This window comes from Streptomyces sp. 7N604 (genome assembly GCF_052245475.1).
GTDB lineage: Bacteria > Actinomycetota > Actinomycetes > Streptomycetales > Streptomycetaceae > Streptomyces.
Map to the genome: position 1 here is coordinate 114425 of NZ_JBQQBX010000018.1, position 57671 is coordinate 172095.

General features: G+C 71.9%; 50 protein-coding genes and 1 pseudogene (2 of these 51 running past the window's edge). 37 read left to right on the forward strand and 14 right to left on the reverse strand.

What is annotated here, in order from left to right; genetic code table 11:
• Positions 1-794 (reverse strand): annotated as a pseudogene (gene ileS / locus ACTWP8_RS20840) (isoleucine--tRNA ligase) (it extends 2343 nt beyond the left edge of the window).
• Positions 795-1310: 516 nt separating this feature from the next.
• Here ileS and ACTWP8_RS20845 point away from each other — a divergent pair.
• The 5 genes from ACTWP8_RS20845 to ACTWP8_RS20865 all read left to right on the forward strand — a co-directional run bounded on the left by ACTWP8_RS20845 (position 1311) and on the right by ACTWP8_RS20865 (position 5380).
• Positions 1311-2375, forward strand: a complete 1065-nt coding sequence (locus ACTWP8_RS20845; RefSeq protein WP_443323660.1) for a TraR/DksA family transcriptional regulator — start codon at positions 1311-1313, stop codon at positions 2373-2375.
• A gap of 85 nt (positions 2376-2460) precedes the next feature.
• Positions 2461-3033 carry a signal peptidase II gene (locus ACTWP8_RS20850; protein WP_443313409.1) on the forward strand — a complete coding sequence of 191 codons (573 nt, stop codon included), beginning with the start codon at positions 2461-2463 and terminating at the stop codon, positions 3031-3033.
• Positions 3034-3084: 51 nt separating this feature from the next.
• Complete coding sequence (locus ACTWP8_RS20855; protein WP_443323661.1) at positions 3085-4026, forward strand: RluA family pseudouridine synthase; 942 nt, start codon at positions 3085-3087, stop codon at positions 4024-4026.
• Positions 4023-4505, forward strand: a complete 483-nt coding sequence (locus tag ACTWP8_RS20860) for a GNAT family N-acetyltransferase (RefSeq protein WP_443323662.1) — start codon at positions 4023-4025, stop codon at positions 4503-4505. The genes ACTWP8_RS20855 and ACTWP8_RS20860 overlap by 4 nt, the downstream gene beginning before the upstream one ends.
• 128 nt (positions 4506-4633) lie before the next feature.
• Positions 4634-5380, forward strand: a complete 747-nt coding sequence (locus ACTWP8_RS20865; RefSeq protein WP_443323663.1) for an SDR family NAD(P)-dependent oxidoreductase — start codon at positions 4634-4636, stop codon at positions 5378-5380.
• Between the two features lie 17 nt (positions 5381-5397).
• Here ACTWP8_RS20865 and ACTWP8_RS20870 read toward each other — a convergent pair whose 3' ends face one another.
• Positions 5398-6459 (reverse strand): mechanosensitive ion channel family protein, encoded by a 1062-nt coding sequence (locus tag ACTWP8_RS20870; RefSeq protein WP_443323715.1) that lies wholly within the window; start codon positions 6457-6459, stop codon positions 5398-5400.
• Positions 6460-6588: 129 nt separating this feature from the next.
• Between ACTWP8_RS20870 and ACTWP8_RS20875 the strand changes: the two genes are divergently transcribed.
• Positions 6589-7167, forward strand: a complete 579-nt coding sequence (locus tag ACTWP8_RS20875) for a dienelactone hydrolase family protein (protein WP_443323664.1) — start codon at positions 6589-6591, stop codon at positions 7165-7167.
• Between the two features lie 9 nt (positions 7168-7176).
• Here the strand turns inward: ACTWP8_RS20875 and ACTWP8_RS20880 are convergent, their stop codons facing one another.
• The 4 genes from ACTWP8_RS20880 to ACTWP8_RS20895 all read right to left on the reverse strand — a co-directional run bounded on the left by ACTWP8_RS20880 (position 7177) and on the right by ACTWP8_RS20895 (position 11992).
• The gene (locus ACTWP8_RS20880) at positions 7177-8835 is read right to left on the reverse strand and encodes an alkaline phosphatase D family protein (protein ID WP_443323665.1); all 1659 of its coding nucleotides are present in this window, start codon (positions 8833-8835) and stop codon (positions 7177-7179) included.
• A gap of 108 nt (positions 8836-8943) precedes the next feature.
• Positions 8944-9792 (reverse strand): thioredoxin domain-containing protein, encoded by an 849-nt coding sequence (locus ACTWP8_RS20885; RefSeq protein ID WP_443323666.1) that lies wholly within the window; start codon positions 9790-9792, stop codon positions 8944-8946.
• Positions 9793-9865: 73 nt separating this feature from the next.
• Positions 9866-10549 (reverse strand): hypothetical protein, encoded by a 684-nt coding sequence (locus ACTWP8_RS20890; protein ID WP_443323667.1) that lies wholly within the window; start codon positions 10547-10549, stop codon positions 9866-9868.
• A 108-nt stretch (positions 10550-10657) separates the two neighbouring features.
• A complete protein-coding gene (locus ACTWP8_RS20895; RefSeq protein ID WP_443323668.1) occupies positions 10658-11992 on the reverse strand; it encodes a DUF2252 domain-containing protein in 1335 nt (444 codons plus the stop codon).
• Positions 11993-12197: 205 nt separating this feature from the next.
• Between ACTWP8_RS20895 and dnaE the strand changes: the two genes are divergently transcribed.
• Positions 12198-15740 carry a DNA polymerase III subunit alpha gene (dnaE, locus tag ACTWP8_RS20900; RefSeq protein WP_443323669.1) on the forward strand — a complete coding sequence of 1181 codons (3543 nt, stop codon included), beginning with the start codon at positions 12198-12200 and terminating at the stop codon, positions 15738-15740.
• A gap of 189 nt (positions 15741-15929) precedes the next feature.
• Here dnaE and ACTWP8_RS20905 read toward each other — a convergent pair whose 3' ends face one another.
• Positions 15930-16121, reverse strand: a complete 192-nt coding sequence (locus ACTWP8_RS20905) for a hypothetical protein (RefSeq protein WP_443323670.1) — start codon at positions 16119-16121, stop codon at positions 15930-15932.
• A gap of 311 nt (positions 16122-16432) precedes the next feature.
• Here ACTWP8_RS20905 and ACTWP8_RS20910 point away from each other — a divergent pair, with 311 nt between their 5' ends.
• From ACTWP8_RS20910 to ACTWP8_RS20925, 4 genes are all read left to right on the forward strand, one after another.
• Positions 16433-17779, forward strand: a complete 1347-nt coding sequence (locus ACTWP8_RS20910) for an NYN domain-containing protein (RefSeq protein ID WP_443323671.1) — start codon at positions 16433-16435, stop codon at positions 17777-17779.
• A 121-nt stretch (positions 17780-17900) separates the two neighbouring features.
• The gene (locus tag ACTWP8_RS20915) at positions 17901-18938 is read left to right on the forward strand and encodes an ABC transporter ATP-binding protein (protein ID WP_443323672.1); all 1038 of its coding nucleotides are present in this window, start codon (positions 17901-17903) and stop codon (positions 18936-18938) included.
• Positions 18939-18986: 48 nt separating this feature from the next.
• Positions 18987-19841 (forward strand): ABC transporter permease, encoded by an 855-nt coding sequence (locus ACTWP8_RS20920; RefSeq protein ID WP_443323673.1) that lies wholly within the window; start codon positions 18987-18989, stop codon positions 19839-19841.
• Between the two features lie 71 nt (positions 19842-19912).
• A complete protein-coding gene (locus ACTWP8_RS20925) occupies positions 19913-20509 on the forward strand; it encodes a DUF2567 domain-containing protein (RefSeq protein WP_443323716.1) in 597 nt (198 codons plus the stop codon).
• Between the two features lie 429 nt (positions 20510-20938).
• Here the strand turns inward: ACTWP8_RS20925 and ybaK are convergent, their stop codons facing one another.
• From ybaK to ACTWP8_RS20945, 4 genes are all read right to left on the reverse strand, one after another.
• Positions 20939-21457, reverse strand: coding sequence for a Cys-tRNA(Pro) deacylase (gene ybaK / locus ACTWP8_RS20930; RefSeq protein WP_443323674.1), 519 nt, complete (start codon positions 21455-21457; stop codon positions 20939-20941).
• A 60-nt stretch (positions 21458-21517) separates the two neighbouring features.
• Positions 21518-22258 (reverse strand): LON peptidase substrate-binding domain-containing protein, encoded by a 741-nt coding sequence (locus tag ACTWP8_RS20935; protein WP_443323675.1) that lies wholly within the window; start codon positions 22256-22258, stop codon positions 21518-21520.
• An 11-nt stretch (positions 22259-22269) separates the two neighbouring features.
• Complete coding sequence (locus ACTWP8_RS20940) at positions 22270-23403, reverse strand: hypothetical protein (protein WP_443323717.1); 1134 nt, start codon at positions 23401-23403, stop codon at positions 22270-22272.
• 541 nt (positions 23404-23944) lie between these two features.
• Positions 23945-25546: an oxidoreductase gene (locus ACTWP8_RS20945; protein WP_443323676.1), complete on the reverse strand. Its 1602-nt coding sequence runs from the start codon at positions 25544-25546 to the stop codon at positions 23945-23947.
• Positions 25547-25724: 178 nt separating this feature from the next.
• Here ACTWP8_RS20945 and hisD point away from each other — a divergent pair, with 178 nt between their 5' ends.
• From hisD to hisF, 8 genes are read left to right on the forward strand one after another with little or no spacing between them, the layout of a single operon-like run.
• Complete coding sequence (gene hisD, locus ACTWP8_RS20950) at positions 25725-27080, forward strand: histidinol dehydrogenase (protein WP_443323677.1); 1356 nt, start codon at positions 25725-25727, stop codon at positions 27078-27080.
• Positions 27077-28216, forward strand: coding sequence for a histidinol-phosphate transaminase (locus ACTWP8_RS20955; RefSeq protein ID WP_443323678.1), 1140 nt, complete (start codon positions 27077-27079; stop codon positions 28214-28216). Before hisD ends, ACTWP8_RS20955 begins: the two co-directional genes overlap by 4 nt.
• A complete protein-coding gene (hisB, locus tag ACTWP8_RS20960) occupies positions 28213-28806 on the forward strand; it encodes an imidazoleglycerol-phosphate dehydratase HisB (protein WP_443313427.1) in 594 nt (197 codons plus the stop codon). The genes ACTWP8_RS20955 and hisB overlap by 4 nt, the downstream gene beginning before the upstream one ends.
• Positions 28803-28970 carry a hypothetical protein gene (locus ACTWP8_RS20965; RefSeq protein WP_443313428.1) on the forward strand — a complete coding sequence of 56 codons (168 nt, stop codon included), beginning with the start codon at positions 28803-28805 and terminating at the stop codon, positions 28968-28970. Before hisB ends, ACTWP8_RS20965 begins: the two co-directional genes overlap by 4 nt.
• Entirely contained in the window at positions 28967-29638 is a 672-nt protein-coding gene (hisH, locus tag ACTWP8_RS20970) for an imidazole glycerol phosphate synthase subunit HisH (protein WP_443323679.1), read from the forward strand. Before ACTWP8_RS20965 ends, hisH begins: the two co-directional genes overlap by 4 nt.
• Positions 29638-30366 carry a bifunctional 1-(5-phosphoribosyl)-5-((5-phosphoribosylamino)methylideneamino)imidazole-4-carboxamide isomerase/phosphoribosylanthranilate isomerase PriA gene (gene priA, locus ACTWP8_RS20975; protein ID WP_443323680.1) on the forward strand — a complete coding sequence of 243 codons (729 nt, stop codon included), beginning with the start codon at positions 29638-29640 and terminating at the stop codon, positions 30364-30366. Before hisH ends, priA begins: the two co-directional genes overlap by 1 nt.
• On the forward strand, positions 30363-30773 hold the full coding sequence (locus ACTWP8_RS20980) for a RidA family protein (protein WP_443323681.1): 411 nt from the start codon (positions 30363-30365) through the stop codon (positions 30771-30773). Before priA ends, ACTWP8_RS20980 begins: the two co-directional genes overlap by 4 nt.
• A complete protein-coding gene (hisF, locus tag ACTWP8_RS20985; RefSeq protein WP_443313432.1) occupies positions 30770-31540 on the forward strand; it encodes an imidazole glycerol phosphate synthase subunit HisF in 771 nt (256 codons plus the stop codon). Before ACTWP8_RS20980 ends, hisF begins: the two co-directional genes overlap by 4 nt.
• Positions 31541-31683: 143 nt before the next feature.
• Here hisF and ACTWP8_RS20990 read toward each other — a convergent pair whose 3' ends face one another.
• On the reverse strand, positions 31684-32322 hold the full coding sequence (locus ACTWP8_RS20990; RefSeq protein ID WP_443323682.1) for a TIGR03085 family metal-binding protein: 639 nt from the start codon (positions 32320-32322) through the stop codon (positions 31684-31686).
• Positions 32323-32593: 271 nt separating this feature from the next.
• The gene (locus ACTWP8_RS20995; protein ID WP_443323683.1) at positions 32594-33412 is read right to left on the reverse strand and encodes a hypothetical protein; all 819 of its coding nucleotides are present in this window, start codon (positions 33410-33412) and stop codon (positions 32594-32596) included.
• A gap of 241 nt (positions 33413-33653) precedes the next feature.
• On the opposite strand from ACTWP8_RS20995, the gene hisI reads away from it, so the two are divergent.
• The 17 genes from hisI (at position 33654) to ACTWP8_RS21080 (ending at position 54192) form a co-directional block, all read left to right on the forward strand.
• Positions 33654-34055 (forward strand): phosphoribosyl-AMP cyclohydrolase, encoded by a 402-nt coding sequence (hisI, locus tag ACTWP8_RS21000; protein WP_443323684.1) that lies wholly within the window; start codon positions 33654-33656, stop codon positions 34053-34055.
• Between the two features lie 41 nt (positions 34056-34096).
• On the forward strand, positions 34097-35608 hold the full coding sequence (locus ACTWP8_RS21005; RefSeq protein ID WP_443313641.1) for an anthranilate synthase component I: 1512 nt from the start codon (positions 34097-34099) through the stop codon (positions 35606-35608).
• Between the two features lie 450 nt (positions 35609-36058).
• A complete protein-coding gene (locus ACTWP8_RS21010) occupies positions 36059-36724 on the forward strand; it encodes a TIGR02234 family membrane protein (protein WP_443323685.1) in 666 nt (221 codons plus the stop codon).
• Positions 36725-36860: 136 nt separating this feature from the next.
• Positions 36861-37088: an HGxxPAAW family protein gene (locus tag ACTWP8_RS21015; protein WP_443323686.1), complete on the forward strand. Its 228-nt coding sequence runs from the start codon at positions 36861-36863 to the stop codon at positions 37086-37088.
• Positions 37089-37264: 176 nt separating this feature from the next.
• Positions 37265-37687: a DUF2752 domain-containing protein gene (locus tag ACTWP8_RS21020; protein ID WP_443323718.1), complete on the forward strand. Its 423-nt coding sequence runs from the start codon at positions 37265-37267 to the stop codon at positions 37685-37687.
• A gap of 196 nt (positions 37688-37883) precedes the next feature.
• Positions 37884-38693 carry an indole-3-glycerol phosphate synthase TrpC gene (trpC, locus tag ACTWP8_RS21025; RefSeq protein WP_443313438.1) on the forward strand — a complete coding sequence of 270 codons (810 nt, stop codon included), beginning with the start codon at positions 37884-37886 and terminating at the stop codon, positions 38691-38693.
• A gap of 7 nt (positions 38694-38700) precedes the next feature.
• Positions 38701-38865, forward strand: coding sequence for a tryptophan biosynthesis modulator TrpM (trpM, locus tag ACTWP8_RS21030; RefSeq protein ID WP_443313439.1), 165 nt, complete (start codon positions 38701-38703; stop codon positions 38863-38865).
• 736 nt (positions 38866-39601) lie between these two features.
• Positions 39602-40888, forward strand: coding sequence for a tryptophan synthase subunit beta (gene trpB, locus ACTWP8_RS21035; protein ID WP_443323687.1), 1287 nt, complete (start codon positions 39602-39604; stop codon positions 40886-40888).
• A complete protein-coding gene (trpA, locus tag ACTWP8_RS21040) occupies positions 40885-41700 on the forward strand; it encodes a tryptophan synthase subunit alpha (RefSeq protein WP_443323688.1) in 816 nt (271 codons plus the stop codon). The genes trpB and trpA overlap by 4 nt, the downstream gene beginning before the upstream one ends.
• An 86-nt stretch (positions 41701-41786) precedes the next feature.
• Positions 41787-42563, forward strand: a complete 777-nt coding sequence (locus ACTWP8_RS21045) for a DsbA family protein (RefSeq protein WP_443323689.1) — start codon at positions 41787-41789, stop codon at positions 42561-42563.
• A gap of 178 nt (positions 42564-42741) precedes the next feature.
• Positions 42742-43803, forward strand: coding sequence for a prolipoprotein diacylglyceryl transferase (gene lgt / locus ACTWP8_RS21050; protein ID WP_443323690.1), 1062 nt, complete (start codon positions 42742-42744; stop codon positions 43801-43803).
• A 490-nt stretch (positions 43804-44293) separates the two neighbouring features.
• Positions 44294-45025, forward strand: a complete 732-nt coding sequence (locus tag ACTWP8_RS21055; RefSeq protein ID WP_443313444.1) for a VIT1/CCC1 transporter family protein — start codon at positions 44294-44296, stop codon at positions 45023-45025.
• A gap of 328 nt (positions 45026-45353) precedes the next feature.
• A complete protein-coding gene (gltB, locus tag ACTWP8_RS21060; RefSeq protein ID WP_443323691.1) occupies positions 45354-49955 on the forward strand; it encodes a glutamate synthase large subunit in 4602 nt (1533 codons plus the stop codon).
• Positions 49948-51408: a glutamate synthase subunit beta gene (locus tag ACTWP8_RS21065; protein WP_443323692.1), complete on the forward strand. Its 1461-nt coding sequence runs from the start codon at positions 49948-49950 to the stop codon at positions 51406-51408. The genes gltB and ACTWP8_RS21065 overlap by 8 nt, the downstream gene beginning before the upstream one ends.
• Before the next feature lie 279 nt (positions 51409-51687).
• Positions 51688-52650, forward strand: coding sequence for a hypothetical protein (locus ACTWP8_RS21070; RefSeq protein ID WP_443323693.1), 963 nt, complete (start codon positions 51688-51690; stop codon positions 52648-52650).
• An 8-nt stretch (positions 52651-52658) separates the two neighbouring features.
• Entirely contained in the window at positions 52659-53342 is a 684-nt protein-coding gene (locus ACTWP8_RS21075) for a hypothetical protein (protein ID WP_443323694.1), read from the forward strand.
• Positions 53323-54192 carry an inositol monophosphatase family protein gene (locus ACTWP8_RS21080; RefSeq protein WP_443323695.1) on the forward strand — a complete coding sequence of 290 codons (870 nt, stop codon included), beginning with the start codon at positions 53323-53325 and terminating at the stop codon, positions 54190-54192. Before ACTWP8_RS21075 ends, ACTWP8_RS21080 begins: the two co-directional genes overlap by 20 nt.
• A 15-nt stretch (positions 54193-54207) precedes the next feature.
• Here ACTWP8_RS21080 and ACTWP8_RS21085 read toward each other — a convergent pair whose 3' ends face one another.
• On the reverse strand, positions 54208-55410 hold the full coding sequence (locus ACTWP8_RS21085; protein WP_443323696.1) for an SLC13 family permease: 1203 nt from the start codon (positions 55408-55410) through the stop codon (positions 54208-54210).
• A gap of 60 nt (positions 55411-55470) precedes the next feature.
• Between ACTWP8_RS21085 and ACTWP8_RS21090 the strand changes: the two genes are divergently transcribed.
• Positions 55471-57671 carry the 5' portion of a TIR domain-containing protein gene (locus ACTWP8_RS21090; RefSeq protein WP_443323697.1) on the forward strand. It continues 3697 nt past the right edge of the window, so the window shows 2201 of its 5898 coding nt (coding positions 1-2201); it begins with the start codon at positions 55471-55473; its stop codon lies off the right edge, out of view.

A 57671-nucleotide genomic window follows, 5' to 3' on the forward strand; every position in this document is an offset into this window, starting at 1 on the left:
AGCGGCTCGGCGACGACCAGCTTTTCCTTGCCGTCCGTCGCGACGACGTACGTCACCTCGGGGTGGGCGGCGACCGCGGTGTTGGAGACCAGCGTCCACGGGGTCGTCGTCCAGACCAGCAGGGCCGCCTCGCCCGCCAGTGGTCCCGAGGTCAGCGGGAAGCGGACGTAGACGGACGGGTCGATGACCGTCTCGTAGCCCTGCGCCAGCTCGTGGTCGGACAGGCCGGTGCCGCAGCGGGGACACCAGGGGGCGACCCGGTGGTCCTGGACCAGCAGGCCCTTGTTGAAGATCTCCTTCAGCGACCACCACACCGACTCGATGTACTCGGGGTTCATGGTCCAGTAGGCGTCGTCCAGGTCGACCCAGTAGCCCATGCGCGTGGTGAGCTCGGCGAAGGCGTCCGTGTGCCGGCTCACCGACTCGCGGCACTTGGCGTTGAAGGCGGCGATGCCGTACGCCTCGATGTCCTGCTTGCCGGAGAAGCCGAGCTCCTTCTCGACCGCGAGCTCCACGGGCAGGCCGTGGCAGTCCCAGCCGGCCTTGCGGCCCACGTGGTAGCCCTGCATGGTCCGGAAGCGCGGGAAGACGTCCTTGAAGACGCGGGCCTCGATGTGGTGGGCGCCCGGCATGCCGTTCGCGGTCGGCGGGCCCTCGTAGAAGACCCACTCGGGCCGACCCTCGGACTGCTCCAGGGTGCGGGCGAAGACCTTGCTCTCGCGCCAGAAGTCGAGCACGGCGTGCTCGAGGGCGGGCAGGTCGACCTGGGCGGGGACCTGGCGGTACTGCGTCATCGGATCTTCCTCCGGCGGACACTTTTCGATCTCCGTCGGAGGGACGAGAGCACTTCGCTCCCGCGGTACCACCCTCCTTGGCGGTGGAGCGTTCCCACCGCCCCCTCATTGGGGTCGCGCTGCCGGGTCTAGTCGCTCGCAAGCTGCTCAGCTGGAGCTTTCTTCCGGCGACTCCGGGGTGATCTTCACGTCGCGCTCGCCCCCGGGCTCGCACCGTCCCCGGGTCGCTCATGGCTGCGTACGGCGCTACTCGTCCCCTTCCACGCCTGTCGCTGCGCCCAGTGTACGGGCCTTCGCCGACCGCGGCGGACCGGTTTCCCGGTGACCCGAATGGCGACATACGGGCCGACGGAGTGCGGCCGGCGGATTACGGGGCGGGGAGCGGGGCACAACGGTTGCAGACCTGCCCCGACGGCGTGGCAGGGGCGGCGTGCCCCGTTGCCGCGCACTTGGAGTCGATTTATCGTCCCAGCACGATTCGCGTGCAAGATCACAATATGTGAAGGGGCCGCGACCATGGTGGCGAAAAAGTCCGCCGTGAAGAAGTCGGCGTCCGCCGGATCCGCAGGCGCGGCGCCCAGGAAATCATCGGCGAGGAAGAGCACCGTGAAGACGAGCACGCGAGTGGCGAAGGCGGCACCTGAGAAGAAGGCGACGGCTGGGGCTGCGAAGACGGCGCCGCCGAAGAAGTCGGCGGCGAGGAAGGCCCCCGCGAAGAAGGCCGCCGTCAAGGCCGCACCCAAGAAGAGCGCGCCCAAGAAGACCGCGTCCAAGGAGGCCGCGGCCGAGCAGGCCGCGGCCGAGAAGACGGTCGCCGAGGAGCCCACGGCGCAGAAGGCCGCGCCCGCGAAGAAGGCCCCTGCCAAGAAGGCCGCGCCCAAGAAGGCGGCGGCGAAGAAGGCCCCGCCGGCGAAGGTGGCCGCAGCCCAGGAGACGGCACCCGGGACGACCACCCGGGCCGTGAAGAAGACCACGGCCGGCAAGACGGCCAAGAAGGCCGCGCCGGCGAAGAAGGCGGCGCCCGCCGCCCGGAAGCCCGCGACGAAGACGGGAGCCAAGTCGGTGGTTGCGAAGAAGACCCCGGGCCGGGCGTCGGCCGCCAGGAAGGCCCCTGCCGCGCCCGCCGCCGCACCGGCCCCCGGCCCCGCCTCCGCCGTGCCGAAGGCCCGCGTCACCCAGGCCGCACCCGCCGAACTCGCCGTACGCCCGGGCGAGGAGCCCTGGACCCCGGCAGAGGTGGAGGAGGCCCGGGCCGAGCTGAACGCGGAAGCCGAGCGGCTGCGCGACGAGCTCCTCGCGTCCGAAGCGGCGATCACCGGTCTGATGCGCGACTCCGGCGACGGAGCGGGGGACGACCAGGCCGACACCGGCACCAAGAACATCACCCGCGAACACGAGCTGTCGCTCGCCGCCAACGCGCGCGAGATGCTCGTGCAGACCGAGCGGGCCCTGGAGCGGCTCGACGCGGGCACGTACGGGCTCTGCGAGTCCTGCGGCAAGCCGATCGGCAAGGCGCGGATGCAGGCGTTCCCGCGCGCCACCCTGTGCGTCGAGTGCAAGCAGAAGCAGGAGCGCCACTGAGCGCCCGCACGTGTGTGCCGTACCCTCGTCCTCAGTTCAGCCGGGCGCGGCCGCCCGGCCCGCGGACAGATGCTGAGGGACTCACGTGGCAGAGGCGGAGCGGACCATCGGTACTCCAGGGTTTGAGGAGGGGGCGCCGGAGCCGGAGCAGACCGAGGAGCCCGCACCGAAGGGCAAGCGGCGGGTCGCGGTGCTGATCGCTGTCGCCGCATTCGCGTACGCCCTGGACCTGGTGAGCAAGATGATCGTGGTGGCCAGGCTGGAGCACCACGCGCCGATCGAGATCGTGGGCGATCTGCTCAAGCTGGAGGCGGTGCGCAACCCGGGTGCCGCGTTCGGCATCGGCGAGGCCCTGACCATCGTCTTCACGATCATCGCGGCCACGGTGATCGTGGTGATCGCGCGGATCGCCCGCAAGCTCTACAGCGTGCCGTGGGCGATCGCCCTCGGGCTGCTGCTCGGCGGGGCCTTCGGGAACCTCACCGACCGGATCTTCCGCTCGCCCGGGGTCTTCCAGGGCGCGGTGGTGGACTTCATCGCCCCCGCCCACTTCGCCGTCTTCAACCTGGCCGACTCGGCGATCGTCTGCGGCGGCTTCCTGATCGTGATCCTGTCCTTCCGCGGGCTGGACCCGGACGGCACGGTCCACAAGGACTGAGCGTACGAGCAGGCGTACGAGGCGTCGCCGGCGTTCCGGCATACTCGACGGGTGAGCACGCTTCCCGAGATCCGCCAGCTGCCCGTACCCGACGGCCTCGAGGGTGAGCGCGTCGACGCCGCCATCGCCCGCATGTTCGGCTTCTCCAGGACCAAGGCCGCCGAGCTGGCCGCCTCAGGGAAGGTCCAGGTAGACGGCACGAAAGCGGGCAAGTCCGACCGCGTTACCGGTGGCGCCTGGCTCGAGGTGGAGATGCCGCAGGCCGCGCCGCCCGTGCAGGTCGTCGCCGAGCCCGTCGAGGGCATGGAGATCGTGCACGACGACGACGACATCGTCGTGATCATGAAACCGATCGGGGTCGCCGCCCACCCGAGCCCCGGCTGGACCGGGACGACGGTCATCGGCGGACTGGCCGCGGCCGGCTACCGGATCTCGACCTCGGGCGCCGCCGAGCGGCAGGGCATCGTGCACCGCCTCGACGTCGGGACGTCCGGCCTGATGGCCGTGGCGAAGTCGGAGCGGGCGTACACGTCGCTCAAGCACCAGTTCCGGGAGCGGACGGTCGACAAGCGCTACCACGCGCTCGTACAGGGCCACCCGGACCCGCTGAGCGGCACCATCGACGCCCCCATCGGCCGCCACCCGCACCACGACTACAAGTGGGCGGTGACCGCCGACGGCAAGCCGAGCGTCACGCACTACGACCTCATCGAGGCGTTCCGCGCCGCCAGTCTGCTCGACATCAAGCTGGAGACCGGCCGCACCCACCAGATCCGGGTCCACATGGCCGCCCACCGCCACCCCTGCGTCGGCGACCTCACCTACGGCGCCGACCCCACCCTCGCCAAGCGGCTGAAGGTCGGGCGGCAATGGCTGCACGCGGTCAGGCTCGGCTTCGAGCACCCCGCGGACAGGCGCTGGGTGGAGTTCGAGAGCGCGTACCCGGACGACCTGCAGCGCGCGCTGGACATCGTGCGCGCGGAGAGCGCGTGACCGCCCCGGCGCGAAACGCCCTGCCGTACGACGTCCGGGTCGCCCGTGACGAGGGGGACCGGGCGGCCTGCTTCGCGGTGCGGACCGAGGTCTTCGTCGCGGAGCAGGGGGTGCCCGCCGAGATCGAGTACGACGCCTACGACGGCGGCGCCGTGCACGTGCTGGCCGTGGGCCCGCAAGGGCCGCTGGGCACCGGGCGGATGCTCCACGGCCGGGCCGCGGCCGCGAAGAACGGCGGCGACGAGAGCGTCGGGGCGCTCGGCCGCCTCGCCGTCACGCGGGCGGCGCGCGGCCTCGGGGTCGGGGCCGCGCTGGTCCGGGCGATCGAGTCCGAGGGGCGCAGGCTCGGCCTCACCGCGATCGACCTGCACGCGCAGGTGTCCGCGCTCGGCTTCTACGAGCGGCTGGGCTACGCGGCGTACGGCGAGGAGTTCCTGGACGCGGGCATCGTGCACCGGTCGATGCGCAGGGCGCTCTAGCCGCGCGCGAGACAACCGGACTCCGCTGGAGCTCCCTCGCGGCGTCCGCACGTGTCGTCGCGAGCCCGGGCGGGTGCCCGGGGGCCCGTCGTAGGATCGCCTGGGAAACCCGAGCGAGGGGATCGCTAATGTCACGCACAGTCGTCGTCAGCGGTGGCGGTACCGGGATCGGGTTCGCGGCGGCCAGGACATTCGCGCGGGACGGCGACCAGCTGGTGCTCATCGGCCGGCGGGCCGATGTCCTCGAGCGGGCCGCGGCCGAGCTGCCGGGCGCCGTGGCCTGCCCGGCCGATCTGACGGACCCGCAGCAGGTCGCGCGGGCCGCGCACTTCGTGTGCGAGGAGTTCGGCGCCGTCGACGTGCTCGTCAACAACGCGGGCGGCAACGGCCGTCTCGAGCCGCCGGCGGCGACCGACGACCCGCTGGCGGCGACCGCCCACGACTGGACGGTCAACTTCCGGCTCAACGTGCTCACCGCCGTGCTGCTCACCGAGGCGCTCCGCGACCATGTGGCCTCGCCCGGCGGCCGGGTGCTGTTCCTCAGCTCCATCGCGGCCCTGCGCGGGTCCGGCCGCCACGCGTACGGCTCCGCGAAGGCAGGCCTGCACCCGTACGCGTTCGCGCTCGCCGCGGACCTCGGGCCGCGCGGCATCACCGTCAACCTCGTCGCCCCCGGCTACATCGAGGAGACCGGCTTCTTCGGCGACGGCATGCCGGAGGAGCGCCGTCAGGCGCGGATCGACGAGACCCTCAACCACCGGGCCGGGCATCCCGGGGACGTCGCCGAGACCCTGCACTGGCTTGCTTCCCCGGCCGCCGACCACATCACCGCCCAGCTGATCCAGGTCAACGGCGGCGCGGAGCGAGGGCGTTAGCCGGCGGAGCGCAGACGTCAGTCGACGTCGACCGGCTTGTCCTCGGTGTCCTCAGGAACCGCCGCCGTGATGACGCGTGGCAGCGCGTACGGGTGCTCGTCGTGCAGCCAGGCGACCATCCGCTCGCGGACCTCGCAGCGCAGCGTCCACACTTCGTCCGCGTCCCGGGCCGTGACCAGGGCACGCACCTCGATCGTGGTCGGGGTGGTGTCGGTCACGGCGAGGCCCCAGTCGCGCCCGTCCCAGGACGGGCAGTCCTGCACGATCTCGTGCAGCTTCTCCCGCATCGCGTTCACCGGCGCCGCGTGGTCCACCTGGAAGAAGACCGTGCCCGTCATCTGCGGGCCGCCGCGCGACCAGTTCTCGAAGGGCTTGCTGGTGAAGTACGAGACCGGCATGGTGATCCGGCGCTCGTCCCAGGTCCGTACGGTCAGGAAGGTGAGGGTGATCTCCTCGACCGTGCCCCACTCGCCGTCCACCACGACCACGTCGCCGATCCGCACCATGTCGCCGAAGGCGATCTGCAGCCCGGCGAAGAGATTGCCCAGCGTGGACTGGGCGGCGATGCCCGCGACGATGCCGAGGATTCCGGCGGAGGCGAGCATCGATGCGCCGAAGGTGCGCATCGCGGGGAAGGTCAGCAGCATCGCGGCCACCGCGACCACCCCGACGACGGCCGTCACCACCCGCTGGATCAGCGTCACCTGGGTGCGCACCCGCCGCACCCGCGCCGCGTCCCGCGTCGCCGTCGCGTAGCGCGAGTACGCCGACTCCACGACCGCCGCCGAGATCCGTACGATCAGCCAGGCCGCGGAGCCGATCAGGACCAGGGTCAGCACCTGCCCGATCGCCTTGGTGTGGTCACGGGCGATGTGGGCCTCGCCGTACGCGCCGCGCAGCAGCGCCGCGCACAGCACGAACTGCAGGGGCAGCCTGCACCGGCGCAGCAGGCCCCACAGGGGTGTCTCCGGGTGCGCCGCGTCGGTTCTGCGCAGCACCTGGTCGACGACCCAGCCGACGATGACGGTGACCGCGACCGAGCCGCCGAGTACGAGCAGCGGACGCAGCACGTCCTCCATGGGCACCTCAGCTCCTTCCGGGGAGTCTGACCTGCCAGGCATATCAAATGCCCGTGGCTGTGCGCGTACCCACGACCGTAACTGGCACGATGTGAGATGAGAGACAGTGCGAGAGAGAAGTGAAGAGCTGTGGCGTCCTCGACGATCGTCCTTTTCCACTCGGCCTTCGGGCTGCGTCCTGCCGTGCACGCGGCGGCCGACCGGCTGCGCGCGGCGGGGCACGAGGTGCACGTGCCCGACCTGTACGACGGGCGGACCACCGAGACCGTCGAGGAGGGCATGGCGATCAAGGACGAGATCGGCCAGGACGAGCTGTTGCGGCGCGCCGTCACCGCCTCCGCCCCGCTCTCCGACCGGGGCCTCGTCTACGCGGGCTTCTCGCTCGGCGGCTCGATCGCCCAGAACCTGGCCCTCGCCGACGATAAGGCGCGCGGGCTGCTCCTGCTGCACGGCACCTCCGATATCGCGGAGGGCGCCTCGGCCGACGACCTGCCGGTACAGCTGCACGTGGCCGACCCCGACCCCTTCGAGCCGCATGACTGGCTGAACGCCTGGTACCTGCGGATGCGGCGGGCGGGAGCGGAGGTCGAGATCTTCCGTTACCCGGGCGCCGGGCACATCTTCACCGACCCTGAGCTGCCGGACTACGACGCCGAGGCGGCCGAGGCCACCTGGTCGGTGGCGCTCGGCTTCCTCGACGAGCTGTAGAGCGGAGCCTCAGCGCACCGGCGCGTCCGCCCGCTCCACCTTCTGGCTGCCCGACCGGGTCCGGTAGGAGCGGGTCCACTCGGCCGAGGCGTTGGGGTCGGTCTTGTCGGAGATCACGTAGTAGTCCATCTGCGCCCGCTCGGCCGTGACGTCGAGCACCCCGTAGCCGTGCGAGTCCATGTCCAGCCACTTCACATGCCGGTTGGCGGCCTTGATCGCGGCGACCGCGGCCGGTGACACCGACTGCGGCGGGACGTGCAGGATGTCGTCGAGGTTGTCCGAGGTCACGGACGTCACCACGAACTCGGTGGCCGCCGACGGCGAGAAGGGGTACGTGGCGGCCTTCACCGGCACGTCGTTGGCCCACGCCATGTGGATGTCGCCGGTCAGGAAGACCGTGTTGGTAAGCCCGCCGTCCCGCAGGTGCGCGAGCAGCTCGCGCCGGTCGTCGGTGTAGCCGTCCCACTGGTCCACGTTGACCGCCAGGCCCTCCTTGGGCAGCCCCAGCAGCTCGGCGAGCGGCTCCAGCAGATGGGCGGGCACCGAGCCGAAGGCGACCGGCGAGATCATCACGGACGTACCGACGAGCTTCCACGACGCGTCGGAGGACGAGAGCCCCGACTTCAGCCAGTCCAGCTGGGCGCGGCCGGTGATCGTACGGTCGGGGTCGTCGACGTCGCCGTTGCCGACCGTCGACTGCTGGGAGCGGAAGGAGCGCAGGTCGAGCAGGTGCAGATCGGCCAGCTTGCCGAAGCGCAGCCGCCGGTAGGTGGTGCCCTCGGTCGACGTCCGCACCGGCAGCCACTCGAAGTACGCCTGCTTGGCCACCGCCACGCGCTGCGCCCACTCGCCTTCGGCGCCCTCGGTGTGGTTCTCCGCGCCGCCCGACCAGGCGTCGTTCGCGAACTCGTGGTCGTCCCAGATCGCGACGACCGGGTGCGCGGCGTGCAGGGCCTGGAGGTCGGGGTCGGTCTTGTACGTGGCGTGCCGGACGCGGTAGTCGGCGAGGCCCGTGATCTCGTGCGCGGGGGAGTGCGGGCGTACGACGTACTTCTGCGCCGGGTACTCGCCGGCCGCGTACTCGTAGATGTAGTCGCCCAGGTGCAGCACCGCGTCGAGGTCGGTGCGCGCGGCGAGGTGGCGGTACGCGGAGAACCAGCCGGACTCCCAGTTGGCGCAGGACACCACACCGAACCGGATGGCGTGTGCGGTGTCGTCGTGCGCCGGGGTGGTGCGCGTGCGCCCGACGGGCGACTGAACCCCGCCGGCGGTGAAGCGGAAGAAGTACGGGGTGGCCGGGCGCAGTCCGCGCACATCGACCTTCACGGTGTGGTCGGACGCGGCGCGGGCGCTGGTGGCGCCGCTCGCGACGACCTTGGAGAAGGACTTGTCCTCGGCTATCTGCCAGTCGACCGTGACCTCGGGCCCCTTGCCGGAGCCGGGTACGGCCTCGGGGGACGGGGTGACGCGCGTCCACAGGAGTACGCCGTCGGGCAGCGGGTCGCCGGAGGCGACGCCGTGGAGGAAGGCGGGGGCCGCGGGTTCGGCGGCCATGGCGCTGGTTCCCGCGGCGGTCAGCGGAATCAGCGCGGCAGAGGCCGCAGCGGCCTTGACGACCGTGCGGCGGGTGCTCGTGTTGCTCGTGTTGTTCGGCTGGAGATCGGTCACGGCCGATCAGATTACGGACTCGCAGGCCGAACGGGCGGGCGAATACGGGATGTTCGCCCGCCCGTCGGCGAGAGGTCGCTTCCGCCTCTGTTGAGGCGGCGACGGCCCTCAGCTCTTCGCGGCCAGGGCCTTGTCGACCGCGGCGTTGAACTCCTGCGGGGTCATCGGGGCGTTCTGGCTGCCCTCGGCAGTGAGCTTGGTGCCGTTGAGCTTGAAGCTCGGCGTGCCCTGGATGTCCTTGGCCGCGTTGAACCGGTCCTTCATCGCCAGCGCCCACTGGTCGTAGGTGCCCTCGTTCACGGCCTTCTCGAACTCCGCGTTGCCCTTGAGGGACTTGACCTGGTCCGCGACCTTCAGCAGGTACGCGTCGTCGGCGAACTTGTCCTCCCTCTCGTCCGGGTGGTTCTTGGCGGAGAAGAGGGCGGTCTTGTACTCGAGGAAGGCGTCCGGGCTGACGTTCAGCGCGGCGCCCAGCGCGCTCAGGGCGTTCTTGGAGCCCGATCCCTTGGGCGGGATGTTCTCGTCGAGGAAGGCACCCATCGTGAACTGCAGCTTGTACTTGCCGTCCCTCATGTCCTTGAGGACGGTCTCGCCGGTGGCCTGCTCGAAGCTCGCGCAGACCGGGCAGCGCATGTCCTCGTAGACCTCGAGGGTGTTCTTGGCGTTCTTGTCGCCGATGACGACGACGGTCCCCTTGTTGCCGGAGGCGTTCGCGGGCTTCGCGAAGCTCTCCTTCTTCGCGGCGGCCACCCAGTCCTCGTGGCTCACCTTGCTGTCGCCGCCGCCCATGTTGCTGACGGCCACGCCGATGCCGGCGGCTATCGCCAGCACGGCGACGATCGAGCCGCCGACGACCAGCTGGCGGCGGATCTTGTCCCTCTTCGCCTGGCGCTCGCGCTCCGCGCGGAGGCGCTCGCGGGCGGCGGTCTTGCTGGCCTGGCTGTTGCGCTTGCTCATGGTGTTCTTCCTGCTCCGTCGTATGGGGTGTGGGATGGGACTGCTGTGCTCGGTGGGTTCTGAGTGGTAGTGCTCAGAGAGCCACGCAGCACGGCGGTCCGCGCCGTACGACGGAGTGGACCAGCATCGGCTGGGTACGGGCCGGGCGCACGCGCCGTACCGCCCGCAGAGCCCGGTGCGCGGGCCCCTCCTCCGCCCCCGTGACCGCGGCGACCGCGGTCAGCAGCGGCCGGAAGGCGAAGCCTGCGACGGCGCGCAGCAGGCGGGCCAGCGCCGTCTCGCCGCGCCGCAGCCAGGCCGCAGCGGCGAGGCCGACCGTGACGTGCGCGGCGAGCAGCAGCCAGGGGGTGGCCGGGTCGCCGGCGACCGGCAGGGTGGCGGCGGGCTCCCGGCTCGCCATGCGGGCGAGCGGCGTACCGAAGTCGCCGCCGCTGCACAGCAGATCCACGCCGACCGAGCGCAGCGGGCCCGCCACGGGGCCGCCCGCCTGCCCGTAGCAGGCGTGCTGGCCCGTGGTGAAGACCGTGTCCGCGGCCAGCTCGAGCGGGATCAGCAGGGCCGCGATCGCGCCGTAGCCGCGCTCCCGCCCGGCCAGTGCCCAGGCGATGGCGAAGACACCGGCGGAGAGCGCGGCGACGGTGGTCACCGGGAGCGGGACGCCGGACAGCAGGACGTGCGAGGCAGCCGACAGCGTCACGCACAGCGCCGTGAAAAGCGCTGCGCGTAGCGTCCTCAACTGGGCCCCGGATATGTCCATCGCGCAGAGTGTGCCATGTCCGCAGGTAAGGGGCGACTAAACGGGCCCCCCTCATACGGGTCCCCTCATACGGAAACCCTGCCAGCGGGCCCTTGTCGCTGCGGCTCGCTACAGCCCCGGGATCCGTCCGTTGCGGAACAGGTCCACGAAGATCTGGTGGTCGGCCCGCGCCCGGGCCCCGTAGGAGTGCGCGAAGTCCACCAGCAGGCCCGCGAAGCCGTCCTCGTCGGCCGCGATCGCGGCGTCGATGGCCCGCTCCGTGGAGAACGGGACCAGCGAGTGGCCGCTCTCGTCGTCCGCCGCCGCGTGCATGGTCGCGGTGGCCCGCCCCAGGTCGGCCACGACCTCCGAGATCTCGGCCGGGTCGTCGATGTCCGACCAGTCGAGGTCCACCGCGTACGGCGACACTTCGGCGACCAGCTGGCCCGACCCGTCCAGCTCGGTCCAGCCCAGCCAGGGGTCGGCGTGGTCCTGGAGCGCACGCTGCGAGATGACCGTGCGGTGCCCCTCATGCTGGAAGTAGCCGCGGACCCGCTCGTCGGTCATGTGCCGGGAGACCGCCGGGGTCTGGGCCTGCTTCATATAGATCACGACGTCGTTCTCGAGGGCGTCGCTGTTGCCCTCCAGCAGGATGTTGTACGACGGGAGGCCCGCGCTGCCGATGCCGATGCCGCGGCGCCCGACGACGTCCTTGACGCGGTACGAGTCGGGGCGGGCGAGGCTGGACTCCGGCAGGGTCTCCAGATAGCCGTCGAAGGCCGCCAGGACCTTGTACCGCGTCGCGGCGTCCAGCTCGATCGCGCCGACGCCGGGCGCGAAGCGGCGCTCGAAGTCGCGGATCTCGGTCATCGAGTCGAGCAGCCCGAAGCGGGTGAGGGAACGGGCGTCGCGCAGCGCGTCCAGCAGCGGCCCCTCGGCCGTGTCGAGCGTGAAGGGCGGCACTTCGTCGTTCTTCGCGCCGGTGGCCAGCGCGTGGATCCGCTCGCGGTAGGCGGCGGCGTATGTCCGCACCAGGTCGCTGATCATCTCGTCGCTGAGCGCCTTCGTGTACCCGATCAGGGCCACGGAGGCGGCGAAGCGCTTCAGGTCCCAGGTGAACGGACCCACGTACGCCTCGTCGAAGTCGTTGACGTTGAAGATCAGTCGGCCGTTGGAGTCCATGTAGGTGCCGAAGTTCTCGGCGTGCAGATCGCCGTGGATCCACACCCGGGCCGTCCGGTCGTCCAGGTACGGGCCGCTGTCCCGGCCCTCCTCCAAGTCCTTGTAGAACAGGCAGGCCGTGCCGCGGTAGAAGGCGAAGGCGGAGCCCGCCATCTTGCGGAACTTGACCCGGAACGCCGCCGGATCGGCGCTCAGCAGCTGCCCGAAGGCGGTGTCGAAAACGGCGAGGATCTCCTCGCCGCGCTGCTCGGCCTGGGTGGACAGGGCCTGCTGGGACGACATCGCGGTGAGCCTCCTGGTGCCTGGAGCTGAGGGTCGGATCTTCCGGCTGTTCCAACGCGCGAGGCTACTCGCGAGTGCCCGCCCGCTGTCAGTCCCGAGGCATAGACTTCAGAGCCGTCGACCCAACCCGTCGCCCACCCGTCACCCGACCACCGCCCCTGATCGAGGCGCTTCGCGCCGCAGCTTCTTCTGGAGGTCTTCAGCCGTGGCCAAGCCGCCCTTCACGCACCTGCACGTTCACACCCAGTACTCGCTGCTGGACGGTGCGGCGCGGCTGAAGGACATGTTCAATGCCTGTCAGGAGATGGGCATGACGCACATCGCGATGACGGACCACGGCAACCTGCACGGGGCGTACGACTTCTTCCAGCAGGCGACCGGCGCCGGAATCACGCCGATCATCGGCATCGAGGCGTACGTGGCGCCCGAGTCGCGGCGCAACAAGCGGCGCATCCAGTGGGGCCAGCCGCACCAGAAGCGGGACGACGTCTCGGGCTCCGGTGGTTACACCCACAAGACGATCTGGGCGGGCAGCAAGACCGGTCTGCACAACCTCTTCCGGCTCTCCTCCGACGCCTACAAGGAGGGCTGGCTGACCAAGTGGCCCCGGATGGACAAGGAGGTCATCGCGGAGCACGCGGAGGGCCTCATCGCGTCCACCGGCTGCCCCTCCGGCGAGGTGCAGACCCGGCTCCGCCTCGGCCAGTTCGACGAAGCCCTGAAGGCCGCCGCCGAATATCAGGAGATTTTCGGCAGGGAGCGGTATTTCCTCGAGCTGATGGACCACGGCATCGAGATCGAGCGCCGGGTCCGCGACGGCCTGCTGGAGATCGGCAAGAAGCTCGGCATCCCGCCGCTCGTCACCAACGACTCGCACTACACGTATGCCCACGAGTCGAGCGCCCACGACGCGCTGCTGTGCATCCAGACCGGCAAGAACCTCTCCGACCCGGACCGCTTCCGCTTCGACGGCACCGGCTACTACCTGAAGTCCACGGATGAGATGTACGCCATCGACTCCTCCGACGCCTGGCAGGAGGGCTGCGCCAACACCCTCAAGGTCGCCGAGCTGGTCGACACCACCGGCTGGTTCGAGAAGCGGGACCTGATGCCCCGCTTCGATGTGCCCGAGGGCTACACCGAGGTCACCTGGTTCCGCGAGGAGGTCAAGCGCGGCATGGCCCGCCGCTACCCCGGCGGGATCCCCGAGGACCGGCAGCGCCTGGTCGAGTACGAGATGGACATCATCATCCAGATGGGGTTCCCGGGGTACTTCCTGGTCGTCGCCGACTTCATCATGTGGGCCAAGAACAACGGCATCGCGGTCGGCCCCGGCCGGGGCTCCGCGGCCGGCTCGATCGTCTCGTACGCCCTGGGGATCACCGACCTCGACCCGATCGAGCACGGCCTGATCTTCGAGCGGTTCCTCAACCCCGAGCGCGTCTCCATGCCCGATGTCGACATCGACTTCGACGAGCGCAGGCGCGCCGAGGTGATCCGGTACGTCACCGAGAAGTACGGGGCCGACAAGGTCTGCATGATCGGCACCTACGGCACCATCAAGGCGAAGAACGCGATCAAGGACTCCGCGCGCGTGCTGGGTTACCCGTACGCGATGGGCGACCGCATCACCAAGGCCATGCCCGCCGACGTCCTCGGCAAGGGCATCCCGCTCTCCGGCATCACCGACCCGCAGCACCCCCGCTACAGCGAGGCGGGCGAAGTCCGCGGGATGTACGAGAACGAGCCGGACGTGAAGAAGGTCATCGACACCGCCCGCGGCGTCGAGGGCCTGGTCCGGCAGATGGGCGTGCACGCCGCGGGCGTGATCATGTCCAGCGAGACCCTCACCGACCACATCCCGGTCTGGGTCAGGCACACCGACGGCGTCACCATCACGCAGTGGGACTACCCCACCTGTGAGTCGCTCGGCCTGCTCAAGATGGACTTCCTGGGCCTGCGCAACCTCACGATCATGGACGACGCCGTCAAGATGGTGAAGGCCAACAAGGGCATCGATCTGGAGCTGCTCAGCCTGCCGCTGGACGACCCCAAGACGTACGACCTGCTGTGCCGCGGTGACACCCTCGGCGTCTTCCAGTTCGACGGCGGGCCCATGCGCTCCCTGCTGCGCATGATGAAGCCCGACAACTTCGAGGACATCTCCGCGGTCTCGGCCCTCTACCGGCCGGGCCCGATGGGCATGAACTCGCACATCAACTACGCGCTGCGGAAGAACGGGCAGCAGGAGATCACGCCGATCCACCCCGAGCTCGAGGAGCCCCTGAAGGAGGTCCTCGACATCACCCACGGCCTCATCGTGTACCAGGAGCAGGTGCAGAAGGCCGCCCAGGTGCTCGCGGGCTACTCGCTCGGCCAGGCCGACCTGCTGCGCCGCGCGATGGGCAAGAAGAAGAAGGAAGTCCTCGACGCGGAGTTCGTCAACTTCCAGAAGGGCGCCCGCGAGAAGGGCTTCTCGGACGAGGCGATCCAAGCGGTCTGGGACGTGCTGGTCCCCTTCGCCGGATACGCGTTCAACAAGGCCCACTCCTCCGCGTACGGCCTGGTCACCTACTGGACCGCCTACCTCAAGGCCAACTACCCGGCCGAGTACATGTCCGCGCTGCTCACCTCGGTGCGCGACGACAAGGACAAGTCGGCGGTCTACCTCAACGAGTGCCGCCGCATGGGCATCAAGGTGCTGCCGCCGAACGTCAACGAGTCCGAGGCGAACTTCACCGCCCAGGGCGACGATGTGATCCTCTTCGGCCTGACCGCGGTCCGGAACGTCGGGCAGAACGTGGTGGATTCGATCATCCGCAGCCGCAAGTCGAAGGGGAAGTACACCTCCTTCCCCGACTTCCTCGACAAGGTCGAGGCGGTCGTCTGCAACAAGCGGACCGTCGAATCGCTGATCAAGGCGGGCGCCTTCGACGAGATGGGCCACACCCGCAAGGGCCTCACGGCGCACTACGAGCCGATGATCGACAATGTGGTCCAGGTCAAGCGCAAGGAGGCCGAGGGCCAGTTCGACCTCTTCGGCGGCATGGGCGACGACTCCGGCGACGACACCCCCGGCTTCGGGCTCGACGTGGAGTTCTCCGACGTCGAGTGGGACAAGGCCTATCTGCTGGCGCAGGAGCGCGAGATGCTCGGCCTCTACGTCTCCGACCACCCGCTGTTCGGCATCGAGCACGTCCTCAACGAGAAGACGGACGCGGCGATCTCCCAGCTGACGGGCGGCGAGCACGCCGATGGCGCGATCGTCACCATCGGCGGCATCATCTCCGGGCTCCAGCGGAAGATGACCAAGCAGGGCAACGCCTGGGCCATCGCCACCGTCGAGGACCTGGCCGGCTCCATCGACTGCATGTTCTTCCCGGCCACCTACCAGCTGGTGTCCACCCAACTCGTCGAGGACGCCGTCGTCTTCGTGAAGGGCCGCCTCGACAAGCGGGAGGACGTGCCGCGGCTGGTCGCGATGGAGCTGATGGTTCCCGACCTGTCGGAGGCCTCCGCCAACGCGCCCGTGACGATCACGATTCCGACGGTGAAGGTCACCCCGCCGCTGGTCGAGAAGCTCGGCGAGGTGCTCAACCACCACAAGGGCAGCACCGAGGTCCGTATCAAGCTCCAGGGGGCCCGGAAGACCACCGTGCTGCGGCTGGACCGGCACCGGGTCACCGCGGACCCGGCCCTCTTCGGCGACCTCAAGGTGCTGCTCGGGCCGTCCTGCCTGGCGGGCTGAGCGGAGGCGTCCTGCCCGGCGGGCTGAGCGTTCGCCCTGCCTGGGCGGCTGAGGGGTGGGCGTCCTGACTGGCTGGGCGGCTGAGCCGCGCCGTACGGACCACGCGCGGAAGGGGCGCGCCCTGGGCCCGGACCGGTCCGGGGGAGGGCGCGCCCCTCGTGCCGCTCAGCTTCCGCTCAGCGGCAGCGGTCAGTTGTGGCCGAAGTTCTTGCGCTGCTTGTTGCGGGCAGACTGCTCGGAGCTCGAGGAGTGTGCCTGCTGCTGGGACTGGGACTCCGACGACGAGCTCTGCGCGTTGGGGCTCTTCGCGCGCTCGTCGGCGCGCGAGGCGGTGCTGCGGCTCTTGGGCTGACTGCGATTCTGGTTCTTGTTCTTGGCCATGATCGTGCCTCCTGTGCGGAATCTCGGAACCTGGCCTGCGGCCGGCCGGCGGGCGCCGGGGCCGCTTTGCGAGATAACGCTCGCATGACCCGACAATGAACGCATGTCGGACAATTACCCTGAGTGAAAAGGGTGGGTGAGGAAGCAGGCGGGGTAAGCGCTTCCGTACGGCTTCCGCGCGGCTTCCGTATCCGCCACGCCGATGATCGAGTTCCGACTGATAACCCCTGTGCGGTCGGGCAGACTCGAAGGAAACCCGAAGCCAAAACGCCGTTCCGGGGGGCGACGGACTTCACGAAAGAGGGTGGAACGTGGACCGCTGCGTCGTCCTGGTGGACGCCGGCTACCTGCTGGGCGCCGCTGCGAGCCTGCTCGCAGGAGAGCCCGCCCGCGCCCGCATCACCGTCGATCACGCCGCCCTCATCCAGGGTTTGCGGGAGCGCGCCGAGGTCGACACCGAGCGTCCCCTGCTACGGATTTACTGGTTCGACGGGGCGCCGGACCGGGTGCCGCAGCCGGAGCACCGGCGGCTGCGCGTCATGCCCCGGGTCACCGTCCGGCTCGGCGCGCTGACCCGCAGCGACGGGCGGTGGGCGCAGAAGGGCGTGGACGCCGCCATGCACGCCGAGCTCACCGAACTCGCCCGGAACCGGGCCTGTTCCGACATCGTCCTGGTCACCGGGGACGGCGATCTGCTGCCCGGCCTGATGGACGCCAAGGAGCACGGCGTCGCCATCCATCTGTGGGCTGTGCAAGCCGCCGACGGCGACTTCAACCAGTCCGAGGATCTCGTCGCCGAGGCCGACGAGCGCCGCGTTCTGGACCGGGCGTGGATCACCCGGGCCGTACGGGCCAAGGACCTCGTCGAGCCCTGCGCACCGCCGGCCGCGCCCGAGCCGGAGATCGCGGCGATCCTCTCCGCACCGCTGCCCGAGTCGTCCGCCGCGGGCCCTGCGCCTGCGCCTGCGCAGGGGCAGGCGGCCGACGCCGGGGTCGGTGCCGGGGCAGGCGCGGGTGCCGGTGTGGGCGCCGGTGCCGGGCAGGGTGGCGTCGCGGTGCCGCCGTCGGCGAACGGCTCCGCCGCCGGTGTGCAGGCGGCCGCGGCGGCCGCGGCCGGTGCGCCGAGCGCGTCCGATGCCACGGGCACCAAGGGCGTCCCGACCCCGAAGGACCTCGCGGGCCTCGGCCGCGCCCACGCGGGCCAGGGTGCGCAGCCGCCGCAGCAGGCGCAGCCGGCGAACGCCACGCTCCGCTGGTCCTCCGACCGCGGCTGGGTCGAACGCGGTGGCCCCGCCGAACCCGCGGAGATCGCCGCCCTCCCCACGCTCGCCCAGCTCACGAGCGCCGAGCAGCGCTGGGCCGACCGCGAGGAGGACATCACGGCGGTGAGCGGCGATCCGTTCGAGGTGGGCCAGGTCTTCGCCCGCCGCTGGACCGAGCGGCTGTCCTCTCAGACGCACCTGCAGCAGCTCTCCACGGAGTACCCGCGGATCCCGCACCGCATCGACGGGGAACTGCTGCGGTACGCGGCCCGCTTCGGGCTGCTCGCTCACAAGGACGACCAGATCGACGAGCACGACCGGTACGCGATCCGCGCGGGCTTCTGGCGCGAGTTCGACACCCGCGCGGGGGAGGAACGCGGCTCCGCCGCGGGATGAAGACCGCTGTGGGCATTCGTTCCGCGGGGCGATGGGGGTACCCCCATCGCCCCGCGGAACGAATGCCCATAAAGCGCCCCGGAGCCAGGGGTCGGGGGTTGGACGCGTACCCTCGTTGCTCGTGAGGACGGGCACAGCGCGGGCAGGGCATGGCGGCGGAGCCGCCGCGGCGGAAGCCGCCCCCGCGTGTGCCGTGCGCAGCCTGGTCAAGACCTACCCCGCCGTCCGGGCCCGTCGCCGTGCTCCCGCCGCTCCGGCCGTGCGAGCGAGCGACGGCATCAGCCTCGATGTCCAGCGCGGCGAGATCTTCGGGCTGCTCGGCCCGAACGGCGCCGGCAAGTCCACGCTCGTACGCCAGCTCACCGGCCTCATGCGGCCCGACTCGGGCAGCGTACGGGTGCTGGGCCACGATCTCGTACGGCACCCGGAGCGGGCGGCGCGGCTGGTCGGCTATCTCGGTCAGGAGTCCACCGCCCTCGACGAGCTGACGGTTGCCCTGGCCGCCGAGACCACCGCGCGGCTGCGCGGACTCGACGCCAGGGCGGCGCGGGCCGAGCGCGACGCCGTGCTCGACGAGCTCGGGCTCGCCGAGATCGCCGGACGGCCGCTGAAGAAGCTGTCCGGAGGTCAGCGGCGGCTCGCCTGTGTCGCCGCTGCGCTGGTCGGCGACCGGCCCGTGCTCGTCCTGGACGAGCCGACGACCGGCATGGACCCGGTGGCCCGGCGGGCCGTGTGGAGCGCGGTGGACCGGCGCCGGGCCGAGCGCGGTGTGACCGTCGTGCTCGTCACCCACAACGTCATCGAGGCGGAGACCGTCCTCGACCGGGTCGCGGTGCTGGAGCGCGGCCGGGTCATCGCCTGCGACACGCCGAGCGGCCTGAAGGCTCTGGTCGCCGACGAGGTGCGTCTTGAGCTCGTGTGGCGGGTCCGGGCCCCGCTGGACGTGCCGGAGGTGGCGGCGCTGCGCGCGTCCGCGCGCGAGTCCGGGCGCCGCTGGGTGCTGCGGCTCGCCCCGGACGAGGCCCGGGCCGCGGTCGCCGCCGTGACCGGCGGCGCGGCGTTCGCGGCGCTCGATGACTTCACCCTTGCCATGCCGAGCCTTGAGGATGTGTACCTTGCGCTCGGCGGCCGTACGAAAGGCTTGGTGAAGGGTGACTGACCGCATGCGAGCGGCCTGCCACCGGCCCGTAGCGAACAGGAGCACAACGTGAGTGTCGTGCCCGCGGAGGCGGTGTCCGGAGGACTCCGGGCGAATGCCGGTACCGGCGGCGAGGCCGAGCCGTGGCCCGACGGCGACGCGGCGGCCGCCGCCCCGCTCGCGCCGCCCGCCCGGCTGCTGCCCGCGCTGGCCGCCGTCTACCGTGCGCAGCTGTCGCGGGCCCGCGTGGCCCGCATCCCGCTGCTGTTCGTGGCGACCTTCCAGAGCGTGGGGATCATGGTCCTGATGCGCGGGGTCGTCGACGGCGCCGACGAGGCGCGGGCCGTGGTCGCCGGGTCGAGCGTGCTGGTGGTGGCCTTCGTAGCGCTCAACCTTCTCGCCCAGTACTTCGGGCAGCTGCGCGCGAGCGGCGGACTCGACCACTACGCCACCCTGCCGGTGCCGCCGGCCGCGGTGGTGCTCGGCGCGGCCGGGGCGTACGCGTCCTTCACCGCGCCCGGTACGGCCGTCACGGCCGTCGTCGGCAGCCTGCTCTTCGGGCTGCCCCTCGCCAACCTGTGGGTGCTGGCCGCCGTGATCCCGCTCGCGGGTGCCGCCCTGGCCGGGCTCGGCGCCGCCCTCGGGCTGCTCGCGCCCCGGCAGGAACTCGCCACGCTGCTCGGCCAGTTGGGCATGTCGGCCGCCCTGCTGCTGGGCGTGCTGCCCGCGGCGCACCTGCCGGGCCCGGTGGCCTGGGCGCGGGACCTGCTGCCCTCGACGTACGGGGTCGAAGCGCTGGCCCGCACCTTCGAAGCGAGGCCGGACTGGCTGGCCGTCGGCGCGGATCTCGGCGTCTGCGCGGCCGTCGGCGTCGCGTCGCTGGCGGTCGCCACCTGGGCGTACCGGCGGGCGGCGGTGCGATGACGCGCCCGGACCGGCGTCCTGCCGCGGGCGGCACCGCCCCGGCCTGGCACGATGGCGGAGTGACCGCACCGATGACACCGCACGATCAGCATCCGCACGACCCCCGCCAGAAGCCGCCCACTGGAGGCGGGCCGGTGCACGCGCCCGCTGACGGGCCCGGCCTGCGGGCCGAGTTGCGGCAGGGCGCACTGGTGGTGGTCGCTCTGGCGGCCGCCGGGGTCCTGCTGGGGCTGCTGTGGCTGTGGCTGGCGCCGCGGGTCCCGCTGGTCTCGGACGGCAAGGCCGTCTACTTCAAGAACTCCGAGGGCGAGGAGGCGATCGGCGCGGACGGCACGTTCGTGCTGCTCGCGGCGGGCTTCGGGGTGCTCTCGGCGGTCGTGGTCTTCTTGCTGTTCCGGCGCGGGGGCGTCGCGCTGGTGGTGGCGACCGCGGTGGGCGGGCTGCTCGGCTCACTGGTGGCATGGCGGCTGGGCGTATGGCTGGGGCCGACGCAGGACGTGGCGGCGCACGCGAGGGCCGTGGGGGAGGGGAAGGTCTTCGACGCGCCGCTTCAGCTGCGGGCGAAGGGGGCGCTGCTGGCGTGGCCGATCGCGGCCGCGGCGGTCCATTTGTGCCTGACGGGCTTCTTCGGCCCCCGCGACGCCCCGCCGCCTCCGGCGCGGTTCTGACCGGCCTCCGGCCGGGCTTCGTTTCCCACCCGCCCGCCCCTTCCGTCGGAACGAGAGGTTCCATGGCCGCCCGCGGAGTCCCAGCATGCGGCCGGGGCGGGCGGGGAAGGCCAGCCCGTTCCGTCGGAACTGCTGGGCCTGTGTCGGCCCGTGGAAGGCCACCCCACCCCCGCCCCCGGCACCAGGACGCACACGCCGCAGCGGCCGCCTTCCCGCCGCCCGGCGACCGCCGCCCGGCGAGGGCGACGGGCTAGGCCGGGCGGCGGCCGTGGTTTGCGCGGTTTCTTCTCGTGCGCCACTTGCGCTTGCGGGTACGTTTCGACACGGCGTGGCCCCCTCCCGCGCGGGCCGGGCGCCCGCGCCTTCCCGCAGAGTGCGCCCGGGCGGCACAGACGTCCAGACTCCGCGCACGCGCGGACGCGAGTGCGCCTACGCGCGGGCGATCGGTGCCAGCACCGCGTCCGTAAGAGACGCCAGATCCGCGGGCGCCAGCTCGACCTCCAGCCCGCGGCGGCCCGCCGACACACAGACCGTCGCGTGCCCCGAGGCCGACGCGTCCAGCACCGTCCGCAGGCGGCGGCGCTGCCCGAGCGGCGAGATGCCGCCTCGCACGTACCCCGTCGTGCGTTCGGCCACCGCCGGGTCCGCCATCGCCGCCCGCTTGCCGCCGACCGCCGCCGCCAGCGCCTTGAGGTCGAGCGACCCGGCGACCGGGACGATCGCGACCGTCAGTGCGCCGTCGACCTCCGCCAGCAGCGTCTTGAACACTCGCTCCGGTTCCACCCCCATCGCCTGCGCCGCCTCCTCGCCGTACGACGGCGCGGCCGGGTCGTGCTCGTAGGAGTGCACGGTGAACGCCGTACCCGCCTCGGTCAGGGCGACCGTCGCGGGCGTCCCGCCCGCGCCCGGCCGCCCCGGTCCCGCGGACTTCTGCTTCTTCTTCGCCAAGGTGCCGAAGCCTTCGTTCAGTTGGGCTCAGTTCAGCCCAGCCCAATCGGGACTCAGTTCTCAGTTCGGGTTCGTCGGCTGCCGCGTCAGGTCGACCGCGGGCAGCGACGGAATGCCGCGGATCAGCGCGCTCTCCCCGCGCAGTATCTTCAGCTCCTGCCGGAGCCGGTCCGCCGTATCCGGCGCCTCCAGCAGCCGCTGCTTCGCCGGGGTGTCGAGCACAGCCGCCGCGGCCACCAGATAGGACAGCACGGACGGTTCGTCCGGCAGTTCCTGCTCGGCGCTCAGCGACCGCTCGTTCGCCCCGGCCAGCCGCTTCTGGTACGTGCGGAACGCTCGCATGACCCCCGAGGCGAGCGCCCCCGCGCCCTCGCCCTCCTCCTCGGGAAGGGTCTCGATCTCGCCCACCAGATACGCCCCGGAGGCGTCGACCGACCGCAGCCGGAAGCGCGTCGTGCCAGTGGCCAGCACGTCGAAGCCGCCGTCGCTCTTCTCCCGGATGGTGGCCGCGTCCGCGACGCAGCCCACCGGGTGGAACGCCTTGACCGGGTCCTCGCCGAAGCCGGCCGCCGGGCCGCGCTCGGGGAGCGCCGTGGTGTCCGGCATGCCGGGGGCGCTGGGCGCGACCTCGTGGCCGTCGCGGATGGCGACCACGGCGAAGCGGCGCGGCGTTTCCTCGTCCAGCTTCAGCAGGTCGCGCATCATGGCGCGATACCGCTGCTCGAAGACGTTCAGGGGCAGCACGAGGCCCGGGAACAGCACCGAGTTCAGCGGGAAGAGTGGCAGGCGCGCGACAGTCACAACGCTCAAGCCTAATGGCCGGTTGCGGGCGTCCTGCCCGCCCGTCTCCGCAGGGGCATGGACGAGGCGACCTGGATGCGGACGCCGTCGCGCAGTTCCAGGAACTGGCCGAGCGGATCGTCGGAGATGTGACTCCACGGGAAGCTTGTGGCATACGGGCCGATCAGCCGGAACTGTTCCAGGGCCTCGGCCCAGCGGCCCCGGACGATCAGGATGTACGCGAGGAGGTTGCGGACCTCGGCGGGCCACGGGTCGGCGGACGCGTACCGCGCGGACATGGCGATGGCCAGGTCGGCGGCCGCGTCGATGCGCTCGGCGAGGACGTCGGCGGCGCCGGGCCCCGTACGGTCACCCCCGCGTCCAGTACGTCCCGCTCCGTGCCCCGGGCGTCCCGCTCCGCGCCCCGGGCGGCCCGCCCCGGGCCCCGTACGGCTCGCCCAGCCCGGCGCGCGGTCCGCCTCCGCGAGCAGGACCGCCAACGCCGCACGGACCGGGAGGGCTTGCAGCAGCGAGCCGGGCAGCGCCTGCCCGGCCGCGCGCTCCGCGAAGCCGAAGCACTCGCGGTGCGAGCCGTACCAGTCCGCGCTCAGGTACTGCAGCGCCGCGACATGGCACCCGTAGTGGTGCGGTGACCGGCGTACGGCCTCGCCCCACAGCGCGTCGAAGTCGGTGCGCGTCGCGTGCGTGCCGCGCGCGTGGTCGAGCGCGATGCGCCACGGCACGGGGTCGCGCGGGGTGGCCTCCGCAGCGGACTCGATGAGCGGCGCGGTCTCCCGCAGCGGCTCGGCGCGGCCGGGCCGCTCCCACGCTCTGCGGACGGCCAGCTGGGCCTTGACGAGTGCGGCGTCCGGATCGCGCGGCGCGGCTGCCAGCCAGTCCGCGAACCAGTCGGGGCGATGCTGGGCGAAGATCGCGAGGCGGGTGGTGTAGCGGTCGCGCGACTCCCATTCGGCGGCCTCGCGGGTCGCCGCGAGCAGCGCAGCGGCCGGGCGGTGGTCGCCCCGCCCGGCGGCCGCGAGCGCGGGGGCCAGCGGCTCGTCGGGTGCGTCGAGCAGCACGTCGTCGTCCGCCGGCAGGCCGGCGGCGAGTCCGGAGGTGTGGCGGAGCATACGGATGGTGGTGACGAGTGCCCGGAGGAAGACCATCGTGCCTTGTGCCTCCGGCGGTAGACGGGCGGGAACGGGTCGGTACGTGGACTGCCGTGCCCTGGTGGGGAGTTCGGGCGCGGTGGTGCTCGAGGTCATTGAAACCGCAGGTCGAAGGCGAGCCAAGAGGTTTCTGCGACGCTTCTGTATCAGCGGAAAGGTTGCTTGCGGAACGGTCAATGCCGGGTAAAGAGTGCTGGTCGCGGCGGACCGCGCAGCCCGCCGGGGTGCGGCCCGCCGGTCCCTGCCGCCGCGCCGGCCGCGGCACCGGGCAGGGCCGCGGTGACCCGGTCTGCCGAGGGGAGGTCTCGGGGCGGTCTCGGGAGCTGCGCTCACCGAGTCCCCAGGCCCGCGCCCGCCGTCGGCTTCCGCGTCCGGGCCCACGGCTGCGGCAGGCCGACGCGTCGTCGCGCGGGTGGGGTCCGGCCCAGGTCCCTGTGTCGTCGCGCGGGTCGGGTCTGGGTCAGGTCCCTGCACCGTCGCCCGGGTCGGGTCTGGGCCATGCCCCCGTGTCGTCGTGCGGGCCGCATGGCCACTCCGCTCAGCTCCTGCGGAGGAGTCGCGACGCGCCCGCCGCAACCGTCGTCGCGAGGATCCAGCCCAGCAGGATCAGGACCGCCGCCGCCCACTGGAAGCGGCCCTGCGGCTTCCAGAAGCCGTCCTGCCCCAGATCGATGACCGGCAGCAGCAGATCCAGCGCGTACAGCGCGGCGTTCCAGTGCGGCGACTCGCCGTCGCGCAGCTCCTGCGGCGGATTCCGCCCGAAGAGCAGCGCGCCCACCGCCCACAGCACCGCCATCCACAGCGCGGCCCGCCCCGGCTTGTAGCCGTACGCCACCGCCCAGTCCTGCAGATAGCCCCACAGCTTCCCGGCCAGCGGCAGCGTCTCCCTCCGCCGCCGCTGCTTGGCCAGCAGCACCGCCCGCGCGTCCGCGTCCTCGCCGCTGGCCCGCAGCGCCGCCGCCAGCTGTTCGTACGGCTCCGGGGCGTACTCCGGGGTGGCCGCGGCCACCCACTCCAGCCGCCGCGTCAGCGGGAAGGGCCCGCGCGGGATCAGCGTCTCGTACGCGAACCCCGCCATCGCAAGACCCCCGGGGCCCGGCCAACTCGTCGACCGGTCGACCAGGTTGACGACTTTGGCGCCCGACAGCACCACCCGCCCCCGCTGCGGCCGCTCGCCGAGGAACCGCAGCTCCGGCGTCTGGATGCGGCGCAGCGACACCTCCTGGCCGGCCTCCATGACGAACCGGGCCTGGTAGAAGTCGACGGCGTCGCCGAACCGCCCGTCGTCCAGCCGCACGCCCCCCTCGCACTCGAAGTGCTGGATCCGCGTCCCGCGCGTCGGCGTGATCCCGTAGGGCGGCGTGGTGCCGGTGGAGCCGGCCAGCGGCGAGGTGCTGAGCCCGGCCGCGGTCATGTACAGGGACCGCTCGACGGTCAGCTGCGGGGCGTTGAGCGCCCGCCGCCCGTACGGGTTGCTCAGCCGGCTGCCGCGCAGGCTCAGCGAGACGCCGATCTGCGCCCCGCGCAGGCTGAACTCGCCGTACGACTGCATCATTTCGGCCTGCAGGTCCTGCGCGACGGTCATCCCGTCGGCGGCGATCGACCGGCCCTTGCTGTCCTTGTAGACCGTGAGCTGGTTGAGCAGCAGGTCGGTGCCGATGTGCGCGTCGGTGAGCCGTATGCCGCTGCGCACCGTGCAGCGCGGCAGGTGCAGATCGCCCTCGGTGGTCAGCCGCGCGGCCTCGAGGCGGGGTATCGCGCAGGCCACCAGGCGCAGGGTCGTGAAGCTGCACTCGGGCAGCAGCACCTCGTTCTCGAAGCGGCAGCCGCGCAGCTCCACGTACGGCTCGACGGTGCCGCCGGACAGCTCGAGCGTGCCGGTGATGTACGCACCGGCCAGCTTGAGCGCGGAGACCCGCCCCGGCTGCGCGGACGGACCGTCGAGCAGCAGCAGGGCGACGACGCGGGCGCGCACGCTGCGGTCGGGACCCCAGTAGTGCCTGCCCTGTGGATCGTCCTGCACGGGATTGCGGGTGCGAAGGTCGTGCGTGCTGCCGTTGCGGAACGCCTGCCACATTCCCCACTCCGCAGGGGTCAGCTCGAGACCCTCCGGCGGCTCGCCGCCACCTGCTCCGGACACCTCCGCAACCCCCTTCCCGCGCCGCGCGGCCCACACGGCTCTTCCAAGCTCCCTATTCCCGTTCCGTAACGGACTGAACGCTAACGGTCAGCAACATCGCGGGAAGCGGGGCAGGGGCGCGTATCAGCCACTGAAACGCGCGGCCGGAGACCGGAACAGGTCTGAGACAATTAACTCCGTGATCTCCCGAATCGATCTGCGCGGTGACGCCCTCCCCGAGGGGGCCGCCCTGCGTGACCTGTTGCCCCGTGCCGAGTTCGACGTCGAGGCCGCCCTGGAGAAGGTGCGGCCGATCTGCGACGACGTACGCCATCGCGGCTCCGCGGCGCTGATCGAGTACGCGGAGAAGTTCGACGGTGTGCGCATCGAGCAGGTCCGGGTGCCCGCCGAGGCGCTGGCCCGCGCCCTGGAGGAGCTGGACCCGCGCGTGCGCGAGGCGCTCGAGGAGTCGGTCCGCCGCGCCCGCCCGGTCCACCGCGACCAGCGCCGCACCGACCACACCACCAAGGTCGTGCCGGGCGGCACGGTCACCGAGCGCTGGGTGCCGGTCGAGCGCGTGGGGCTCTACGTGCCGGGCGGCCTCGCCGTCTACCCGTCCTCCGTCGTGATGAACGTCGTCCCGGCCCAGGAGGCGGGCGTCGACGCCGTCGCCGTCACCTCCCCGCCCCAGAAGGAGTTCGGGGGCCTGCCGCACCCGACGATCCTCGCCGCCTGCGCCCTGCTCGGGGTGGACGAGGTCTACGCGGCGGGCGGCGCCCAGGCCGTCGCCATGTTCGCGTACGGCACCGAGGACTGCCTGCCGGTCAACCTGGTCACCGGGCCCGGCAACATCTACGTCGCCGCGGCGAAGCGCCTGCTCAAGGGCCGGATCGGGATCGACGCGGAGGCGGGCCCCACCGAGATCGCGATCCTCGCGGACGCCACCGCGGACCCGGCGCACGTCGCCGCCGACCTGATCAGCCAGGCCGAGCACGACACGCTGGCCGCCGCCGTCCTCGTCACCGACTCCCTCGACCTGGCCGAGGCGGTCGAGGCCGAGCTGAAGACCCAGGTCTCCGCGACCAGGCACCGCGAGCGGATCAGCGCCGCCCTGGCCGGGCAGCAGTCCGCGATCGTGCTGGTCGACGGCGTGGACGAGGGCCTGCGGGTCGTCGACGCGTACGCCGCGGAGCACCTGGAGATCCAGACCGCGGACGCCCCGGCCGTCGCCGCCCGGGTCCGCAACGCGGGCGCGGTCTTCGTCGGCCCGTACGCCCCGGTCTCGCTCGGCGACTACTGCGCGGGCTCGAACCACGTGCTGCCCACCGGCGGCTGCGCCTGCCACTCCTCCGGCCTGTCCGTGCAGTCCTTCCTGCGCGGCATCCACGTCGTGGACTACACGCGCGACGCGCTGGCCGAGGTCACCCACCACGTGGTGACGCTCGCCGAGGCCGAGGACCTGCCCGCGCACGGGGCGGCCCTCAAGGCGAGGTTTGGGGGCACCACCTCCCACGCGCGAAGCGCTGTGGGGGAGGAAGGTGCGCAGCCCAAGTGACCGGGATCGACGATCTGCCCATCCGGGACGAGCTGCGCGGCAAGTCCCCGTACGGAGCGCCGCAGCTCGACGTTCCGGTGCGCCTGAACACCAACGAGAACCCGTACCCGCTGCCCGAGCCCCTCGTGCGGCGGATCGGTGAGCGGGTCAGCGAGGCCGCCCGCCACCTCAACCGCTACCCCGACCGGGACGCGGTCGAGCTGCGCACCGAGCTGGCCAGGTACCTGACGCGGACCACGGGACACGAGGTCGGCCGGGCGGGCGTCTGGGCCGCCAACGGCTCGAACGAGGTCATCCAGCAGTTGCTCCAGACCTTCGGCGGCCCCGGCCGCACGGCCATCGGCTTCGAGCCCTCGTACTCGATGCACGCGCTGATCAGCCGCAGCACCGGCACCGGCTGGATCTCCGGCCCGCGCCACGACGATTTCACCATCGATGTGGACGCGGCCGTACGGGCCATCGGTGAGCGGAAGCCCGACGTCGTCTTCATCTGCTCGCCGAACAACCCCACGGGCACGGCGGTCGACGCCGGGACGGTCCTCGCGCTGTACGAGGCCGCGCAGGCCGCCAAGCCGTCGCTGGTCGTGGTCGACGAGGCGTACGGCGAGTTCAGCCACCACCCCTCACTGCTGCCGCTGATCGAGGGCCGCCCCAACATGGTGCTGTCCAGGACCATGTCCAAGGCCTTCGGCGCCGCCGGGCTGCGGCTGGGCTACCTCGCCGCCGACCCGGCGGTCGTGGACGCCGTCCAGCTGGTCCGCCTCCCGTACCACCTCTCGGCCGTCGCCCAGGCCACGGCGCTCGCCGCGCTGGAGCACACCGATACGCTGCTCGGGTACGTCGAGCAGCTGAAGGCCGAGCGGGACCGGCTGGTCACCGAGCTGCGCGCGATCGGCTGCGAGGTCACCGAGTCGGACGCCAACTTCGTACAGTTCGGCCTCCCCCATAGCCTTAAGGGCAGGGGAGACGCCCCCACCGTCGACGCCCACGAGGTGTGGCAGGGCCTGCTGGACCGGGGCGTCCTGGTCCGGGACAACGGAGTACCGGGCCGCCTGCGCGTCACCGCGGGCACCCCGGAAGAGAACGACGCGTTCCTCGATGCGGTGCGCGATCTGATGAAGGAGCTGAACCGATGAGCCGCGTAGGCCGTGTGGAGCGCACCACGAAGGAGACCTCCGTCCTGGTCGAGATCGACCTCGACGGCAGCGGAAAGGTCGATGTGTCGACCGGGGTGGGCTTCTACGACCACATGCTCGACCAGCTCGGCCGCCACGGCCTGTTCGACCTCACCGTCAAGACCGACGGCGACCTGCACATCGACAGCCACCACACCATCGAGGACACCGCGCTCGCGCTCGGCGCCGCCTTCAAGAAGGCGCTCGGCGACAAGGTGGGGATCTACCGGTTCGGCAACTGCACGGTGCCGCTCGACGAGTCGCTGGCCCAGGTGACCGTCGACCTGTCCGGCCGCCCGTACCTCGTGCACACCGAGCCCGAGAACATGGCGCCCATGATCGGCGCGTACGACACGACGATGACCCGGCACATCCTGGAGTCCTTCGTCGCCCAGGCCCAGATCGCCCTGCACGTGCACGTCCCGTACGGGCGGAACGCGCACCACATCGTCGAGTGCCAGTTCAAGGCCCTGGCCCGCGCGCTGCGGTACGCCTCGGAGCGGGACCCGCGGGCGGCCGGAATCCTGCCGTCCACGAAGGGCGCGCTGTGAACACACTGTCCACCCTGCTGATCCTCGTCGGGCTCTTCCTGCTCGGCGGCGTCATTTCCTTCACCAAGCAGAAGATGCCGAAGGGCGTGATCGTGGTGCTCGGCCTCGCCTCCGCGATGTGCCTCACCGCCGGAGTCCTGCGGCTCGAGGGGGTGTTCGCATGACGACCCGGACCGGGACCGGGACCGGAAGCGGCACCGGAAAGCGCGTCGTCGTCTTCGACTACGGCTTCGGCAACGTCCGCTCCGCCGAGCGCGCCCTCGCCCGCGTCGGAGCGGACGTCGAGATCACCCGTGACTACGACAAGGCCATGAACGCCGACGGCCTGCTCGTGCCGGGTGTCGGCGCCTTCGCCGCCTGCATGAAGGGCCTCAAGGAGGCCCGCGGCGACTGGGTCGTCGAGCGCAGGCTGTCCGGCGGCCGCCCCGTCATGGGCATCTGCGTCGGCATGCAGATCCTCTTCGCCCGCGGCATCGAGCACGGCGTCGAGACCGAGGGCCTGGACGAATGGCCGGGCACGGTCGAGCCGTTGCGCGCGCCCATCGTCCCGCACATGGGCTGGAACACCGTCAAGGCCGCCGAGGGCTCCTGGCTCTTCGCGGGCATCGACGCCGACGCGCGCTACTACTTCGTGCACTCCTACGCGGTGCGCGACTGGAACTTCGAGGCCGCCAACCCCAGCATCCAGCCCCCCAAGGTCACCTGGTCCACACACGGCGAACCCTTCGTCGCGGCCGTCGAGAACGGCCCGCTGTGGGCCACCCAGTTCCACCCCGAGAAGTCCGGCGACGCCGGCGCCCAGCTGCTGACCAACTGGATCGAGACGCTCTGATGCCCCACAAGCTCGAACTGCTCCCGGCCGTTGACGTCCGCGACGGCCAGGCCGTCCGCCTCGTCCACGGCGAGTCCGGCTCCGAGACCTCCTACGGCGACCCGCTCCTGGCCGCCCTCACCTGGCAGCAGGCGGGCGCCGAATGGCTGCACCTGGTCGACCTCGACGCCGCGTTCGGCACCGGCCACAACCGCGACCGGATCGCCGAGGTCGCCCGCGCCATGGACATCAAGGTCGAGCTGTCCGGCGGCATCCGCGACGACGAGACCCTGGCCGCAGCGCTCGCCACCGGCTGCACCCGGGTCAACCTCGGCACCGCGGCCCTCGAGACCCCCGAGTGGGTCGCCAAGGTCATCGCCGAGCACGGCGACCGTATCGCCGTCGGCCTGGACGTCCGCGGCACCACCCTGCGCGGCCGCGGCTGGACCCGCGACGGCGGCGACCTCTACGAGACGCTGGCGCGCCTCGACTCCGAGGGGTGCGCGCGCTACGTCGTCACCGACATCGCCAAGGACGGCACCCTCCAGGGCCCGAACCTGGAGCTGCTGCACAACGTCTGCGCCGCGACCGACAAGCCGGTCGTCGCCTCCGGCGGCGTCTCCTCCCTTGACGACCTGCGGGCCATCGCGAGGCTGGTACCGGAGGGCGTCGAGGGCGCCATCGTCGGCAAGGCCCTCTACGCCAAGGCGTTCACCCTGGAAGAGGCGTTGGAGGCTGTGTCCGGATGAGCGAAGCCGTGCAGCGAGTGCAGTCCGACAGCCCCTGGGAGGAGATGATCGGTTTCGCGCGTGCTGTCGCGGCCGGGGACCGGGTCCTCGTCTCCGGCACCATGCCCTTCACCGGCAGGGTGCTGCAGGGCGAGGGCGACCCGTACGAGCAGGCGCTCGCGGCCTTCCGCAACGCGCTGCACGCGCTGAAGGAGTTCGGCATCGGCGCCGAGTCCGTCATCCGCACCCGTATGTACCTCACCCACCCGCGCGACGTGGACGCGGTCAGCCGCGCCCACAAGGAGCTCTTCGACGCCGTACGCCCGGCCGCGACCCTCGTCGTCGTCTCCGGCTTCGTCGACTCCCGCGTGCTGGTCGAGGTGGAACTCGAAGCATTCCGCAGCAAGTCCGAGGAGCCCCGGAAATGACCCTGGCGGTCCGAGTCATCCCCTGCCTGGACGTGGACGGCGGCCGGGTGGTCAAGGGCGTCAACTTCCAGAACCTGCGCGACGCGGGCGACCCGGTCGAGATGGCCAAGCTGTACGACGCGGAGGGCGCCGACGAGCTGACCTTCCTGGACATCACGGCCTCTTCGGGCGACCGCGAGACGACGTACGACGTCGTGCGGCGCACCGCCGAGCAGGTCTTCATCCCGCTGACGGTCGGCGGCGGCGTCCGTACGACGGAGGACGTCGACAAGCTGCTGCGCGCCGGTGCCGACAAGGTCGGCGTCAACACCGCGGCCATCGCCAGGCCCGAGCTGATCAGGGAGATCGCCGAGCGCTTCGGCAGCCAGGTCCTGGTCCTGTCCGTGGACGCCCGCCGGTGCCCGGAGGGCACGGTCACCGACTCCGGCTTCGAGGTCACCACACACGGCGGGCGCCGCGGCACGGGGCTGGACGCGGTGGAGTGGGCGCACCGCGCTGCCGAGCTGGGCGCGGGCGAGATCCTGCTCAACTCGATGGACGCCGACGGCACGAAGGACGGGTACGACACGGCGATGATCGAGGCCGTCCGCAAGCACGTCACGATTCCGGTGATCGCGTCGGGCGGCGCGGGCCGGCTGGACGACTTCCCGCCGGCGGTCGCGGCCGGGGCGGACGCGGTGCTCGCGGCCTCCGTCTTCCACTTCGGCGACCTGCGCATCGCCCAGGTCAAGGACACCCTGCGGGCGGCGGGCCACCCGGTTCGCTAGCGCCTCCGGGGCGCCGTTTCGCCCCGTGCGCCGTCCGCTTGGTGCGCCGTCCTCGCGGCGCTGCGCGCCGGTGGTTTCCCGCGGGAGGCGTCCAACCGCGTCCAACCGCGCGCAGTGGCCTACGCGGTGGTCTGCGCGATGGCCTACATCGAGACGCCGAGCGGCGCGTCCTGCGCCCGCGAGACCGCTTCCTTGTCGCCCTCCAGCTCCACGCGCGCGACGTCCTGGCGGCCGAAGAGGAAGAGCGTCAGCTCGCCCGGTTCACCGGTGACCGTGACCACCGGGGTGCCGCGCTTCGCCACCGCCGTACGGCCGTCGGGGCGGCGCACCACAAGGCCGACCGAGGACTTGCGGCCGAGCAGCCGGGCGGCCTTCTCGAGGCGCGACCACAGCACGTCCGCGAACACCGGGTCGATCTCGCGCGGCGTCCAGTCCGCCTGGGCACGCCGTACATCCTCGGCGTGCACGAAGAACTCCACCGTGTTCGCGGCCTCGTCGATCTGCTTCAGGGCGAACGGCGACGACCGCGGCGGGCCCGTCCTGATGAGCTGGATCAGCTCCTCGTACGGCTTCTCGGCGAGCTCCGCCTGCACCCGGTCCCGGCGGGCGGCGAGCGGCTTGAAGACGATGCCGGCGGCCGCGTCGGCCCGCCGCTCCCGCATCACCACGTGCGCCGCGAGATCGCGGGTCGTCCAGCCCTGGCACAGTGTCGGTGCCGCGGGCCCCGCGGCCTCCAACAAATCGGCGAGAAGAAGTCGTTCACGCTTCGCATGGGTCGACATACGGCCAGCGTACGGCGGGCCAGGGCGCCCTGCCACGGTGCCGCGCGGAAGCCCGGCCCGCGACGCGACGCCCTGTACGGCGCCGCGCGCCGACCGCGACCGCAGGCGAGCCTCAGCCCCCGCGCACGGAGGGCCGTACGCGGCTCCCGCCTATAGCGGCGCACGCTGCCCTACCCCCGCCCCTTCAGCGACCAGCTCCCGGCGGGGCGGCACGGTTGCTTCGTCGCCTGAAGACCCCGGCGCGGAGCGCCGGGGCATGGTGGCGGGCGGGTCAGCCCGGCAGGGGCTTGGTCAGCTTCTTTCCGCCGAGGCGGTTGCTCAGGGTCAGCGCGCAGGAGATCCGCTTCTCCTGCCGGATCCGGTACGTGTCCAGGGAGGGGTAGAGGGCGTAGTTGAAGTACTGCCGCCCGTCCTCCGGTATGGACTTCATCCGCTCCGCCACCGCCGTCTCGCACAGCGCCAGCGCCTTCTCCTGAAGCTGCGCGTCGGAGGAGTACGACCCGGTCAGCCGCTTGTTGGCGATCACTTCGCCGTCGTGGGCCGCGCCGCAGGAACGGGTCACGATGTGGGCGACCGAGCGGTCGAGCGCCGGGTGGTCGAAGCACTGGCCCGGCTTCAGGACGACGAAGGGCACCAGGTCGCCCGGCGAGGCCGACGCGCTCGCCGGAGCTGAGGGCGCCCCCTCGCCCGGGCCCGCCGAAGGCCGGTCGTCGGGCTGCCCGCCGGGCGTGGCCCGCGGCTTGGCGTCGGCCGAGGCGTCACCGTCGTCCGAGCCCTTGAAGAGCAGGAGACCGCCCACGGTGAGTCCGGCCACCAGCACGCCCGCGATGAAGATCGCGGCGATCTTCGGGCCGCTGGGCCCGCCGCCGGAGGGCGGCGGAGGCGGCGGGTACGCGCCGTAACCGCCCTGCGGCGCGGGGAAGCCGCCCTGCCGGCCGTACGCCGGGCCAGGCGGCGGCCCGTATCCATGTCCCTGTCCCGGCCCCTGCCCCGACCCGTATCCCGGTCCGGGCCCATACCCCTGCGGAGGGCCGAAGCCGCCCCCGGCGGCGGGCGGCGTGGGCTCGTTCGGCGAGGGCGGAAAAGTCATGCCGGAAGCATGCCCCATCGCCCCGACAATCGGCCCATCGGCCCATCGGCCCATCCGGCCAGGCGAGTTGGCCGATAAACGCTCCCTATGCCGGATTCGCGACGGTGCTGGGCCGCCGAGGCCCTGCGAGGCCGTGCCGGGCCGTGCGCGGCCGCAGGGCGCCGACCGCTCGCGGCCCTCGGGCCGTGCCGCCCGCCGCCCTCGGGCCGTGCCGCCCGCGGCACGGCCCATAAGCGGCACAATGGAGCCCATGTCCAGCACCGCACGCCCTTCCGGCCTCGCCCCCGCCATCGCCGCACGTCTCAAGCGGAACGAGGACGGGCTCTTCCCCGCCATCGCCCAGCAGTACGACACCGGCGAGGTGCTCATGCTCGGCTGGATGGACGACGAGGCGCTGCACCGTACGCTCACGTCCGGCCGCTGCACGTACTGGAGCCGCAGCCGCCAGGAGTACTGGGTCAAGGGCGACACCTCCGGCCACGTCCAGTACGTGAAGTCCGTGGCCCTCGACTGCGACGCCGACGCGCTCCTGGTCAAGGTCGACCAGGTCGGGGCCGCCTGCCACACCGGCGACCGCACCTGCTTCGACGCCGGTGAGCTCCCGCTGGACACGTCCGCGGGGCAGCCGCGGGCGGCCCACTAGGATCCAGCCCCATGACCACGGGTGCTGCCATGACGGACACGATGGACCTCGAGACCTTCCGCAAGCTGGCGGCCGACCGCCGCGTCATCCCCGTCAGCCGCAGGCTGCTCGCGGACGGTGACACGCCGGTGGGCCTCTACCGCAAGCTCGCCGCGGAACGGCCCGGCACGTTCCTGCTCGAGTCCGCGGAGAACGGCCGCTCCTGGTCCCGCTACTCCTTCGTCGGCGTGCGCAGCGCCGCCACGCTCACGGTGCGCGACGCCCAGGCTCACTGGCTCGGCACCCCGCCCGTAGGCGTACCGGTCTCCGGCGACCCGCTGGAGGCGCTGCGCGCCACCGTCGAGGCCCTCCACACGCCCCGCGACCTGGCCGACCAGCAGCACCTGCCGCCCTTCACCGGCGGCATGGTCGGCTACCTCGGCTACGACATCGTGCGCAGGCTGGAACGGATCGGCGACAGCACCACGGACGACCTGCGGCTGCCCGAGCTGACCATGCTGCTCACGTCCGATCTCGCCGTCCTCGACCACTGGGACGGCACGGTGCTGCTGATCGCCAACGCGATCAACCACAACGACCTCGAGACCGGCGTCGACGAGGCGTACGCGGACGCGGTCGCCCGGCTCGACGCGATGGCCGCCGACCTGTCCCGGCCGGTTCCGGCGAGCGCCGCGGTCCTGCCGCCCTCGGAGGTGCCCGCGTACACCGCGCTGTGGGGCGGCCCCGCCTACCAGGAGGCGGTCGACGACATCAAGGAGCGGATCCGCGCGGGCGAGGCCTTCCAGGTCGTACCGTCGCAGCGGTTCGAGACCCCCTGCCCGGCCTCGGCGCTCGACGTCTACCGGGTGCTGCGGGCCACCAACCCGAGCCCGTACATGTACCTCTTCCGCTTCCCGGCCGTGGACGGGGAGGAGGGCTTCGACGTCGTCGGGTCCAGCCCCGAGGCCCTGGTCAAGGTCGAGGACGGGCGCGCGATGGTCCACCCCATCGCGGGCACCCGCCCGCGCGGCGCGACCCCGCAGGAGGACGCGGCCCTGGCGGAGGAGCTGCTCGCCGACCCCAAGGAGCGGGCCGAGCACCTGATGCTCGTCGACCTCGGGCGGAACGACCTGGGGCGGGTCTGCGAGCCGGGCAGCGTCGAGGTCGTCGACTTCATGTCGATTGAGCGCTACAGCCACGTCATGCACATCGTCTCGACGGTCACCGGCCGCCTGGCGGAGGGGCGCACGGCCTTCGACGTCCTCACGGCCTGCTTCCCGGCCGGCACGCTGTCGGGGGCGCCGAAGCCGCGCGCGATGCAGATCATCGAGGAGCTGGAGCCGAGCCGACGCGGCCTGTACGGCGGCTGCGTCGGCTACCTCGACTTCGCGGGCGACTCCGACACGGCGATCGCCATCCGTACCGCTCTGCTGCGCGGCGGTACGGCGTACGTGCAGGCGGGCGCGGGCGTCGTCGCCGACTCCGACCCGGTGGCGGAGGACACGGAGTGCCGCAACAAGGCCTCCGCGGTCCTCCGCGCGGTAGCCATGGCAGCGGGCCTCACCACGCACTGACCCCCTCCGGGCCCCGCATCTGCGCCCTGGCCTGGACGCCTGCCGCGCTTGGCCCGTGGCACAAGCCAGCGGGCCCTCGCCTCGGCTCTGGCACCGGACGCCTGCCGCGCCCGGCTCCCGGGTCGGCCTGGCCCTGGCCCCGCCTCGTCGGCGGGCCGACATGGGCACCGGGCGACCCCGGCGCCCGCCCGGGCCTCACCCTGACCGCCCCGGCGCCGCCCGGGTCGGCATGGCCTCCGGACACTGGCCGGGGGCAGCGCCCGGGTCTTCCTCCCGTCCGGCCTCGTCGGCGGGCCGGCCCTCCGCCGCCGCACGGGGCGCGGCACCTCCCAGCCACGCCCTTCCAAGTTCCAAGGGCGGGGGCCGGCACGCAGTGGCCAGAGGGGCAAGGGCAGCCGAGGAGACCTCGCGCCGCAGGCGCGCGAGGCGGGTCCGGGTGGACCCGCGTGCATGGGTCCGCGCCGGGCGCTGCATAGTGGTGGGGTGAGTGCCGTACCCCACCCCCGTGCACCCCAAGCCCAGGCGCAGCCGTCCCGGCGGAGCCTGGGCGCCGCCCTGCTGCTCGGCGCGCTCGGGGCCGCGCTCGCGCTGATCGCCGGCGGCCAGACCTGGAGCCAGGGCACGTCCGCCGCCGCGCAGGGCGCCGTGCCGCTCTCGGCCGACGGCCGGGACGTCACCGGGCTGCCCGCCGCGCTCGCCGTGGTCGGACTCGCCGCGCTCGTCGCGGTGTTCGCCGTACGGCGAACGGGCCGGACTCTCGTCGCCGCCCTGCTCGCCCTCAGCGGTGCGGCCGCAGTCCTCACCTCCCTGCTCGGCGGCTCCGACACCACCGCGCTCGAGGCCAAGGCCGCGCAGGCCACCGGCCTGACCGGCACCGGAGTCGAGCACGTCACGCACAGCGCCTGGCCGTGGGTCTCCGCCGCCGGCGGCGCGCTGCTGCTCCTCGCCGGGCTGCTCGCCCTCCGCTACGGGCGCCACTGGCCCGCCATGTCCGGCCGTTACGAGCGCGGCGGCCGTCCGGCCCCGAGCCGAGCGCGGACCGCGGCGGACCCCGACCGGCCGGAGGAGATCTGGAAGGCCCTCGACCGCGGCGAGGACCCCACCCGCGAGACGTGACCCGTCCGCGATCCGCGTCGCGGGCGAGGCCACCCACACCCCCGATCACCGGCAGCCCCGCTCGTCGGGGAGAATGACCGATGAGCCTTCACCGCGCCACGATCCAGGCGCGCGACACAGCAGCGAGGAGTACTCAATGGCGGGCAGCAGCCACGGACACACCCCGGCCGCCTGGACCGGTGTCACCATCGCCTTCATCGGCTTCCTCATCTCCGGTGCCTTCACGGTGTTGGCCGAGCCCCTCGGCTTCGTGGCCGGTCTCGTCGTGGTCGCCCTCGGCGGTGTCGTCGGCCTTGCCATGCGCGCCGCCGGCATGGGGAAGCAGAAGCCGCCCACCACGCCGGAGGCCCCCGCCCAGAGCTGAGGCCGCACCGGCGCGCCCGGCGCATCACGGCGCGGCTCCTGCCCCGTACGGCCGTACGGTGCCTGGAGCTGCGCCTTCGTGCGTCTGCGGGGAGACTCGGTGGTGTGACCGATGAATCGGTGAATGAGGCGGTGCAGTCCGTGCGGTCGGCGCGGTCCACGCCATCCGTGCGGGCCGTGCAGACACCCGTACCGCCCGCGGGCCGTCGGGCCTCCGCCGTCGCCGCCCCGCTCGCGACCCTGGCCGGAGTCGTCGCCGCCTTCTGCTACGTCGGCGCCGTGGACCCGAACGAGCCGGGCCACTACCCCGTATGCCCGCTCCTCCACTACACCGGCCTCTACTGTCCCGGCTGCGGCGGCCTGCGCAGCGCCCACGCCGTCGCGCACGGCGACCTCGCCACCGCGATCGGCGCCAACGTCCTCGCCGTCGCCGCGTTCGCGGCCTTCGCCGCCGTCTGGGCGCTCTGGCTCGTACGGACCGTACGCGGCCGCCCCCTGGAGCTGCGGCTCCGGCCCGCCCACGGGTGGTCCCTGGCGACCCTGGCGCTCCTCTTCACCGTCGTCCGGAACTCGCCCCTCGGGGCCGGGCTCGTGCCATGATCTCCGCCACCGCAGCGCCCCTGCGGATCACAGAAACCACCACGAATGTCCAGGTAGTGGGACCGCGGTCCACCGGATGCGGGCCCTCCGGCCCCGGCCGGATACCATCGCAGTGCTCCACGCAACACCTGGTGGGGCGGCGTCCGACCGGCGCCAACCGTTCGCTCCACACCCGTCCCGGAAGGGGGCCGCTCGCGTGAGTGTGCTCGACGAGATCATCGACGGAGTCCGCGCCGACCTCGCCGAGCGGCAGGCGCGTGTCAGCCTCGACGAGCTCAAGGAGCGGGCCGCGAAAGCTCCCCAGGCCAAGGACGGCGTCGCCGCGCTGCGCGGCGACAGCGTCAAGGTGATCTGCGAGGTCAAGCGCTCGAGCCCGTCGAAGGGCGCGCTGGCCGCGATCGCCGACCCCGCCGGGCTCGCCGCCGACTACGAGGCGGGCGGCGCGGCTGTCATCAGTGTGCTGACCGAGCAGCGGAGGTTCGGCGGCTCGCTCGCCGACCTGGAGGCCGTACGGGCGCGGGTCGACGTTCCGCTGCTCCGCAAGGACTTCATCGTCACCTCGTACCAGCTGTGGGAGGCGCGGGCGTACGGCGCCGACCTCGCCCTGCTGATCGTCGCCGCGCTCGACCAGGAGGCCCTGGTGTCGCTGGTCGAGCGGGCCGAGTCGATCGGGCTCACCCCGCTCGTCGAGGTGCACGACGAGGAGGAGATCGAGCGGGCGGTGGACGCCGGGGCGCGCGTCATCGGCGTCAACGCGCGGAACCTGAAGACGCTCGAGGTGGACCGCGGGACGTTCGAGCGCATCGCGCCGGAGATCCCCGGGCACATCGTGAAGGTCGCCGAGTCGGGCGTCCGCGGCCCGCACGACCTCATTGCGTACGCGAACGAGGGCGCGGACGCGGTGCTGGTCGGTGAGTCGCTGGTCACCGGCCGCGATCCGAAGGCGGCCGTCGCCGACCTGGTTGCTGCGGGCGCGCACCCGGCGCTGCGGCACGGGCGGGGCTGAGGCCGCGATGCAGGATGTCTACGCGCGGATGGCGCGGCTGGCGCGCGGCTGCAGGCCGCGCGGCTGCCGTGCGCCTGCGCGGCGCGTCCGGGGACGCCGGGTGCGCTATGTGATCGGCTGCGAGCCGGGGCAGGTCAACGGGATGCGATGGCGCCTGGCGGCTGCGCTTTAGCCATCCGGCTGGCTGGCGGTTTTCGGCGGTTCCGGCGGTTCCGGCGGTTCCGGCGGTTCCCGGCAGTGCCGGGGCCAGTGCCTCCCGCCGGTGCCCCAGCGAAGCCCTGGACTGCCGGGCACCCCTGTGGCCCCTGCGGGTCCGGGGCGCATGGCCCCCGCTGCGGGTGTTGATCGCCCAGTGGTCTTATGCGGAGCCTGGGCAGCATGCGGCCCGTTGAAGACCTGCTGGGCGGCTGCGCGGTAGCCGATGCGGTCCTGCGTCGCAGGGACTGGCTGGGTGCCTGCGGCCGGTGGTCTGCTGCGGAGTTGCCTGGGTGGCTCCGCCTAGTGGCCCACTGGCCGCCTGCCTGGGTGGTGGTTCCGTGGGTCCCGGGCCCTGTGGCTGGGTGGTCCTGGCGGAATCAACGGCCTGCCCACCGTGGTCCTGTGGGTTCTGCTGCCTACGGCGTTCCCGCCGGTCTGCCGGCCCGGGCCCGGGCCTGGGCCGGTTCGAACCGCGCTGGGAACACCTGGCCGGGCCAGTCCAGTGCCCGCCGCCTGTAGGGCTCTCATCCACCCGTCTTCAAGGCGGGCGGGAGGAGGCCCGTCGGTTCCGAAGGAACATAGGGGCGGGTGGGTGGGAGGAGGACCTGCCGCGTAGCGGCAGAAGCCAGAGAAGCCCAGCGCAGCCAACGCGTACCTTGTTCACATACCGAGACTTTCGGGGCGCGAGCCCCTTCCGAGGAGTACGTCGGATGTCCTCTGACTTCTTCATCCCCGACCCGGAGGGTCGGATCCCCAGCGCGCAGGGCTACTTCGGCGCGTTCGGCGGCAAGTTCATCCCCGAGGCGCTCGTCGCCGCGGTCGACGAGGTGGCCGCCGAGTACGAGAAGGCGAAGGCCGACCCGGCTTTCGCCGCCGAGCTCGACGAGCTGCTCGTCGACTACACCGGCCGCCCGAGCCCTCTCACCGAGGTGCCCCGGTTCGCCGGGCACGCGGGCGGGGCCCGGATCTTCCTGAAGAGGGAAGATCTGAACCACACGGGCTCGCACAAGATCAACAACGTGCTCGGCCAGGCCCTGCTCACCAAGCGCATGGGCAAGACCCGCGTCATCGCCGAGACGGGCGCCGGCCAGCACGGTGTCGCCACGGCCACGGCCTGCGCCCTCTTCGGGCTCGAGTGCGTGATCTACATGGGTGAGATCGACACCCAGCGGCAGGCCCTCAACGTCGCGCGGATGCGGATGCTCGGCGCCGAGGTCGTGGCCGTCAAGTCCGGCAGCCGGACGCTGAAGGACGCGATCAACGAGGCGTTCCGCGACTGGGTCGCGAATGTCGACCGGACGCACTACCTGTTCGGCACGGTCGCCGGGCCGCACCCGTTCCCCGCGATGGTCCGGGACTTCCACCGGGTCATCGGCGTGGAGGCGCGGAGGCAGATCCTGGAGCGTACGGGCCGGCTGCCGGACGCCGTCGCCGCCTGCGTCGGCGGCGGGTCCAACGCGATCGGGCTGTTCCACGCCTTCATCCCGGACGAGAAGGTCCGTCTCGTCGGCATGGAGGCCGCGGGCCACGGCGTCGAGTCCGGCGAGCACGCCGCGACCCTGAGCGTCGGCGAGCCCGGCATCCTGCACGGCTCGCGCTCGTACGTCCTCCAGGACGAGGAAGGCCAGATCACCGAGCCGTACTCGATCTCGGCGGGCCTGGACTACCCCGGCATCGGTCCCGAGCACTCGTACCTCAAGGACGCGGGCCGCGCCGAGTACCGCCCGGTCACGGACGACGAGGCGATGCAGGCGCTGCGGCTGCTGTCGCGGACCGAGGGCATCATTCCGGCCATCGAGAGCGCCCACGCGCTCGCCGGGGCGCTCGACCTCGGCCGGGAGCTGGGGAAGGACGGCCTGATCCTGGTGAATCTGTCGGGCCGCGGCGACAAGGACATGGACACGGCCGCCCGCTACTTCGGGCTGTACGACACGGACGCGACGGTCGAGGCCGACGGGGGCGGCGGGATCGCCGAGATCCGGGAGGACACGAAGTGAGCGGGAACATCAAGCTGTTGAGCGACACCCTCGCGGCCGCCAAGGCCGAGGGACGGTCCCCGCTCATCGCCTACCTTCCGGCCGGGTTCCCGACCGTCGACGGCGGCATCGACGCGGTCAAGGCGGCTTTCGACGGCGGCGCCGACGTCGTCGAGGTCGGGCTGCCGCACAGCGACCCGGTCCTCGACGGGCCGGTCATCCAGACCGCCGACGACATCGCACTGCGCGGCGGCGTGAAGATCGCGGACGTGCTGCGCACGGTCCGCGAGGCCCACGGGGCGACCGGGAAGCCGGTGCTCGTCATGACGTACTGGAACCCGATCGACCGCTACGGCATCGAGCGCTTCGCCGCCGAGCTGGCCGAGGCCGGGGGAGCGGGCTGCATCCTGCCCGACCTGCCGGTCGAGGAGTCCGAGGTGTGGCGGAAGGCGGCGGAGCAGCACGGTCTTGCGACGGTCTTCGTCGTCGCGCCCAGCAGCCGCGACGACCGGCTCGCGAAGATCACGGCGGCCGGCACGGGCTTCGTGTACGCGGCGTCGCTGATGGGCGTGACCGGTACGCGCGAGTCGGTGGGCGCGCAGGCCCAGGACCTGGTACGGCGCACCCGGGCGACGACCGAGCTGCCGGTGTGCGTCGGGCTCGGGGTCTCCAACGCCGACCAGGCCGCGGAGGTGGCCGGGTTCGCGGACGGCGTGATCGTCGGCTCGGCCTTCGTCAAGCGGATGCTGGACGCGCCCGACGCCGAGGCGGGTCTTGCGGGGGTCCGGGCGCTCGCGGGGGAGCTGGCGGAGGGTGTGCGCCGCAGAGCCTGAGGCGGAGCGCCTCGGGCGGTAGCTCGTAAGGGTGGATCTGTGACCGGGGAGGCACGCTGGTGCCTCCCCGGTTCGTTTCCCCGGGTGTGAGCGAGAAGAACCGTGAGGGTAAGCGCAGCGCACGCGAACGGCTGCAGGAAGAGCGCGAGCGGGACCGGGTCCGCGAGAGGCGCAGGCGTGCGCTGATCGTCGGCGTGGGCGGCGTCGCCGTGCTCGGTATCGCCGCGGGTGTCGGCTTCGCGGTGTCGCAGGCGGGTGGTGACGGGGACGGGCCCGTGGTCGCGCCGACGGGCGCGAACGGCGAGGACAGCCTCGCGATCCCGGTCGGCAAGGCCTCGGCGCCGTCCACTCTCACCGTTTACGAGGACTTCCGCTGCCCGGCGTGCGGCCAGTTCGAGAACGGCTTCCGGGACACGATCCACGAGCTGCAGGACAAGGGGCAGCTCAAGACCGAGTACCACCTGGCGACGATCATCGACGGCAACCTGGGCGGCAGCGGCTCCCGTAACGCGGCCAACGCCGCGGCGTGCGCGCAGGACGCCGGGAAGTTCCAGGCGTACCACGACGTGCTCTACCGGAACCAGCCGCCGGAGCAGGACGACGCCTTCGCGAACAAGGGCCGTCTGATCGAGCTGGCGGGCAAGGTCGAAGGGCTGGCCACGGCCGAGTTCAGGAAGTGCGTGAACGAGGGTAGCCACGACGGCTGGGTGGACAAGTCCAACAGCGCCTTCACCAGCTCCGGCCACCGGGGCACGCCGACGGTCCTTCTCAACGGCAAGGACGTCAACAGCAACCAGCAGGACCCGCTGACGCCGGAGAAGCTGAAAAAGACGGTCGAGGACACCGCGCAGCAGCAGTCCTGACGCGTCGCGTCGCGTCGTGGGGCCGCACCGGATGCCGCCGCTCTCCCACCGGGGATCCAACCGGGTTCCCGCCGGGGAGACGGCGGCATCCGGCGTCCTGGCGAGCGATACGGCCGGGCGCCGATGTGGCGGCCGGGCTGGGCCGCGGGTACGGGCGCACGGTAGGTTCGGTTCTGCCATGGACCTCGCATACATTCCCAGCCCGTCGACCGGCGTGATCCACCTCGGACCGATCCCGCTGCGCGGCTACGCGTTCTGCATCATCATCGGCGTCTTCCTCGCCGTCTGGCTCGGCGGCCGCCGGTGGGTCGCCCGGGGCGGCCTGTCCGGGACGGTGGCGGACATCGCCGTCTGGGCGGTGCCGTTCGGCCTGGTCGGCGGACGCCTCTATCACGTGATCACCACGTACGAGCCGTACTTCGGCAAGGACGGCAACTGGGTCGACGCCTTCAAGATCTGGGAGGGCGGCCTCGGTATCTGGGGCGCGATCGCCCTGGGCGCGGTTGGCGCGTGGATCGGCTGCCGACGCCGGGGGATCCCGCTCCCGGCGTACGCGGACGCGGTCGCGCCCGGCATCGCCTTCGCCCAGGCGATCGGGCGCTGGGGCAACTGGTTCAACCAGGAGCTGTACGGGCGGGCGACCGACCTGCCGTGGGCGCTGAAGATCGACGGCGACCCGGACAGCGGCCGGATCGCCGGGACGTACCACCCGACCTTCCTGTACGAGTCGCTGTGGTGCGTGGGCGTGGCGCTGCTGGTCCTGTGGGCCGACCGGCGCTTCAAGCTGGGGCACGGGCGGGCTTTCGCGCTGTACGTGGCCGCGTACACGGTGGGGCGCGGCTGGATCGAGTACATGCGCATCGACGAGGCCCACCACATCCTGGGCGTCCGGCTCAACGTCTGGACGTCGGTCGTCGTCTTCCTGGCCGCCGTCACCTACATGATCATCTCGGCGAGGCGCAGGCCGGGGCGCGAGACCGTGGTCGAACCGGCGGCGGAGGCCGCGCGGGCGGAGAAGGCGGAGGCGGCGCAGAGCGACGGCTCCGCGGCGGCCGACGAGGCCGACCCGGCGGAGGCCGGGGCCGCCTCGGACGGCGACGCGGATCCGGCTGCGGACGGCGAGCCCGCCGCCGAGCCCGCCGCCGACGCCGACGCGGATGCCGACCGCGGCGCGGCCGCGGAGAAGGACGAGGCGGACTCCGCCTCGGAGGCGGAAGCAGGCGCCTCGAAGAAGCGCTGACCGCTCACGCCGCAGGCTTTACGGCCGCCGGCCCGCCCAAGCGGACCGGCGGCCGCCCTGCGCCCGGCCCCAGCCCACCCGAAGGCCACCACGCTCACCCGGCGCCGCAGGCGGGGGCGCAAGGGCCGCCCGAGGTTCCGCCGCAGCGGACTGTCCGCGGCTTCGTGCAGCTCACCGCAGGGCGGTGACAGGGCGGTGACCCTGCGCCGTGTCGCCGAAGCTCGCAGCAAGCGGCCGGCGGCCCGGAAAGGCGGTCGCGCGCGGCGCCGCAGCGTGCGGGCGGCGGCGCTCCCCCCGTGGTCCGCTGAAGCTCTTCGCGGGAGAAGCCGCAGGTCAGGGCGGTAAGTTCGGCCTTCCTTGCTAGCGGATCTTGAGGAATCGTGCGTACCTTCGAGGCGTTGGGGCAAGGGCGCAAGCCCGGATGCCCGTTGGTCCGGGGAAGCCGGGGGAACCCCAGGGGACTCCGGGGGAGGAAGGAGCACCAGGGGCGATGTCCGTCATCGATTCCACAGCCGATCTGCACCAGGCGCACCGCGACAACCACACCCACCGCGACGTCAACGGTGGCTGGCTGCGCCCCGCGGTCTTCGGTGCCATGGACGGGCTCGTCTCCAACCTCGCGCTGATCAGCGGCGTCGCCGGTGGGAGCGTGTCGTCCGGCACCATCGTGATCACCGGTCTCGCCGGTCTCGCCGCCGGGGCCTTCTCGATGGCCGCCGGTGAGTACACCTCCGTCGCCTCCCAGCGCGAGCTGGTCCTCGCCGAGCTGGAGGTGGAGCGGCGCGAGCTGCGCAGCCACCCCAAGGACGAGCAGAAGGAGCTCGCCGCGCTGTACGAGTCGCGGGGCGTCGAGCCGAAGCTCGCGCGCGAGGTCGCCAAGCAGCTGTCCAAGGATCCCGAGCAGGCGCTGGAGATCCACGCGAGGGAGGAGCTCGGGATCGACCCCTCGGACCTTCCCTCACCGGCTGTCGCGGCCGTATCGTCGTTCGGGTCCTTCGCGCTGGGCGCGCTGCTGCCTGTACTGCCGTACCTGCTCGGGGCCACGACGCTGTGGCCCGCCGCCCTGCTGGCGCTGCTCGGGCTCTTCGCCTGTGGCGCCGTCGTGGCCAGGGTCACGGCCCGCATGTGGTGGTACAGCGGGCTCCGACAGCTGATACTGGGTGGGGCCGCGGCTGCGGTCACCTACGGGCTCGGTGTGCTCTTCGGCACCGCCGTCGGTTAGCGCGGGCGCAGGACGGCGGGCAAGGCGGGCAGGGCCTCGGGCGGTCCGGCAGCAGCCACAGGTTTCTCATCGGTTTCAGCTCGTTTACGAATGGGCATGAGCCCGAAGCGCTTCAGGCAGTGTCGCCTTCAGCGCCCTGGGGTAGCGGATGTCGATCCGTCCGTGTTCGCCCCCCTCCTCACCGCACCCGGGCGGTGTCCGCATGTTGGAATGAAGCATCCGCTTCTCGAGAAGCGGGCCATCATGTAACCTGCACGAAAATTTGCTGCGCAGAGGGCCAACGTCGTCCCTCGGCACTGACACTGCCACGACGACGACGGGAGAGCCGATGCGTTCCGCGTCCACGCACTCGACCAGCGGCGCCACTGCCGCCTGGTCGCCCATGGACGGGCGCCCCGCCCCGCAGGGAATGTACGACCCGCACAACGAGCACGACGCCTGCGGTGTCGGCTTCGTGGCCACCCTCACCGGCGAGGCCAGCCACGAGCTCGTGGAGCAGGCTCTCACCGTGCTGCGCAACCTCGAGCACCGCGGTGCCACCGGCTCCGACCCGGACTCCGGCGACGGCGCGGGCATCCTGCTGCAGATTCCGGACGCCTTCCTGCGTGAGACCGTCGGATTCGCTCTGCCCGAGGCCGGCTCGTACGCCGTCGGCATCGCCTTCCTGCCCGCGGACGGCCCCGGTGGCGCGGACGCCGCCACCCGCATCGAGACCATCGCCGCCGAGGAGGGCCTGAGCGTCCTCGGCTGGCGCGAGGTGCCCGTCGCCCCCGAGATGCTCGGCAGCGGCGCACGTGCCACCATGCCCGCCTTCCGCCAGCTGTTCGTCGCGGACCGGGACGGTACGGCGAGCGGCATCGCCCTCGACCGCAAGGCGTTCGTGCTGCGCAAGCGCGCCGAGCGCGAGTCCGGGGTCTACTTCCCCTCGCTCTCCGCGCGGACCATCGTCTACAAGGGCATGCTCACCACCGGGCAGCTCGAGCCGTTCTTCCCCGACCTGTCCGACCGCCGCTTCGCCACCGCCGTCGCGCTGGTCCACTCGCGCTTCTCGACGAACACCTTCCCGAGCTGGCCGCTGGCCCACCCGTACCGGTTCGTCGCCCACAACGGCGAGATCAACACCGTCCAGGGCAACCGCAACTGGATGCGGGCGCGCGAGTCGATGCTGGCCAGCGAGCACTTCGGGGAGAAGGCCCTCGAGCGGACCTTCCCCGTGTGTACGCCCGGGGCCTCGGACTCCGCGTCCTTCGACGAGGTCCTGGAGCTGCTCCACCTCGGCGGGCGCTCGCTGCCGCACGCGGTGCTGATGATGGTCCCCGAGGCGTGGGAGAACCACTCCTCCATGGACCCGGCCCGCCGCGCCTTCTACCGCTTCCACTCCACGATGATGGAGCCCTGGGACGGCCCCGCCTGCGTCACCTTCACCGACGGCACCCAGGTCGGCGCCGTACTCGACCGCAACGGCCTGCGCCCCGGCCGCTACTGGGTCACCGACGACGGCCTCGTCGTGCTCTCCTCCGAGGTCGGCGTGCTCGACATCGACCCCTCCAAGGTCGTCCGCAAGGGCCGCCTCCAGCCGGGCCGGATGTTCCTCGTCGACACTGCCGAGCACCGCATCATCGAGGACGACGAGATCAAGGCGCAGCTCGCCGCCGAGCAGCCCTACGAGGAGTGGCTCGAGGTCGGGCTCATCGACGTCGAGGACCTGCCCGAGCGCGAGCACATCGTCCACACCCACGCCTCGGTCACCCGCCGCCAGCAGACCTTCGGCTACACCGAGGAGGAGCTGCGCGTCCTCCTCGCGCCGATGGCCAAGACCGGCGCCGAGCCGATCGGTTCGATGGGCACCGACTCGCCGATCGCCGCGCTGTCCGAGCGGCCCCGGCTGCTCTTCGACTACTTCACCCAGCTGTTCGCGCAGGTCACCAACCCGCCGCTGGACGCCATCCGTGAGGAGCTCGTCACCTCGCTGATCTCCTCGCTCGGCCCGCAGGGCAACCTGCTCGAGCCGAACGCGGCCTCCTGCCGCAGCGTCACCCTGCCGTTCCCGGTGATCGACAACGACGAGCTGGCCAAGCTCATCCACATCAACGCCGACGGCGACCTGCCCGGCTTCAAGGCCGTGACCCTCTCCGGCCTCTACCGGGTCGGCGGCGGAGGCGAGGCGCTGGCCGCCCGGATCGCCGAGATCTGCGCCGAGGCCGACTCCGCCATCGCCGGCGGCGCCCGCCTCATCGTGCTCTCCGACCGGCACTCGGACGCCGAGCACGCGCCGATCCCGTCGCTGCTGCTCACCTCCGCGGTCCACCACCACCTGATCCGTACGAAGCAGCGCACCCACGTCGGGCTGCTGGTCGAGGCCGGCGACGTCCGCGAGGTGCACCACGTCGCGCTGCTCATCGGCTACGGCGCCGCGGCCGTCAACCCGTACCTCGCCATGGAGTCGGTCGAGGACCTGGTCCGCGCGGGCACCTTCCTGCCCGGTGCCGACGCCGAGATCGCGATCAAGAACCTCATCAAGGCGCTGGGCAAGGGCGTGCTGAAGGTGATGTCCAAGATGGGCATCTCCACCGTCGCCTCCTACCGCGGCGCGCAGGTCTTCGAAGCGGTCGGCCTGGACCAGGAGTTCGTGGACGCGTACTTCCACGGCACCGCCACGAAGATCGGCGGCGCGGGCCTGGACGTCATCGCCCGTGAGGTCGCCGAGCGGCACGCCAAGGCGTACCCGGCCTCCGGCATCGCCCCGGCGCACCGCACGCTGGACATCGGCGGCGAGTACCAGTGGCGCCGCGAGGGCGAGCCGCACCTCTTCGACCCGGAGACGGTCTTCCGGCTGCAGCACTCCACGCGCTCCCGCCGCTACGACATCTTCAAGCAGTACACCGAGCGCGTGGACCACCAGTCCGAGCGGCTGATGACGCTGCGCGGCCTGTTCGGCTTCAAGAGCGACCGCGAGCCGATCTCGATCGACGAGGTCGAGCCGGTCAGCGAGATCGTCAAGCGCTTCTCCACCGGCGCCATGTCGTACGGCTCCATCTCCAAGGAGGCGCACGAGACCCTCGCCATCGCCATGAACCGGCTGGGCGGCAAGTCCAACACCGGTGAGGGCGGCGAGGACCCGGACCGTCTGTACGACCCGGCCCGCCGGTCCGCGATCAAGCAGGTCGCCTCCGGCCGCTTCGGCGTGACCAGCGAGTACCTGGTCAACTCCGACGACATCCAGATCAAGATGGCGCAGGGCGCGAAGCCCGGCGAGGGCGGCCAGCTGCCGGGGCACAAGGTGTACCCGTGGGTGGCCAAGACCCGGCACTCGACCCCGGGCGTGGGGCTCATCTCCCCGCCGCCGCACCACGACATCTACTCCATCGAGGACCTGGCCCAGCTGATCCACGACCTGAAGAACGCCAACCCGCAGGCGCGCATTCACGTCAAGCTGGTCTCGGAGGTCGGCGTCGGCACCGTCGCCGCCGGTGTCTCCAAGGCGCACGCGGACGTCGTGCTGATCTCGGGACACGACGGCGGTACGGGCGCCTCGCCGCTCACCTCGCTGAAGCACGCGGGCGGCCCCTGGGAGCTGGGCCTGGCCGAGACCCAGCAGACGCTGCTGCTCAACGGCCTGCGCGACCGTATCGTCGTGCAGACCGACGGCCAGCTGAAGACCGGCCGTGACGTGGTCGTCGCCGCGCTGCTCGGCGCCGAGGAGTTCGGCTTCGCGACCGCGCCGCTGGTGGTCTCCGGCTGCGTGATGATGCGCGTCTGCCACCTGGACACCTGCCCGGTCGGCATCGCCACCCAGAACCCGGTGCTGCGCGAGCGGTACAACGGCAAGGCCGAATTCGTCGTGAACTTCTTCGAGTTCATCGCCGAGGAGGTCCGCGAGCTGCTGGCCGAGCTGGGCTTCCGTACGCTCGAGGAGGCCGTCGGCCACGCCGAGGTCCTCGACACCCGGCGGGCCGTGAACCACTGGAAGGCGCAGGGCCTGGACCTCGAGCCGCTGCTGCACGTGCCGGACCTGCCGGACGGCGCCGTACGCCACCAGGCCGTCGAGCAGGACCACGGTCTGGAGAAGGCGCTCGACAACGAGCTGATCAAGCTCGCGGCCGACGCCCTGACCGCGGACACCGCCGAGGACGCGCAGCCCGTCCGCGCGCAGGTCGCCATCCGCAACATCAACCGCACCGTCGGCACCATGCTGGGCCACGAGGTGACGAAGAAGTTCGGTGGCGCGGGCCTGCCCGACGACACCATCGACATCACCTTCACCGGCTCCGCGGGCCAGTCGTTCGGCGCCTTCGTGCCGCGCGGCGTCACCCTGCGCCTGGAGGGCGACACCAACGACTACGTCGGCAAGGGCCTCTCCGGCGGCCGGCTCGTCGTCCGCCCGGACCGGGGCGCCGACCACCTGGCCGAGTTCTCGACCATCGCGGGCAACACCATCGCGTACGGCGCGACCGGCGGTGAGATCTTCCTCCGCGGCCGGGTCGGCGAGCGCTTCTGCGTCCGCAACTCCGGGGCGACGGTGGTGTCCGAGGGCGTGGGCGACCACGGTTGCGAGTACATGACCGGTGGCAACGCGGTCGTCCTCGGGTCGACCGGCCGCAACTTCGCGGCCGGCATGTCGGGCGGCTTCGCGTACGTCATCGACCTGGACGCCGACAACGTCAACAAGGACCTGGTGCCGGCCGTCGGGCCGCTGGACGCCGACGACCGGCAGTGGCTGCACGATGTCGTGCGCCGCCACCACGAGGAGACCGGCTCCACCGTCGCCGAGAAGCTCCTCGCCGACTGGGACACGGCCGTGACTCGCTTCAGCAAGGTCACGCCGGCCACGTACAAGGCAGTGCTCGCCGCCAAGGACGCCGCCGAGCGAGCCGGGCTCTCCGAGTCCGAGACCCACGAGAAGATGATGGAGGCGGCGACCAATGGCTGACCCCAAGGGCTTCCTGACCACCGGGCGCGAAGTCGCCGAGACCCGTCCGGTCGAGGAGCGCGTCAAGGACTGGAACGAGGTCTACAAGCCGGGCTCGCTGCTGCCCATCATCAGCAAGCAGGCCGGCCGCTGCATGGACTGCGGCATCCCGTTCTGCCACAACGGCTGCCCGCTCGGGAACCTCATTCCCGAGTGGAACGACTTCGCCTACCGCGAGGACTGGAGCGAGGCCAGCGAGCGGCTGCACGCCACCAACAACTTCCCGGAGTTCACTGGGCGGCTGTGCCCGGCCCCGTGCGAGTCGGCCTGCGTGCTGGGCATCAACCAGCCCGCGGTGACCATCAAGAACGTCGAGGTCACCATCATCGACAAGGCGTGGGAGACCGGTGACGTCACCCCGCAGCAGCCGGAGCGTCTCTCCGGCAAGACCGTCGCCGTCATCGGCTCGGGCCCGGCAGGGCTCGCGGCCGCCCAGCAGCTGACCCGGGCCGGCCACACCGTCGCGGTGTACGAGCGCGCCGACCGTATCGGCGGCCTGCTGCGCTACGGCATCCCCGAGTTCAAGATGGAGAAGCGCCACATCAACCGCCGCATCGAGCAGATGCGCGCGGAGGGCACCAAGTTCCGTACGGGCGTGGAGATCGGCCGCGACATCAACGCGGCCAAGCTGCGCAACCGCTATGACGCGGTCGTCATCGCGGCCGGTGCCACCACCGCGCGCGACCTGCCGGTGCCGGGGCGCGAGCTGTCCGGGATCTACCAGGCGATGGAGTACCTGCCGCTGTCCAACAAGGTGCAGGAGGGCGACTTCGTCGCCCCGCCGATCACCGCGGAGGGCAAGCACGTCGTCGTCATCGGCGGCGGCGACACCGGCGCGGACTGCGTCGGCACGGCCCACCGGCAGGGCGCGGCCTCCGTCACCCAGCTGGAGATCATGCCGAGGCCGGGCGAGGAGCGGAACGCCAACCAGCCGTGGCCGACCTTCCCGATGCTCTACAAGGTCACCTCGGCCCACGAGGAGGGCGGCGAGCGGGTCTACTCCGTCTCCACGACCCACTTCGAGGGCGACGAGGACGGCAATGTGCAGTTCCTGCACCTGGTCGAGGTGGAGTTCAAGGACGGCAAGCTGGAGCAGAAGCCGGGAACCGAGCGGAAGATCCCGGCCCAGCTCGTCACGCTGGCCATGGGCTTCACCGGAACGGACCAGGAGAACGGCCTGGTCCAGCAGTTCGGACTGGAGCTGGACGCCCGCGGCAACATCGCGCGCGACGCCGACTTCGCGACCAACGTGCCCGGCGTCTTCGTCGCCGGCGACGCGGGCCGCGGCCAGTCGCTGATCGTCTGGGCGATCGCCGAGGGCCGCTCCGCCGCCCGCGGTGTGGACCGGTTCCTCACCGGCGCGAGCTCGCTCCCGGCCCCGATCCGCCCGACGGACCGCGCGCTGACGGTCTGAGCCACGAGCGTTCCGTACAACGGCGTGCGGACGGAACCGCGGCGCCTGCCTCTCTCCCGACCGGAGGCAGGCGCCGCGGGCTGTCCTTGGGCAGTTCGCAGAGCGTCTGCAGCGCGTCGGTCATGACCGGCTGCCTTGCCGACGCTGCTCTCGTTTCCGCGCGCCCCCGGCCAGGCCGTCGTGCATGGCGCAGAAAGCACCTGTGACGAGCGCAATTCCTGGCGGCGGTCCTTGCTCCGCTCCTACGATTGGGGGCACCCGGGGGAGAGGCCAGCTCTAGTGACGCGCAGCACCACACAGCCGGCGAACAGGGTCGAGACCGCCGTTGCCTGGACCTTCAAGAACTTGGACGGTGTCGTCGCCATCGGCGCCGCTCTGATCATCGGTCTTCTGGACATCTTCAACGAGAAACTCGACAACAACATCACCTCAGGAGCCACCCTGCTGGTGCTCGCCGCACTCGTCTTCGGGACGCTGACCGAGCGTCGGCGGCGGATCGCCGACATCCGGGAGGCGACGACCGGGACGCGGCACGCGCTCGAAGACCTCACCATGGTGCGGTCGTTGTCGAGTTCCGAACTGGAACGAGCCCTGGAGCAGGCACGCCAGAACACCGACCGGTGGGTGTTCAAGGGCGGCACCGGAACATATCTGCGCGCCGTGACCCTCCCGGTCTGCGTCCGGGAGGCGCAGCGCCAGCGCCGCTCTCTCACGATCAAGATCGATATCGTCAATCCGGCGGACGAGCAGGCCTGCGCGGCGTACGCACGCTTCCGGCAGACGTTCGCCCACCGGCTGGAGGTCGTGCCTCCCGACAGCTGGAGCGCCGACCGGACTCGCAAGGAGTCGTTCGCGACGGTGCTCGCCAGCTGCTGGTACCGGCAGCGGCTCGATACCCTGGAGATCGACGTCCATCTGTCGTCGGTCGTCCCCACGCTGCGATTCGACCTGTCCGCCTCCTGCCTGATCATCACTCAGGACGATCCGAGACGGGTCAACCTGCTGGTGGAGCGGGACCGGCCGCTCTACGACTACTACGTCACGGAGCTCCACCAGAGCCGGGAGCAGGCTGTCACTCTCGACCTGCGCCGGACCGTACCGCTCAGTGACGAGCCGACGGTCGACGAAGCCCACCGGCTCTTCGAACGGCTGGGTCTGCCACTCCCGGCCACGTTCACCGACAGAGACGTCAGCGACATCATCGACAAGGCGCTGCACGCGGAGAATCCGTACCGGAGGTGAGCCACCGAGTGCGCAGTCCCGTGGACCACCGATTACTCGAACAGACCATGGACCGGGGCGGAGCAGCGACCGCGGAGATCTTCGATGCAGCCGCCTCCGCCCTCGAGGAGATCGCCACTGGCCGGCGCGGACTGCGCGCCGTCCGCCACCCGCTCGGCTTCCTCTGCTTTCCCGTGCAGCGCGACGGCGACCGCGGAGTCTGCGTGCACTCCTTCGACGCGAGCGCGGGCCGTGCGACGCCGGCGCCGACCACCTCACCCGTGCACTCACACAGCTGGGAGCTGACGAGCTGTGTGCTGTACGGCCAGGTGGGCAATCTGCGCGTACGGGTCCACGAGCGCCCGAAGGAACCCACGCACCGCCTGTACGAGGTGCTCAGCAGACCTTCTGGAGTAGACGAGATCCGGCCGACTTCGCGTCTGGTGAGCTGTGAGCCGGGCCCCGAACAGACCAGCGCCCGAGGCGAGATCTACACGCTTCCGGCTGGGGAGTTCCACACCACCATCGTGCCGCACGGCAGCGCGGCCGCCACGCTGGTGCTCGGCCGGTCTCTCCCCGGGCACTCCGACCTGTCCCTCGGACCGGTGCATGGCGCGAGGCATCGAGTGGTACGACAGACATGCGATGCCGCACAGACGGCCCGGACGGCACGATCCGTCCTCAGGAGGATCCATGCGCTTGACGCCGAGTGACCCCGCAGACCAGTTCGCGGCCGAGCGGCAGCTGGCAGTCGCCGCGGCACGGGAAGCGGGCGCGCTGCTGCGCTCCCGCTTCCAAGACGACTACGGCATCCGGACGAAGGGCAACCACGGGGACGTGGTCACCGACCTCGACCTGATGGCCGAGCGCCTCATCGTGAAGAGGATCCGGGCTCGCTTTCCGCATGACCGGATCCTCGCCGAAGAGGCCGGCTCACTCGACGGTGACCAGGGCGGAGGGCAGGGCGCGCATCACCGCACCTGGCTCGTCGATCCGCTCGACGGCAGCAACAACGTGGTCATCGGCCTGCCCGCCTACGTCGTCGGCATTGCGCTCTGCGTCGACGACGCCCCCGTGGTCGGCGTCGTGCACGACCCGGTGACCGACAGAACCTGGACGGCTCTGACCGGCGGCGGCGCGTACGGGCCACATGGACGGATGACAGGCCCCGCCCGACCGCTCTCGCCCGCCGGGCCGTTGCTCGCCTGGACCCAGGGGCATGCGGTCGCCCGCGACGACCCCTCCGCGCGCGCCCTCAAGGAAGTCCTCGAGTCCGGATCCCGGCGATTGCTGCAGCTGTGGGCGCCGCTGCTGACCTGGTCCATGCTCGCCCGCGGGGACATCGACGGCTTCGTCGGCTACCGCGCGGAGGCCATCGATCTGCCTGCGGGCGCTCTGCTCGCTGCTGAGGCGGGCCTGGAGATCCGGGCCCTCGACGGCAGTCTGTTTCACGGCAGCGTCACGGGCCCTGACACCGACCGCAGTTTCGTCGCCGGCCGGCCGGAGGACATGCCGTATCTACTCGATCTGGTCAGCCGGAGCGCACCCATCGGCGTGCGCTGAAGCCCGTGCCGCATCTCATCCCGTCACCGCGAGCGCCGCGGTGGAGGCCAGCAGGGCACCGACGGCGAGCACCAATCCGGTGCTCATGAAACTCTTCAGCGAGACCCGGACACCCTGCGCATGGCAGCGCTCGAACCACAGCAGCGTCGCCAGCGAAGCCCAAGGCGTGATCACCGGGCCCACATTGGTCCCTATGAGGAGCGCCAGTAACTGCTCGTGGTTCCCGACCGGAACCGCCGACTCCCCGGCCAGATAGACGGGCAGGTTGTTCAGTAGGTTTGACAGGCCCCCGCCGACCGCGGCGGCACGGAGCATGCCGAGCAGCCCGCCGTCCGGGCCGACGGCCGACGACAGCACGTCGTGCAGCCCGTTCACATTGACCGTCTCCACCACCAGGAACATCCCCGGCACCAGGACCAGCAGCCGCCACGGCACCAGGGAAAGCCGCAGCGCGGACCGCCTGCGCACCGCGAAGGCCGCGACGGCGATCCCCGCGGCCGACGCCGACGCCGTCCACAGAGGAATGTCGGCGACCAGGATGGCCAGCAGAAAACCCGCGCAGGCCAGCCCGCAGATCCGGAACAGTGCACGGTCGGCGGGCCGGTGCACCTCCGCTGGCGTGTAGACCTCCGCGCCCCGTCGGCCGCGGCGCCAGTAGAACAGCCACAGGCAGGCCATAGTGACCGCGATGGCCGCCAGTTGGGGAGCCCACATCTTCCCGGCCAGGCCCGAGGGGGAGAGCGCGACGCGGTCCGCGGCCAGCAGATTGGTCAGATTGGACACGGGCAGCAGCAGGCTCGCCGTATTGGCCAGCCACACTGTCGTCATCGCCAGGGGAACGGCCGCGATCCCCACCCGCACGGCGAGCGCCAGCATCACGGGGGTGAGCAGCACCGCCGTCGTGTCCAGGTTGAGCGTGATCGTCGTGACCGAGGCGAATCCCACGCACAGCACGAACAACAGCGCGTAGCTGCCGCGCGCCGCACGCGCCACACGCGAGGCGATCACGTCGAACACCTCTGCCCTGCTGGTGAGTTCGGCGAGCACGATCACCGTGCCGAGGAAGGCGAGCAGTGGCACGATGCGGACCATGGCGTCCCCTGCAGGCTCCGCCGGAAGCAGTCCTGTGGCAAGGAACAGCAGACCGCAGGCCAGCATCCCCCCGGCCAACCAGTCCAGCACATGCAGGCGTTGTATGGCGCGCACATGCAAGAGCATCGCACACGTTTCGTACGAATGTCATGACCGTTGGTGATCGGGCTCCGTAGGATGGACGCCATGGTCGCTCGGCAGGAACTCGCGGGGGAATCGCGGCAGTTGGACTTCTTCATCAGCTACTCGCCGGCCGACGAGCGATGGGCCTCGTGGATCGCCTGGACGCTGGAGGAGGCCGGGTACCGTACCGTCCTCCAGGCCTGGGACTTCGTCCCGGGAACGAACTTCGTGGACTTCATGGACCGCGGCGTCAGCGAGTCCGCCGCCGTCATCGCCGTGCTCTCCCGGAACTACGAGCGTTCCCGCTACGGGCGGATGGAGTGGCAGGCCGCGCTGCGCGCCGACCCCGACACCCCCGAGCGCAGGCTGATCACCGTACGCGTCGAGGACATCCCGGTCGAGGGTCTGCTCGCCACGATCACCTACGTCGATCTGGTCGGCGTGGGCGACACCTCCGCCGCACGGGACCTGCTGCTCACCCGCGTCGGCCAGGCTCTCGACGGCAGGGCTCGACCCGCGGCGCGTCCCGGCTTCCCCGGCGGCCCATCAGCCTCCCCCGGCACACCGAGCATCCCGCCGCCGCTGTCGAACCGGCCGCTCGGCCGACCGGGCTGGGCCGGACGCCGCCGGCCCGCCATCGCCCCCCGCTACCCCCAGGCCGACGAGTCGGACCACACCAGGGAAGCCGTCTCCGTGCTCCACCTGGCCGGGCCGTGCTTCGGCCGCGGAGCCGACCCGGCCGAACTCCAGGCCGCCATCTGGGGCGACCTCGTCGAACTCACCGACGCCGGGGCGCCCGCGCCCGACCTCCTCGTCGTCAGCGGTGACCTCACCGCGTCCGGCAGCCCGCGCGAATGCGACCAGGCACTCAACTTCCTCACGGGACTGCGGTCCAGGCTCGGCCTCGACCCCGACCGGCTCGCCGTCGTGCCCGGAGGCCAGGACGTCAGCCAGGCCGCCTGCCGCGCCTATTTCAGCACCTGCGAAGCCGACGAGATGCGGCCCAGGGCGCCCTACTGGCCGAAGTGGCGCCATTACGCACGGCTGTTCCAGGAGCTCTACCAGGGCCTCGATGTCGTCTTCGACAGCGACCAGCCCTGGAGCCTGTTCCCCGTCCCTGGGCTGCGCACCGTCGTCGCGGGGCTCAACTCCTCGATGGCTTACAGCCACAGGCCCGACGACCAGTACGGCTGGCTCGGCCCCGAGCAGGCCGCCTGGTTCGCGCAGGCGCTGCGCCCGTACGAACAGGACGGCTGGCTGCGGATCGGCGCACTCCGCCACCCCCTCGACGCAGTACGTCCGCGCGCGACTGGTACCTCCCGTACCGCCCTGCTGCGCGACAGCGACGTCCTCGCCCGGCTCACCGGGCCCCGGCTGCACCTCCTTCTGCACGGACCCGCCGGGGTCCCGCGGTCCGGGGCGGCCGCGCCCACCGCCTCCGCGCTGCCGCTCGCCTCCGGCGAGCTGCCGGTCTTCGGCGCCGCAGCCCCAGCCCGGCACCAGCTGTTCCGGATCACACCCGACGGGCTCACCCTCTGGCCCGGGCGCGCCGACGGGAAACCCGCGCAGCACGAGACCGAATGGCGCAGCGCCCACCGTGTCTTCGGGCCGCCGCAGCCTCCGAGTGCCCCCGGCAGCGAAGCACCCGTGGGCGCCGAGGCCGCCACCGCCACTCCCGGCGCCGGTCCCGACGAACCACGGCCGGAGGCCCGTACCGTTGAGGACCCGCTCGATGCCCTCGTCGCTCGTGTCGCCGAGGTCTGCCGCACCCGCCACGAAGGCGCCCAGCTACGGAGCGTCCCCGGAGCCGTTCCCCAACTGCTCGTCACCTGGAGCGAATCCGGCTTCGTACGGCAGCAGCGCGTGGCCGTCTGCCTCGGCACACCGCAGGCGGAGGACGTCGACGGCTTCATCGACCACGTCCATGCCTCGGACACCGAGCCCGACGCCGAACTCGTCCACGACGGCCCGCCGCCGCCGCGCGAGCTCCGCGAGCGGGCCCGCCGGCGCGGAGTCCGCGTCCGCAGCTTCAGCGAATTCCAGGGGCTACTCGACCTGCGCGGCTACGTCGCGGCCCAGACCGAGCGGCTGAGCACCGACCTCCAGTACCAGCCGAGCCTCTATCTGCCGCAGCGCTACCGTGAGATCGAACGCCCCGGCGGAGTGGAGCGCGACGGGCTCGTCGAGAACATGCTGCAGCTGCTCGACGCCGACCACGGCCGCTTCGTACTGCTCCTCGGCGACTTCGGGCATGGCAAGACGTT

Coding starts and splice junctions, on each gene's coding strand:
- ACTWP8_RS21080 (WP_443323695.1), top strand. CDS start 53,323: ATGCGCTTGACGCCGAGTGACCCCGCAGACCAGTTCGCGGCCGAGCGG.
- ACTWP8_RS20905 (WP_443323670.1), bottom strand. CDS start 16,121: ATGGCCAAGAACAAGAACCAGAATCGCAGTCAGCCCAAGAGCCGCAGC.
- trpM (WP_443313439.1), top strand. CDS start 38,701: ATGCAGGATGTCTACGCGCGGATGGCGCGGCTGGCGCGCGGCTGCAGG.
- ACTWP8_RS20925 (WP_443323716.1), top strand. CDS start 19,913: ATGACACCGCACGATCAGCATCCGCACGACCCCCGCCAGAAGCCGCCC.
- ACTWP8_RS21010 (WP_443323685.1), top strand. CDS start 36,059: ATGGGTCCGCGCCGGGCGCTGCATAGTGGTGGGGTGAGTGCCGTACCC.
- ACTWP8_RS21085 (WP_443323696.1), bottom strand. CDS start 55,410: ATGCTCTTGCATGTGCGCGCCATACAACGCCTGCATGTGCTGGACTGG.
- hisI (WP_443323684.1), top strand. CDS start 33,654: ATGGAGCCCATGTCCAGCACCGCACGCCCTTCCGGCCTCGCCCCCGCC.
- ACTWP8_RS20895 (WP_443323668.1), bottom strand. CDS start 11,992: ATGTCGTCCCAGCAGGCCCTGTCCACCCAGGCCGAGCAGCGCGGCGAG.
- hisB (WP_443313427.1), top strand. CDS start 28,213: ATGAGCCGCGTAGGCCGTGTGGAGCGCACCACGAAGGAGACCTCCGTC.
- ACTWP8_RS20865 (WP_443323663.1), top strand. CDS start 4,634: ATGTCACGCACAGTCGTCGTCAGCGGTGGCGGTACCGGGATCGGGTTC.
- ACTWP8_RS21005 (WP_443313641.1), top strand. CDS start 34,097: ATGGACCTCGAGACCTTCCGCAAGCTGGCGGCCGACCGCCGCGTCATC.
- priA (WP_443323680.1), top strand. CDS start 29,638: ATGCCCCACAAGCTCGAACTGCTCCCGGCCGTTGACGTCCGCGACGGC.
- ACTWP8_RS20885 (WP_443323666.1), bottom strand. CDS start 9,792: ATGAGCAAGCGCAACAGCCAGGCCAGCAAGACCGCCGCCCGCGAGCGC.
- ACTWP8_RS20845 (WP_443323660.1), top strand. CDS start 1,311: ATGGTGGCGAAAAAGTCCGCCGTGAAGAAGTCGGCGTCCGCCGGATCC.
- ACTWP8_RS20870 (WP_443323715.1), bottom strand. CDS start 6,459: ATGGAGGACGTGCTGCGTCCGCTGCTCGTACTCGGCGGCTCGGTCGCG.
- hisH (WP_443323679.1), top strand. CDS start 28,967: ATGACGACCCGGACCGGGACCGGGACCGGAAGCGGCACCGGAAAGCGC.
- lgt (WP_443323690.1), top strand. CDS start 42,742: ATGGACCTCGCATACATTCCCAGCCCGTCGACCGGCGTGATCCACCTC.
- ACTWP8_RS20995 (WP_443323683.1), bottom strand. CDS start 33,412: ATGACTTTTCCGCCCTCGCCGAACGAGCCCACGCCGCCCGCCGCCGGG.
- ACTWP8_RS20980 (WP_443323681.1), top strand. CDS start 30,363: ATGAGCGAAGCCGTGCAGCGAGTGCAGTCCGACAGCCCCTGGGAGGAG.
- gltB (WP_443323691.1), top strand. CDS start 45,354: ATGCGTTCCGCGTCCACGCACTCGACCAGCGGCGCCACTGCCGCCTGG.
- ACTWP8_RS21015 (WP_443323686.1), top strand. CDS start 36,861: ATGGCGGGCAGCAGCCACGGACACACCCCGGCCGCCTGGACCGGTGTC.
- trpB (WP_443323687.1), top strand. CDS start 39,602: ATGTCCTCTGACTTCTTCATCCCCGACCCGGAGGGTCGGATCCCCAGC.
- ACTWP8_RS20890 (WP_443323667.1), bottom strand. CDS start 10,549: ATGGACATATCCGGGGCCCAGTTGAGGACGCTACGCGCAGCGCTTTTC.
- hisF (WP_443313432.1), top strand. CDS start 30,770: ATGACCCTGGCGGTCCGAGTCATCCCCTGCCTGGACGTGGACGGCGGC.
- ACTWP8_RS21055 (WP_443313444.1), top strand. CDS start 44,294: ATGTCCGTCATCGATTCCACAGCCGATCTGCACCAGGCGCACCGCGAC.
- ACTWP8_RS20990 (WP_443323682.1), bottom strand. CDS start 32,322: ATGTCGACCCATGCGAAGCGTGAACGACTTCTTCTCGCCGATTTGTTG.
- ACTWP8_RS21065 (WP_443323692.1), top strand. CDS start 49,948: ATGGCTGACCCCAAGGGCTTCCTGACCACCGGGCGCGAAGTCGCCGAG.
- ACTWP8_RS20940 (WP_443323717.1), bottom strand. CDS start 23,403: ATGGTCTTCCTCCGGGCACTCGTCACCACCATCCGTATGCTCCGCCAC.